This window comes from Acidobacteriota bacterium (genome assembly GCA_016196035.1).
Classification (GTDB): domain Bacteria; phylum Acidobacteriota; class Blastocatellia; order RBC074; family RBC074; genus JACPYM01.
Window position 1 is genome coordinate 60,172 of sequence record JACPYM010000091.1, and the last position, 57,671, is coordinate 117,842.

The 57,671-nt window shown below is 59.0% G+C and carries 51 protein-coding genes (2 of these 51 only partly in view); 23 read left to right on the forward strand and 28 right to left on the reverse strand.

All coding sequences use genetic code 11. From position 1 onward, the window contains the following. From HY011_26565 to HY011_26605, 9 genes are all read right to left on the reverse strand, one after another. Positions 1-2,184, reverse strand: the 5' portion of a protein-coding gene (locus HY011_26565) for a hypothetical protein (GenBank protein MBI3426506.1). It extends 84 nt beyond the left edge of the window; 2,184 of the gene's 2,268 nt are visible here — the first part of the coding sequence; its start codon is at positions 2,182-2,184; its stop codon lies beyond the left edge, outside the window. Positions 2,185-2,469: 285 nt separating this feature from the next. Beyond that, positions 2,470-3,687 (reverse strand): pyridoxal phosphate-dependent aminotransferase, encoded by a 1,218-nt coding sequence (locus HY011_26570; GenBank protein ID MBI3426507.1) that lies wholly within the window; start codon positions 3,685-3,687, stop codon positions 2,470-2,472. 21 nt (positions 3,688-3,708) lie between these two features. After that, a complete protein-coding gene (gene coaD, locus HY011_26575) occupies positions 3,709-4,236 on the reverse strand; it encodes a pantetheine-phosphate adenylyltransferase (GenBank protein ID MBI3426508.1) in 528 nt (175 codons plus the stop codon). After that, on the reverse strand, positions 4,211-4,780 hold the full coding sequence (rsmD, locus tag HY011_26580; GenBank protein ID MBI3426509.1) for a 16S rRNA (guanine(966)-N(2))-methyltransferase RsmD: 570 nt from the start codon (positions 4,778-4,780) through the stop codon (positions 4,211-4,213). The genes coaD and rsmD overlap by 26 nt, the downstream gene beginning before the upstream one ends. A gap of 69 nt (positions 4,781-4,849) precedes the next feature. Further along, positions 4,850-5,806 (reverse strand): UDP-glucose 4-epimerase GalE, encoded by a 957-nt coding sequence (galE, locus tag HY011_26585; GenBank protein MBI3426510.1) that lies wholly within the window; start codon positions 5,804-5,806, stop codon positions 4,850-4,852. Between the two features lie 51 nt (positions 5,807-5,857). After that, positions 5,858-6,754, reverse strand: coding sequence for a hypothetical protein (locus HY011_26590; protein ID MBI3426511.1), 897 nt, complete (start codon positions 6,752-6,754; stop codon positions 5,858-5,860). Between the two features lie 15 nt (positions 6,755-6,769). Continuing rightward, positions 6,770-7,633, reverse strand: coding sequence for a hypothetical protein (locus HY011_26595; GenBank protein MBI3426512.1), 864 nt, complete (start codon positions 7,631-7,633; stop codon positions 6,770-6,772). Between the two features lie 96 nt (positions 7,634-7,729). After that, positions 7,730-8,452 (reverse strand): hypothetical protein, encoded by a 723-nt coding sequence (locus tag HY011_26600; protein MBI3426513.1) that lies wholly within the window; start codon positions 8,450-8,452, stop codon positions 7,730-7,732. Then, a complete protein-coding gene (locus tag HY011_26605) occupies positions 8,449-9,102 on the reverse strand; it encodes a hypothetical protein (GenBank protein ID MBI3426514.1) in 654 nt (217 codons plus the stop codon). Before HY011_26605 ends, HY011_26600 begins: the two co-directional genes overlap by 4 nt. 402 nt (positions 9,103-9,504) lie before the next feature. Between HY011_26605 and recJ the strand changes: the two genes are divergently transcribed. Together recJ and HY011_26615 are read left to right on the forward strand one after the other, a co-directional pair. Beyond that, a complete protein-coding gene (gene recJ / locus HY011_26610) occupies positions 9,505-11,286 on the forward strand; it encodes a single-stranded-DNA-specific exonuclease RecJ (GenBank protein MBI3426515.1) in 1,782 nt (593 codons plus the stop codon). 38 nt (positions 11,287-11,324) lie between these two features. Beyond that, on the forward strand, positions 11,325-11,615 hold the full coding sequence (locus HY011_26615) for a Dabb family protein (GenBank protein ID MBI3426516.1): 291 nt from the start codon (positions 11,325-11,327) through the stop codon (positions 11,613-11,615). Between the two features lie 254 nt (positions 11,616-11,869). Here the strand turns inward: HY011_26615 and HY011_26620 are convergent, their stop codons facing one another. Next, positions 11,870-12,460, reverse strand: coding sequence for a sigma-70 family RNA polymerase sigma factor (locus HY011_26620; protein ID MBI3426517.1), 591 nt, complete (start codon positions 12,458-12,460; stop codon positions 11,870-11,872). A gap of 174 nt (positions 12,461-12,634) precedes the next feature. Between HY011_26620 and HY011_26625 the strand changes: the two genes are divergently transcribed. Then, entirely contained in the window at positions 12,635-13,468 is an 834-nt protein-coding gene (locus tag HY011_26625) for a hypothetical protein (protein ID MBI3426518.1), read from the forward strand. A gap of 76 nt (positions 13,469-13,544) precedes the next feature. Here the strand turns inward: HY011_26625 and tatC are convergent, their stop codons facing one another. Together tatC and HY011_26635 are read right to left on the reverse strand one after the other, a co-directional pair. Continuing rightward, complete coding sequence (tatC, locus tag HY011_26630) at positions 13,545-14,633, reverse strand: twin-arginine translocase subunit TatC (GenBank protein ID MBI3426519.1); 1,089 nt, start codon at positions 14,631-14,633, stop codon at positions 13,545-13,547. Positions 14,634-14,737: 104 nt separating this feature from the next. Continuing rightward, on the reverse strand, positions 14,738-15,133 hold the full coding sequence (locus HY011_26635) for a TatA/E family twin arginine-targeting protein translocase (GenBank protein ID MBI3426520.1): 396 nt from the start codon (positions 15,131-15,133) through the stop codon (positions 14,738-14,740). 227 nt (positions 15,134-15,360) lie between these two features. On the opposite strand from HY011_26635, the gene HY011_26640 reads away from it, so the two are divergent. The 8 genes from HY011_26640 to HY011_26675 all read left to right on the forward strand — a co-directional run bounded on the left by HY011_26640 (position 15,361) and on the right by HY011_26675 (position 29,639). Further along, complete coding sequence (locus HY011_26640; protein MBI3426521.1) at positions 15,361-18,447, forward strand: hypothetical protein; 3,087 nt, start codon at positions 15,361-15,363, stop codon at positions 18,445-18,447. After that, positions 18,431-19,060, forward strand: coding sequence for a response regulator transcription factor (locus tag HY011_26645; GenBank protein ID MBI3426522.1), 630 nt, complete (start codon positions 18,431-18,433; stop codon positions 19,058-19,060). Before HY011_26640 ends, HY011_26645 begins: the two co-directional genes overlap by 17 nt. A gap of 368 nt (positions 19,061-19,428) precedes the next feature. Then, positions 19,429-19,779, forward strand: coding sequence for a response regulator transcription factor (locus tag HY011_26650; protein MBI3426523.1), 351 nt, complete (start codon positions 19,429-19,431; stop codon positions 19,777-19,779). Positions 19,780-19,892: 113 nt separating this feature from the next. Next, positions 19,893-20,456 (forward strand): hypothetical protein, encoded by a 564-nt coding sequence (locus tag HY011_26655; GenBank protein ID MBI3426524.1) that lies wholly within the window; start codon positions 19,893-19,895, stop codon positions 20,454-20,456. Between the two features lie 180 nt (positions 20,457-20,636). After that, positions 20,637-24,707, forward strand: coding sequence for an SBBP repeat-containing protein (locus HY011_26660; GenBank protein ID MBI3426525.1), 4,071 nt, complete (start codon positions 20,637-20,639; stop codon positions 24,705-24,707). A 49-nt stretch (positions 24,708-24,756) separates the two neighbouring features. Next, positions 24,757-25,575 carry a hypothetical protein gene (locus HY011_26665; GenBank protein MBI3426526.1) on the forward strand — a complete coding sequence of 273 codons (819 nt, stop codon included), beginning with the start codon at positions 24,757-24,759 and terminating at the stop codon, positions 25,573-25,575. Between the two features lie 43 nt (positions 25,576-25,618). Continuing rightward, the gene (locus HY011_26670; GenBank protein MBI3426527.1) at positions 25,619-27,469 is read left to right on the forward strand and encodes a hypothetical protein; all 1,851 of its coding nucleotides are present in this window, start codon (positions 25,619-25,621) and stop codon (positions 27,467-27,469) included. A 40-nt stretch (positions 27,470-27,509) separates the two neighbouring features. Further along, on the forward strand, positions 27,510-29,639 hold the full coding sequence (locus HY011_26675) for a hypothetical protein (protein ID MBI3426528.1): 2,130 nt from the start codon (positions 27,510-27,512) through the stop codon (positions 29,637-29,639). Between the two features lie 149 nt (positions 29,640-29,788). Here HY011_26675 and HY011_26680 read toward each other — a convergent pair whose 3' ends face one another. From HY011_26680 to HY011_26695, 4 genes are all read right to left on the reverse strand, one after another. Beyond that, positions 29,789-30,742 carry a VWA domain-containing protein gene (locus HY011_26680; protein MBI3426529.1) on the reverse strand — a complete coding sequence of 318 codons (954 nt, stop codon included), beginning with the start codon at positions 30,740-30,742 and terminating at the stop codon, positions 29,789-29,791. A 76-nt stretch (positions 30,743-30,818) separates the two neighbouring features. Continuing rightward, the gene (locus tag HY011_26685) at positions 30,819-31,346 is read right to left on the reverse strand and encodes a hypothetical protein (GenBank protein ID MBI3426530.1); all 528 of its coding nucleotides are present in this window, start codon (positions 31,344-31,346) and stop codon (positions 30,819-30,821) included. A gap of 107 nt (positions 31,347-31,453) precedes the next feature. Next, a complete protein-coding gene (locus tag HY011_26690; GenBank protein MBI3426531.1) occupies positions 31,454-32,023 on the reverse strand; it encodes a hypothetical protein in 570 nt (189 codons plus the stop codon). A 91-nt stretch (positions 32,024-32,114) separates the two neighbouring features. Beyond that, entirely contained in the window at positions 32,115-32,282 is a 168-nt protein-coding gene (locus tag HY011_26695) for a hypothetical protein (protein MBI3426532.1), read from the reverse strand. Between the two features lie 529 nt (positions 32,283-32,811). Between HY011_26695 and HY011_26700 the strand changes: the two genes are divergently transcribed. The 4 genes from HY011_26700 (at position 32,812) to HY011_26715 (ending at position 36,509) form a co-directional block, all read left to right on the forward strand. Further along, a complete protein-coding gene (locus HY011_26700; GenBank protein ID MBI3426533.1) occupies positions 32,812-34,311 on the forward strand; it encodes a hypothetical protein in 1,500 nt (499 codons plus the stop codon). Between the two features lie 20 nt (positions 34,312-34,331). Beyond that, positions 34,332-34,811: a hypothetical protein gene (locus tag HY011_26705; protein ID MBI3426534.1), complete on the forward strand. Its 480-nt coding sequence runs from the start codon at positions 34,332-34,334 to the stop codon at positions 34,809-34,811. A gap of 27 nt (positions 34,812-34,838) precedes the next feature. Next, the gene (gene aroB / locus HY011_26710) at positions 34,839-35,945 is read left to right on the forward strand and encodes a 3-dehydroquinate synthase (protein ID MBI3426535.1); all 1,107 of its coding nucleotides are present in this window, start codon (positions 34,839-34,841) and stop codon (positions 35,943-35,945) included. A 195-nt stretch (positions 35,946-36,140) separates the two neighbouring features. Then, positions 36,141-36,509 carry a LysM peptidoglycan-binding domain-containing protein gene (locus tag HY011_26715; GenBank protein MBI3426536.1) on the forward strand — a complete coding sequence of 123 codons (369 nt, stop codon included), beginning with the start codon at positions 36,141-36,143 and terminating at the stop codon, positions 36,507-36,509. A gap of 116 nt (positions 36,510-36,625) precedes the next feature. Here HY011_26715 and HY011_26720 read toward each other — a convergent pair whose 3' ends face one another. From HY011_26720 to HY011_26740, 5 genes are all read right to left on the reverse strand, one after another. Continuing rightward, positions 36,626-37,678 carry a deoxyhypusine synthase family protein gene (locus tag HY011_26720; protein MBI3426537.1) on the reverse strand — a complete coding sequence of 351 codons (1,053 nt, stop codon included), beginning with the start codon at positions 37,676-37,678 and terminating at the stop codon, positions 36,626-36,628. A 97-nt stretch (positions 37,679-37,775) separates the two neighbouring features. Continuing rightward, positions 37,776-39,680: a biosynthetic arginine decarboxylase gene (speA, locus tag HY011_26725; protein MBI3426538.1), complete on the reverse strand. Its 1,905-nt coding sequence runs from the start codon at positions 39,678-39,680 to the stop codon at positions 37,776-37,778. Positions 39,681-40,350: 670 nt separating this feature from the next. After that, complete coding sequence (locus HY011_26730) at positions 40,351-41,409, reverse strand: RNA-dependent DNA polymerase (GenBank protein MBI3426539.1); 1,059 nt, start codon at positions 41,407-41,409, stop codon at positions 40,351-40,353. Positions 41,410-41,495: 86 nt separating this feature from the next. Further along, the gene (gene avd, locus HY011_26735) at positions 41,496-41,888 is read right to left on the reverse strand and encodes a diversity-generating retroelement protein Avd (protein MBI3426540.1); all 393 of its coding nucleotides are present in this window, start codon (positions 41,886-41,888) and stop codon (positions 41,496-41,498) included. A gap of 73 nt (positions 41,889-41,961) precedes the next feature. Further along, positions 41,962-43,221: a formylglycine-generating enzyme family protein gene (locus tag HY011_26740; GenBank protein MBI3426541.1), complete on the reverse strand. Its 1,260-nt coding sequence runs from the start codon at positions 43,219-43,221 to the stop codon at positions 41,962-41,964. An 812-nt stretch (positions 43,222-44,033) separates the two neighbouring features. Here HY011_26740 and HY011_26745 point away from each other — a divergent pair. Then, entirely contained in the window at positions 44,034-44,345 is a 312-nt protein-coding gene (locus HY011_26745; protein ID MBI3426542.1) for a hypothetical protein, read from the forward strand. A 44-nt stretch (positions 44,346-44,389) separates the two neighbouring features. Continuing rightward, positions 44,390-44,842 (forward strand): HNH endonuclease, encoded by a 453-nt coding sequence (locus HY011_26750; GenBank protein ID MBI3426543.1) that lies wholly within the window; start codon positions 44,390-44,392, stop codon positions 44,840-44,842. Here the strand turns inward: HY011_26750 and HY011_26755 are convergent. From HY011_26755 to queC, 3 genes are read right to left on the reverse strand one after another with little or no spacing between them, the layout of a single operon-like run. Then, positions 44,824-45,744: a cation transporter gene (locus tag HY011_26755; protein ID MBI3426544.1), complete on the reverse strand. Its 921-nt coding sequence runs from the start codon at positions 45,742-45,744 to the stop codon at positions 44,824-44,826. The two genes, HY011_26750 and HY011_26755, sit on opposite strands and share 19 nt — an antisense overlap. A gap of 18 nt (positions 45,745-45,762) precedes the next feature. Further along, entirely contained in the window at positions 45,763-46,392 is a 630-nt protein-coding gene (gene queE / locus HY011_26760; GenBank protein MBI3426545.1) for a 7-carboxy-7-deazaguanine synthase, read from the reverse strand. After that, positions 46,389-47,084 (reverse strand): 7-cyano-7-deazaguanine synthase QueC, encoded by a 696-nt coding sequence (gene queC / locus HY011_26765; GenBank protein MBI3426546.1) that lies wholly within the window; start codon positions 47,082-47,084, stop codon positions 46,389-46,391. Before queC ends, queE begins: the two co-directional genes overlap by 4 nt. A 179-nt stretch (positions 47,085-47,263) precedes the next feature. Between queC and HY011_26770 the strand changes: the two genes are divergently transcribed. Next, positions 47,264-48,280, forward strand: coding sequence for a hypothetical protein (locus tag HY011_26770; protein MBI3426547.1), 1,017 nt, complete (start codon positions 47,264-47,266; stop codon positions 48,278-48,280). A gap of 6 nt (positions 48,281-48,286) precedes the next feature. Next, entirely contained in the window at positions 48,287-48,817 is a 531-nt protein-coding gene (locus HY011_26775) for a DUF1071 domain-containing protein (GenBank protein MBI3426548.1), read from the forward strand. A 140-nt stretch (positions 48,818-48,957) separates the two neighbouring features. Here the strand turns inward: HY011_26775 and ilvD are convergent, their stop codons facing one another. From ilvD to HY011_26795, 4 genes are all read right to left on the reverse strand, one after another. Further along, positions 48,958-50,637, reverse strand: a complete 1,680-nt coding sequence (gene ilvD / locus HY011_26780; protein MBI3426549.1) for a dihydroxy-acid dehydratase — start codon at positions 50,635-50,637, stop codon at positions 48,958-48,960. Positions 50,638-50,943: 306 nt separating this feature from the next. Continuing rightward, positions 50,944-51,975: a rod shape-determining protein gene (locus tag HY011_26785; GenBank protein ID MBI3426550.1), complete on the reverse strand. Its 1,032-nt coding sequence runs from the start codon at positions 51,973-51,975 to the stop codon at positions 50,944-50,946. A 77-nt stretch (positions 51,976-52,052) separates the two neighbouring features. After that, positions 52,053-53,030: a hypothetical protein gene (locus HY011_26790; protein MBI3426551.1), complete on the reverse strand. Its 978-nt coding sequence runs from the start codon at positions 53,028-53,030 to the stop codon at positions 52,053-52,055. A 125-nt stretch (positions 53,031-53,155) separates the two neighbouring features. Next, positions 53,156-53,944 carry a helix-turn-helix transcriptional regulator gene (locus HY011_26795; GenBank protein ID MBI3426552.1) on the reverse strand — a complete coding sequence of 263 codons (789 nt, stop codon included), beginning with the start codon at positions 53,942-53,944 and terminating at the stop codon, positions 53,156-53,158. A gap of 215 nt (positions 53,945-54,159) precedes the next feature. Here HY011_26795 and HY011_26800 point away from each other — a divergent pair, with 215 nt between their 5' ends. The 4 genes from HY011_26800 to HY011_26815 form a co-directional block, all read left to right on the forward strand. Continuing rightward, a complete protein-coding gene (locus HY011_26800; protein MBI3426553.1) occupies positions 54,160-55,761 on the forward strand; it encodes a fatty acid--CoA ligase in 1,602 nt (533 codons plus the stop codon). A gap of 6 nt (positions 55,762-55,767) precedes the next feature. Then, positions 55,768-55,965 carry a type II toxin-antitoxin system HicA family toxin gene (locus tag HY011_26805; protein ID MBI3426554.1) on the forward strand — a complete coding sequence of 66 codons (198 nt, stop codon included), beginning with the start codon at positions 55,768-55,770 and terminating at the stop codon, positions 55,963-55,965. A 2-nt stretch (positions 55,966-55,967) separates the two neighbouring features. Beyond that, positions 55,968-56,183 carry a type II toxin-antitoxin system HicB family antitoxin gene (locus HY011_26810; GenBank protein ID MBI3426555.1) on the forward strand — a complete coding sequence of 72 codons (216 nt, stop codon included), beginning with the start codon at positions 55,968-55,970 and terminating at the stop codon, positions 56,181-56,183. 524 nt (positions 56,184-56,707) lie between these two features. After that, positions 56,708-57,671: the 5' portion of a GMC family oxidoreductase gene (locus tag HY011_26815; protein MBI3426556.1), read on the forward strand. 695 nt of this gene lie beyond the right edge of the window; only the first 964 of its 1,659 coding nucleotides appear in the window; it begins with the start codon at positions 56,708-56,710; its stop codon lies beyond the right edge, outside the window.

Consider the following 57,671-nt stretch of genomic DNA (forward strand, 5'->3'; position numbering starts at 1 on the left):
CTGTGCGCCATTGGGTTCTGCCGCCGCCATTGCCGCCGCCGCCATGCATATCGCCGGGTAGCCGTGATTGGCATCGGCCAACTGGCTGACGAAATCGGCTTGGGCATTGGCGGCATAGCTGGCGACAAAGGCGCTGCGCGTGTCCGCCCAATTGCTGAAATACTGATCGCCCGGCGTGAGCTTTTGCAGCGTCGGCATCATAAACGACGCCGCCAGATAAGGGTTGTAAGCCGGATTGGTCAGTTCGTTGGTCAAGACCGGGGCGACCCACGAAAGCAAAGGGCCGGTGGCGAAACCCAATTCCTTGGCGCGCCCCAACGAATAGATCATAAAGTGAATCTGCCAGGGTTGCGTGCGCCGCGAGGCCTTGGCGGGGTCAATGTCGGTGCTATCCGCAAAGACCACCGGCCCGCGATCCCAAACCCGCTGCGGAGGCAGAACGGGGTTGTAGGGGAAATAGTTCGGCCATTGCTCGTCGTAATACTTCTTCACCGCGACGGTGTTGCCCCAGTTCCAATTGGCGGTGTTTTGATTAGGCGTGCCGGTCAAGCTGAGCGTGCCTTCCCAAATGCCGATGGCGTCGTTGACCAGGCGCGTGAAGTACGTTTTTTCAGGCGTGCCATCCGGCGCAAACCAGGCCGTTTGCGCGCGCGTGCGCAAGGCCCAGGCATCGCCGCGCACTTCGTCTTGAATCCCGCCGGTATCGCCCGCCGGGCCGCGCCCCCAAAAATAGGTGTCGGTAAAATTGGTGCCCGCCGCGCTCCAGGCTGTCCAGAAATACATTTCTTCCAGGAAAAAGTAATCGCCCGTAACTGCATAAAGCGGCGAAAAGTAATCCGGCTGATGCGCACTATCGGGCCGCCAGCCACCATTCGTCATCGTTCCCACCGGCACGATTTTGTCCGCCGAGACAGTTTCTGAGTAGTTAATGTAATCGTTCCCGGCGTAAAGAAAGACGGTCGGGCGCGCGGTCAACGACAAGACTTTGCCCAACGCGGGCGTGCTGCTGTTGCGGTCAAAATTGCGGCCATTCAACCCTTCGCGGAAGTGCACCGGGAACGCGGCGGCGAGTTCGGCATTGCCAAAAGTCTTTTCCTGCATGCGCGTGTCGCCGGTAAACAGCCACAACACGAGCCAAGTCGGATACGGGCCAATTTCATCGCGCCCACCGGCGGTCGGCATCAGCTTGGTCAGATTACCGCGGTCGAACAAATCTTTGGGCGCGGCCGCCCAGCCGTTATACGGATCGTTATAAGCGGCGCTCAACGCCGCTTCGGGCACGAGCCGCCCGGTGTCGTAATTCGGCAGTGCGCGCGTTTGTTTGAGATAGGCCAGGTTGTGATTGATCTCGATGGCCGGCGGTGCGCCACCTAGCCAGAATTCCTTTGTCCAGCGGCTGGCGACGTGTTGCGTGAGATTGGCCTTGCTGTAAACGGTTTGTGGGGCGGTGCGGCCCAGCTTTAATTTCAGTGAATAGCTTTGGTCTTGCAGCGCGATGGTGTTAGCGACTTCGCCGATGAAACGGATTCGGACTTTGCGGATGTCGGGCCAGAACGTCGCGTGAAAGAGCGGGCGCACCGAGCGATTGGCGTCGAAGCCCAAATCGAAGGCGCGCGCCAAACTGTGATCGGCCAGAATGATCGAGGTCGAGACGGAACCCTTGTTCCAATACTCAAACTTGTCGGCGTCGAGCATGTCACGCGCCGAGGCGCTCACGCTGCCGCCTTGTGTCAATTCTGTCAGGGCGTCGAAATTGAGTTTGGACGCCTGCATCTCGCGTTTGGACATGAAGCCGGTATTGTTGCCCGACGTTTGATTGATGAAGGTGATGGTGACGCTGCTGCGCGCGCTGAGCGTCGGCAGATAAAACGTCAGCACCGCGTGTTTGACCGAGCCGTCAGGCCAGCGGCTTTTGACATCGGCTTGCGTCGTCAGACCTGTGCCATTGAGCACAGCGCGTGGGAAATTCGGGATTTCACCTTGTACGAACACACGCCCCAGTTGAATTGGATACTGTTTGGTCGTCACGCCAGCCTTTTCGCGGATGGTGACGAAATTGGCTGGATTGCTTTGCGCCCAGGCAGCGGAGGCCAAGCCGCACAACAACGCCAGCAGCATGGCCGTCGCGTTGACTATTTGGATGATCGTCTTCCGCACAGACTGCTTCCCTGTCGGATGGTTCATTTTCATGCTCCGTTAAAAGAGATGGTTCGGGGCCGATTAAAAGGAACGGGATGACACGGGGCGGTGTGTTTGTGGGGATGTGGGGACGTCTTCAGCTTAAGCTGCCACAGGCATGATGTGGATGCGCGCTAAAATTGCAAGCACATTTTGCCCGCCGCTCAAGTCGTGTGGCCAGCCGCAGCCTTGAGAACTACACCCTGAATCCCGATTCCTGAACCCTGTTCCCTGAACCGCAAAAGTTCTTGGCCTTTTCCGGATCAGGAATCAGGAACCGTGATTCAGGATTCAGGGCGCTTTTTTTTCACTTTGGTGCGTGACGCGCTGTTCAACCATTTGGCGAATGCGCTGCACAGCTTCCTGCAAGGCTGCGAGCGAATTTGCGTAGGACATCCGCAGGTACCCTTCCGCGCCGAACGCGCCGCCATCAGTCGTCACGACGCCGTGCTTCCACAGTAATTCGTCGGCGACTTCTTTGGACGTAGCGAAGCCACAGGCGCTCATCAGTCCTTTGACGTTCGGGAAAGCATAGAACGCGCCTTCGGGCCGCCCGCACACGATGCCGGGGATTGCGTTGAGCGCGGGGATAAACCATTCGGCGCGGCGCTGGTATTCGGCCAGCATTGCGTTGACTGGTTCCTGCGTTTCGGTCAGCGCCGTGATAGCCGCGCGTTGCGCAATCGAAGCCGCGTGTGTGGCCGACTGGCTTTGCACCTTGATGATCTCGTTGATCCACGCGCGCGGGCCTAGCGTGTAACCCACGCGCCAGCCCGTCATCGCATACGTTTTGGAAAGCGAACCGGCAATCAGCACGCGCTCGCGCAATTCAGCGGGCAAGGCGGCGGCGGAAAACGGCTGTTGCGGCGGATAAACAAATTGCAGATAGCATTCGTCTGAGATGACCCACAGGCCCTGCGCGACCGCGACTTCGATGATTTGCTTGAACTCCGCTGGATCAATGACGCGCCCGGTCGGATTGGAAGGGGAATTGATGATGAGCAGTTTGGCTTGCGGCGTGAGGGCCGCTTCAACAGCGGCAGCGGTCAGGTGAAAGTCGGTTGGCTCGGTCTCGACCCACACAACATTGCCCTCGGCCATGTGGACGATTTCAGGAAAGGAAACCCAGCAGGGCTTTTCGACCAGCACATCGTCGCCCGAATTGATCAGTGCCAACACGCCATTGAAGATGCCCTGCTTACCGCCCACTACGATGCAGCAATCTTCGGGCGCGTAATCCGAACCGAAGTGGCCGTTGATATAGCCGCACACGGCCTGCCGCAACGGCAAGATGCCGCTCGTCGCGGTGTACTTGGTGAAGTTCTCATCGAGCGCGCGTTTGGCGGCGTCTTTGATATGCGCGGGTGTGGGGAAATCGGGTTCGCCCGCACCCAGGTCTACCAGATTGACGCCCTGTTCGCGCAACTTGGCGGCGGCGTTGACGACGGCGGCGGTGGCGGACAGGCGCGTGAGGTTGGCGCGGTTGGAAGCGGGGAAAGCAGTAGTCATGGGTACTCTCGTCTGTCTGAATTATTTGGGCAGCTTCTCTTTCATTCGACGGCTCACCGCGTCCGGCACCAGCGCGTCAATGTCGCCGCCCAGTCTGAACACTTCTTTCACCAGGCTCGAACTGATGTGCGCGTATTCTTGTGCGGCGGTCAGAAAGACAGTTTCGACGCCGGGATGCAAGTGACGGTTCATCAGCACCATCGGCAATTCGTAATCGTAATCCGCCGCCGAACGCAGACCGCGAATGACGGCACAGGCTTGGCGTTGCCGCGCATATTCGACCAACAAACCGGAGAAGGTCTCGATCTGTACGTTGGCAAAGCGCGGTGGCAAAACTTCCTGCAACAAAGCCACGCGCTCTTCGACAGTGAAGAGCGGCTGTTTGTTGGGATTGACGAGCAGCGCGACGATGACTTCGTCAAACAGCCTGCTGGCGCGTCCGATCAGATCGAGATGTCCGTTGGTCAGCGGATCGAAGGAGCCGGGATAAATGGCGCGGCGCGGCACGATGTCGGCTCCTTGGTTATGAAACTGTTTCGTTGTGTTCATGACGGTAAAACGTCAACTGCGTCTCGCCTTGCGTCAAAGTGCGATAGGCGCGCAGCGTTTCAAAACTTTCCGCCAGCGGTGCTTGGCGGCGGTGTTCGACCACGACAAGGCCATTTTCCGCCAGCAGCGGCTGTTTCGCCAACAGCCACAGGATGGGCGAATAGAGTTGCGCGTCATAGGGCGGATCGAGATAACAAAGATCGAATTGCACCGGCTTTTCGCCCAGGTATTTCAACGCCGTCAACGCATCGCGATTGATGACGCGCACGCCCGCTTCGATACCGCAATGCTGCAAGTTCTCGCTGATGATTTGCGCCGCGCGGCGATTGTTTTCGATAAAGACGACCTCACGCGCCCCGCGCGACAGGGCTTCAATTCCCAGCGCGCCGGAACCGGCGCAGATGTCGGCGAAGCGCGCGCCTGCGATGCGCGGCGCGAGAATGTTAAAGACCGTCTCGCGCAAACGATCTGAAGTCGGGCGCACGCGCAAGCCGTCGAGCGTTTTCAAGCGGCGGCCTTTGTATTGTCCGGCGATGATGCGCATGGGTGGTAGTCGGTAGTCGGTAGTCGGTAGTCAACAGTTGGTCTTTGAACACAAAGAACCGACTACCGACTACTGGCTACCGACTACTCTTCGCCAAGCAGATTCAAGAATCACATCCAACTCGCTCTGGCGTGGCTGCCAGCCCAGTTCGAGCATGAGCTTGTCGGGGCTGGCGATCAGCACGGCAGGCTCGCCGGGGCGGCGCGGAGCAGCTTCCGTCGAAATCCAAGTGCCGGTGATTTGACGGGCCATCTCGACGACTTCGGCGACAGAGTAACCGTTGCCGTGACCAACGTTGTAGACACAACTAGCTTTTTCCAGTGCAGGCACCACGAGCACAATCGCCTCGGCCACGTCCAATACGTGCACATAGTCGCGCACACAGGTGCCGTCCGGCGTCGGGTAGTTTTCGCCAAACACATCCACGTTGGTGACTTGCCCGGCAGCCGCGTGCAAGACGGTCGGGATCAGGTGCGTGGGCGTATCGGGGCGGCTCGTGGCGGTGGCGCCCGCGACGTTGAAACAGCGCAAACAGGCATAACGCAACTCGTGCGCTTCTTCGTACCAGCGCAGCGCGCGCTCAAAGGCCAAGACGCTTTCGCCGTAAGGATTGAGCGGTTGCAAGGGCGCGTCTTCTTTGATGGGGATGCTGGCAGGCTCACCATAAACGGCGGCGCTGGAAGCAAAGACCAACTTTTTCACACCAGTTTGCCGCATGGTTTCGAGCAGCGCGAGGCCGTTGATCAGATTGTTTTGGTAACTGGCGTGCGGATCGTTAAACGCGGCGCTGGGTTGTTGCACAGCGGTCAGATGAATGACGGCTTCGATTTGGTGTTGTTCAAAAGCGGCGGCGAGGGTTGTTTGATCGGTCAGCGCGCCTGACACGAAGGGCGCGTCAGGATTGAAGCTTGCACCCGGGCCGGTGCCGGGGTCGTCATAAATCACGGCGCGCTGGCCGTGTTGGAGCAGTTGTTCGACTACGACGCTGCCGATGTAGCCAGCGCCGCCGGTCACCAATACATTCATCGGGGGGCAATACTCCCTCAATTTTTTGGCAAAGGGTCTTCGGTGAATCGGCTACTGGCAAACACCATTGACCATCTTTTTCGGCGGCGGGCATTGGCCATCAAACAATCCGCCAAAACAACGCGACTTTCCATTTTCGTCTGGCAGGTAAAATCCGCCGTTCGGACACGGATTGACCTGTGGAGTTTGCGGGCCAGCCGTGCCTGCAAAGTAAGGCGTATAAAAACCGCCCGCGATCACAATGCCACCCGCATAAAAAAGTTCCTGGTCGTATTGCTCGAGATCCAGAATCTGGCGCACCGTGCGATCTTTGCTGCGGCTGACGATCCCGACAATCGGTTTCTGGTCAGATTGCAACCCGCCCAGCAGCGAACGGCCCGGTTCGGTTTGAGCAGTGGGATTCGTCGGATTTTGAGGGTTCTGCCCATCTTGGGAGGTGCCCCCCAAACCTTCCGCTTGTCCCGGCAACTGTATGCGCGGCGCATAGCGTTGCAAAATAACAATCGCCTGATTGATTTGGTTGACCAGCATCTGGTCATCCTTTTTCTTTTGCTGATAAGCCTGCAAGCTCGACACCATCGAAGCGATTACCTGATCGCCCGGATGCACCAGACGCCAATTCGACTTTTCCCCGGAACACGGCAACATGGGATCGCAAAGCGCGTGTTTGCGCAGTAACCGCATTTTTTTGACGCCGACGGTGATGCCCTCCACCAACTCTTCCAACGTGTTCGGCAACTGCCCGCCTTTCATCCCGCTGAATTGGCCCAGCGCTATCGCCACCTCTTGCCCGCGCCAGAGCATTTCCTCTTCGCGTTCGCGCTGCGATTCGAATTTGAGCTGCGGCAGGGCGGCGGCCATCACCACTAGCGAGATGGTCATCATCGCCAGCAAACCAACCAGCAGGTAGCCCCGGTCGCGGCGGCCTTTCTTTGCGTGTGTTTTCATCGTGTTCCCCGTTGCTTAAGAACCACCGTCGCCGGTGAACGCAATCGTATGCGGCACCTTGATCTGCGTATCAAACAATTCGATGCGCGTCGAAGTGATGCTCGTCACTTCCCAGCGTTTGCCGATGATCTTGCCCTTCGTGACATCAAAGACTTCGTCGTCAGCTTGCGATTTGAGCACGGCAATCGCGCCGTTTTTGCTCACCTTCAAACCGACATAGCGGTACGGCGGCGCGGGCGGCTCAGCCACATTCAGCGAGAGCGAATTGGAATACATCTGGGCGTCGCTCGCGCTGCGCACCTGCACACCCAGATTGCCGGGGTTGCGGATCATTTCGGCGGTCACCATGCCGGTCAAATGCGATTCATCAATCAGCTTGGTCTGAATCTCTCGCCCATCCAAAAAAATGCGCGCATCGCTGGGCACTTTCAAGGCGGTCACGGCCAGCGTGAATTCGCCTGTTTTGCCAATTACCCCGGCAGGATTAACGCCGACCAGTGTGATGGGCGGCGTGGGCGCTGGCGGTGCTGGCGGTAACGGTCTTGGTGTCGGCGGCGGCGTCGGTGTCGGATAGACGAAGATGTTGCGCCCGATCCCATCCAGCGGCGTGTTCTTGTATGAAGCCAATTCCGGATGCAGCGGGTCGGTGACGACCTCTTCGATACTCCGGCGCTGCGGGGTGGGCGAGCCTTTGGGCGTGGGCGAAGTGCGGGGTTGGGCGTTCGCGACAGGCTTGGCGCCAGCATCTTCGCGGGTGAAAAGCCCGAAAGGGTCTTGCCACCAAAACACGAAGATCATCAGCGCGACCAGCACACCCGCGAAAACCTTCTTTCGTTGTTCTTGCGCCGACTCGGGCGCTTGATTTTCCTGCGAAGCCATTTGCGAACCTTTTATTTCCCTTTTATCACTTTGACACCGGCTGACCTTGAAACCTGGCAGGGCCTTGCCGCGCCTTCCTCTCACTCTGCCCGGCGGCTATTGTTTCTGAAAATATGTTTCCATCTCAATCTTCAAGGTGACCGGGATCGAATTCGGATCGTCCAGGTGCGGCATGCGGCCTTTGGCATTGGCCGCCGCAGCTTTGACCTTGTCCGCTTCACCTTGAAAGGCGACCGCGTTGACGATCAGAAACTGGCGGCTCTTTTCCAAATCGGCCAGGAAGCGGCGCAGATTCGGATAATCGCCGATGACCTGTGTGTCCACGCCCAGCGCCGGATAAACGTTGATGCGGTCACTGCGCACGGCCTCTTTGATCGGTTGGCCCTGCGCGTCCACCAGCGGTTCGGCCACGACGGGTTTGAAGCCGAAATCGCCCGTCACGATTTTGTGCTTTTTGGCTAACTCTTCAAATTCGTCAATCAGCGCCGCCTTGCCGGTCTGGCCGCGGCGCAAATAATCCTCAAAGCGGTAGAGGCTGTTGAGAATGCCCTCGGCATTGGCGCGCTGTTTTTCCAATTCGGCCAGCCGTTTCTTTTCATCCGCGCCTTTTTGCAACAGTGCGGCCTGGCGGTTGCGCAACTCTTCGATCTCGCCATTCAGCGGCTGAACTTTGGTGACATAAAAGAAGCCGACAAAAATGGCAAAGCCGAGGGCGGCGAGCAGAAAGATCGTCTCGACCAGGCTCAGTTTCAACGCGCTAAAGCGGTCACGCAAATCAGCGGAAAGTTCGCGGAAATTGAGGTCTTGAAACAAATTCATTTTCGGTTCTCCGCCAATTGGCTGTTGTTCATCGCGCGCAAGCCGCGCGGCACAGGCGGCGTGTATTCGACATCCAGCGTGAACTGGACATCCTCCATCCCCTCGATCAGCTTCTTTTCGCGCGGATTGACCGTGAACACGCCGGTGCGCTCAAAATCGGTAATCATCTTGGTCACGTCGGTCGTGGATTTGCCAACCACTTCCATCGTCAGCGCGACAGTGCGGTCATCGCTTTTGGCGCCGCCAGCCAGCGTGTTTTGCTCTTTGGCTTTGACCTTGTTGACGGCGATGCGCAGCACGCGGACGTTGGCCGGGATGTGATGTTCGATGTCGTTGAGCAATTGCGACCACGAGAAAGCCCGGCGTTCGATCAGTTCGTTGGCCGCCAGTAATTCGCGGTTTTTGTCGGGTGTGATGGTTACGGTGGCAGGTGTTTCTTTCGCGCCGGGTTTCTTACTCTCGGGCGTAGCCTTTGGCAACAGACGGTTCAAGGCTTCTGCTTGCGAAACTTTTTGGCGTTCGAGTTGCACCTTCTCCTCGACCGCGCTCAACCCGAAATAAGAGGACACGCCGAAAATCGCCAGTATCACCAGCCAGAACAGCCGCCGGTTGCGAAACGGAGCGCGCGCTAAATTGACGATAGGTCTCATAAAAACTTCCCGCAAAATAGAAGAATAATGCCGGTCGGAAATCCGCAGGGGCTTAAAAAAAGTCGGGCCGGACTATAGCACAACGGGTGGCAAGCTAATAGCGGCGAGGCGAAAACTCAGGATGCGTCGGGTGGTGGATCGGGTTCGGGACAAAAAAATCGAGGTGACCGACCTTGCGCTCTTGCGCGGCTGATCACCTCACACAAACTACACACAGCGCTATGCACGCTATAGCGCTTGAAAGGTTCCAGGAATTTTCGGAATTTTTCTTTCATTCTACTTAGAGCCTCAGCCCTTGCCTGAACTCAGCCGCGTAACTCAAAGACTGGCTTGCGCTTTACTATTGCGCCCGGCATACTCGCCGCACTTTCTTTTCACACATAAAATCCAAATTGAATTGCTGTGATGATCCTTGCTCCGACCAAAATCACGCGCGGCTTGACCGGCGCGCGCTGGCAAATGACGGCCAGCAGCCCCGCCAACGACGCGGCATTAAAAACCTTGCAGGCCAAAACCGGCGAAGATGAACTCGTGCTGCGTTGCCTGCTCAATCGTGGTTTGACCGACGCCAAAGAGATCAGCCAGTTTCTCAACCCGGAGTTCCCGGCCAGCTTGCATTCGCCCACGTTGCTTCGTGACATGCCGCTAGCAGTCGAACGCCTGCGTCAGGCCATTCAAAATCGCGAGCGCATCCTGGTCGTGACCGATTTTGACGTAGACGGCACGACCTCCAGCGTGATTCTGTCCCAGGTGCTGCGCCTGCTGGGCGGCGAGGGACTGCTGTCTTGTTACATCCCCGACCGCTTTACCGAAGGCTACGGCTTGTCGAAACAGATCGTCGAGAAAGCCGCGAACGAGGGCATCAAACTGATCCTGACGGCTGACATTGGAATCAAATCGCACGCCGAAGCGCGCTTAGCCAAAGAACTCGGGATTGACCTCATCATCTGCGACCACCATTTACCCGATGGCGAAGACGTGCCGGCGGATGCTTTCGCCGTGCTCTGCCCCAAGGGTTCATCGGGCGAAGGCTATCCCAACAAGCATCTGGCCGCCTGCGGGGTGTCGCTGAAACTGGCCGAGGCCCTGCTGGCTGAACATCCCAAACGCGCGGCGCTACTTAGTTCGCTCGCCAAACTGAGCGCCATCGGCACCGTCGCCGATATGGTTGACCTGTCGTCCAGCGAGAACCGGGCCATCGTCCGCCACGGTTTGCAGGCGCTGAGCGAACCGACGCCGAATCCAGGCTTGCGCGCGCTGCTCAAAGTCGCCCAGGTCGGCAATCCGGTCACCACCTTTGACGTAGGCTTCCGGCTAGGCCCGCGCATCAATGCCGCCGGGCGCATCGCCCACGCCAACGCCGTGCTGTCGCTCTTCGACGCCAAAACGGATGCGGAAGCCGCCGCGCTGGCGCAAAGCCTGGATGAGTTGAATAAAGAGCGGCAACAGATTCAACTCACCTTGCAGACGCGGCTGCTGGCCTTCATTGACTTTCTGGGCGACCGGTTGGAGCGCGTGCTGGTACTTTCCGGCAAGGAAGCGGACGGCTTTCATCGTGGTGTAGTCGGCATCGCCTGTTCCAAACTGGTCGAAAAGACTGGGCGCCCGACGCTCATCGCCGCCATCAACGAAGAAGGCATGGCCCACGGCAGCGCGCGTTCGATTGACGGCTTTCACATCGTCGAAGCAATGGACAGCGTCTCCGATCTGTTCGTGAAATACGGCGGGCACCCGATGGCGGCGGGCTTCACGATCAAGGCCGACAAGCTGGACGAATTGAAATACCGGCTGAATCGTTATGCCGCCGAGATGCTCGATGACGAAGCGCTGGGCCGCCGCTACACCGCTGATGCCGAAATCAAACTGGCGCAAATCACGCCTGCGTTGGTGCGCTCGTTGGAACGGCTGGAACCGCACGGCAGTGGCAATCCGCAGCCGTTATTCTGGCTGCCCCACGTGCAATTGCGCCTCGTGCAGGTGCTGAAAGAGAAGCATTTGAAGCTGGCGCTCAATGATGGCACCCATTCCATCCCGGCGCTTTGGTGGAATGCCGTCGAATATCAAAAGCAACTGACGCAAGCCACACAAACTGGGCACATCAGCGTGCTCTGCCGCCCCGAAATCAATAACTGGAACAACCGCGAGACGTGCCAACTCAAAGTCATTGACGTGGCCGTCGAATAACCCCCTGACCTACCACTCTTGCTTGAAAGGATTCCAACGTGATTAAACATATCGTCATTTTCCGTTTCAAAGCCGAAGTCTCTGATGACGACCGGCAAGCCTTCCGCGCCATGCTCGACGCGCTGCCGTCCAAGATTTCCCAAATCGTCGAATTCCAAACTGGCTTCGACTTAGTGCGTTCGCCGCGCGCCTTCGATCTGGGCTTGGTGGCGAGTTATCACAATCTGGACGACCTGGCGATTTACGCCAACCACGAACACCACCTGCCCGTAGTCGAACGCTCGAAAGAGATTTGTGAACAGGTGGCATCGGTGGATTACGAGTATTAGATCGGTTTTCATTTGCGTGTACGGTAGGCGCGCCGCGCCGGGACAGTACCGCGCGCGTGAGCAAGCACGGCTGACTGACGCAACGCCGAAGCGCCGCTTGCCCACGCGCGCGGGGACAGTACCGCGCGCGTGAGCAAGCACGGCTGACTGACGCAACGCCGAAGCGCCGCTTGCCCACGCGCGCGGTACTGTCCCGCGGCGCGGCTTTTTGCCATACACCGAAGTGAAAACCGATCTAAGTGGCCGGCTGACGGCTACGCTCCCTCATTCCCCCCACTCAGAAACTTTAACAGCCAGGCTTTCGACAACCGCCAGTCGCGCCGCACAGTTTCGGGCGAAACCTGCAAGGCTTCGGCAATCTCGGCCTCATTCAACCCACCAAAGAAACGCAATTCGACGACTTTGCTTTTGCGTTCATCCAGCTTGGCCAGCGCGTGCAGGGCTTCGTCCACGGCCAGCACATCTTCGCCACGGGCACGCCCGACGAGCATGGCGTCGTCGAGTACGACTTGCTGGGCGCTGCCGCCGCGTTTGCGGGCGCGCCGTTCGCGGGCGAAATCCACCAGAATGCGGCGCATCAGGCTGGCCGAGATCGCAAAGAAATGCGCGCGGTTTTGCCAGGCGACCTGCCGGGCGTCAATCAGCCGCATGTACGCCTCGTTGACCAGCGCCGAAGTCTGCAAGGTGTGCCCGGCCTGTTCCTTGCGCATAAAACCGCGCGCGATGCGGCGCAGTTCGGCATGCACGAGCGGCACTAAGCGCTCCAGTGCGGCGGCATCACCGTCGCGCCAGGCAAGCAAGAGTTGCGTCACTTCTGCCGACCCCGAATTTCCTGTCGAAGCCATTTTCCCGCCAATCTGTTGAAATTGTTTGGATTGATCTCGTTGAAAGTGCGGCGAGTATACGCCCCGCCTGCCGCTTAGAAAAAAAAGTTCCGCCACCTTTACCGGTTTTTTCTGCCGTCTCCGCATAAGCCGCCGAGAACGAACAACCGCAGAGGCAAACACGGAGGTGGCACAATGACTCGCACAACTAAGCACTCGATTTTTTGGTCGCTCGCAGTTCAATCCGCCGCATTATTGCTGCTGGTGGGCGCGCTTTCCGTCGCGGTGTCGGCCCAACCCAACACGACCCGCCAGCCAACCGGCGTGCGCAACAGTTGCGGCGCGCGGCGCTTGAACGCAAATCAGTTGCAAGTCATCCAGCAAACCCTGCGGCAAAAGACCGGGTTCAGCGAATTGGCGTTTGATGCCCAGGGTGGCTTGACCCTGGGAGACCGCCAGCACCTGACCGGCGGTTCGGCGACGGCGCGGGCCTTACTGGTCGCCGCGGTGGAAAGCGCGAACCTGTATGAATTGGAAAGCCACGAGAACTCGCCCGCCGTGGCCTTTGCCCGCATCAACGAAACGGAAGACAAAGTCATCGGTGAAGACCGCCAGCGCGTAACAATTTTTCAAGTGCAACTCGATTTTGCCGACTTCGACCGCTTGGGTGGGGCGCGTGAAGCCAAAGCGTCTTTTGATGTCGGCATCGCACTCTTGCATGAGTTAGTGCACGGCGTTTTGAACCTGACAGACCCGCGCAGTGATCTGGCCGAAATTGGCCCGTGCGATGCGCGCGTCAACCAGATGCGCCGCGAATTACAGTTGCCCGAACGGCTGTATTACCACCCCAATATCGCGGTGGTTCAAATAAAGATGGGAACGATTGTGGTGGCGAGCTTGGAATTTATCGGCGGCCAGGCGCAGGCGACCGCCAAGTACCGCTTAAGCTGGCGCGCCGATCAGGTTTCCCCCGCCGCCCGCAATATCGCCCAGCTTCAGCAGGGGTTGGTGGCGCCGGTACGCCGTTAAATGCAACGAGAGGGTGGCAGAGCACGCGCTCTACCACCCTCTCGTTAAGCAACACAGACTGCGTGGCGGGCCTTGGCTATTCGCTCTGCGCCAGCGCCGCCGCCACTTCGGCATCGGTCTGACGCGGTTTGCCAAAGATCCAAACGATGCCCACGCTCAAGAAATACAGGCCCAGCATCGGCAGCATGAACACCATCATATTGAACGCATCCGGCGTCGGCGTCAGCACGGCGGCCAGAATGGCGATGATCACGATGGCGTGCCGCCAGACCTTCAACATCAAACGGGGTGTAATCAGGCCAATGCGCCCCAGCAAAAACGCAATCGTCGGAATCTGAAAGACGATGCCTAGGCCGAGCATAATCATGATGATCAGGTTGAAGTAATCTTCGGCATCGAGCAGCGTGCGGAAGCCGCCGTCGGTCTGCCAGGCCAATAGATATTGGCACGCCGCCGGAAAGGCGATCTTGTAGGCGAAGGTCGCGCCCAGCGTGAAGAACACCGCCGCCATCATCATCACCGGCGTGATGTATTTCTTTTCGTGCTGGTATAGGCCCGGTGAAATGAAAGCCCAGATTTGATAGAGCAAAAACGGAATCGCCAGCGCAATGCCGGTGTAAAGCGCGACCTGCACATACAACAAAAACGCGCCGGTCACACTGCGCAAAATCAGCTTGTCGTCTTCGCCATAAACATTGGCGCGCTCGCCTTCGGTGATGATTTCGGTGATGAGCTTGCCGGCGGGGATCACCGCGTTGCCAATGGCCCAGCGGCGTTCCAGCACCAGGGCCAATTGGCCGTCGTGCGCGACGGCTTTGACCGGGATGGTCGTGCCCTGCTGAATGCGCACGCCGCCCAACGCGGTTTCTTGCAAGAAAGTGTAATTGAGCGTCTCGCCTTCCTTGATCTCGGCGAGCGGCACGCTGAGACCATTCTTCTGCTCCTCGATGCGCGCCCGGCGCAGTTGCTGTTTTACGGGCACTTCGAGGAAATGATAAATCTGCTTGGCAAAGATGAAACAGACCGCAAAGCAGATCGAGATGCCGACGACCGACCGGATGATGCGCATACGCAATTCATCCAGGTGATCCAGAAAGGACATCTGCAAGCCCTCGTCGTGGGTATCATCAGCCGCACTCGACGCCGTTGTTTTTTCGTCGCTCATAACTCTCACTCACCCGCAAAACAAAAATTGGTTGACCGTGGGGCGGCGGCCACGCAACCGCGAACCCAACGGCAACCAATGCTGCTCAAACATTGCGTTGTAACTTAAATCCAATGCGGCTCGGCCTTCTTTTCAGTCGCCGCCGCCGCTGCTACTGTCGCAGGCGCTTCCGGCAAGGCGGCGGGCGCGGGTTCGGCGGCAGGCGACGCACTGGTTGACGAGTCGCCTCCATAATTGAAATCCGGATCAGTCCCGTAGGCCGCATCGCCGTGGTGCTGGCTGTCGTAACCATAGCCATCGTGGGATGAAACGGTGTCGCTCTTGCGCACCTTTTCCAACTCGACCTCTTGTTCCCAAGTGCGCTTGAACTCGTCCGACGCTTTGCGGAACTGGCTCATCGCTTGTCCCAGCGACTTGCCCAACTCGGGCAATTTGCGCGGGCCGAAAACGATCAGCGCAATTACCAGGATCAATACTACTTCCGGCATTCCTAAGCCCATAACTACTTCTCTTTTCTTTGGTGAAAGGTTCTGAATTTAGCGCGTGATGTTTAACCGCGCAGCACTATAAGTGACGCTCAAAGGCGCGTCAAGACAGGCCTCTGACGCCGCTGCTTGAACCGCCCGCGCCGCTTCGTGCTATAGTGCGTGGCGTCAGTCGCAACGCACTATAGCACAAGCATTCAGTACCAAACGCCGCCCCGCGCGGCGCGCAAAAGGGACAGCCCATGCCCTGCCGGTTGATCGCCAATCTGCTCTTCTGTGAGCGCCGGGCGCTCGGGGCTTTAGGTCTGTTCGCCGCGCTTGGCCTGCCCGCTGCCGCGCAAAACGAACTCGACCATTGGACGACCGCTGACGGATTGCCGCAAAACGCCATCAACGCCATCACGCAAACGCGCGATGGCTACCTGTGGCTGGCGACCAATGACGGGCTGGTGCGGTTTGACGGCTTGCGTTTCACCGTCTTCAAACGCAGCACGACGCCGGGGCTGGCGACCAACCGTTTCCGTTGCCTTTACGAAGACAGTCAGGGCACGCTCTGGGCGGGTTCGCCGGAAAGCATCCTGACCCGCTACCGCGACGGCCAGTTTCACTCTTACACAGTCAAGGACGGCTTGCCCACCGATGAAATCGGCAAGATTGACGAGGATGAAACGGGACTGCTCTGGTTGACCGGCGCGCAATTTGGCTATGTCGTCGCCTGGCGCGACGGGCCGGTCAACGTCTTTCGCGCGCGCGACCGGTTGCCGGGACTGTATCAGGTCAAGAATGCTGGGGGGAACATGCTCTGGTCGCTCAGCGCGGCGGGCTTGCACCTGTTGCGGCACGGACTGGTGCTGACGTTGACGCCGCGGGACGGCTTGCCCGATCTCACGATCAACGCGGTCATGGCCGATGCCCAGGATTCCGTCTGGATCAACGCGCGCGGCGGCAGCGTGCGGCTGCGCGGCGGTCAACTCAGCGTCATTGCCCCACCATCCGCTCAACTCTCACAGGCACTGGGCCTCTGTCACTTTGCCGACCGATACGGCAATTATTGGTACCCTGTGCCCGGCCAACTCGTTCGGGTGGATGCGCAGAGCCGCACCGTTTATGACAAACTCACCGTCACAGCCTTTTGGGAAGACCGCGAAAGCGCGCTCTGGATTGGCGCCAACGAGGGTTTGTACTGCTATCGGCAACGGCCCGTGCGCATACTGACCGAAGCGCCTGGCCCCCGCTACAACGTCACCCGGCTCATTTACTCCGTGCTCGAAGACCGCCAGGGCGACGTGTGGCTGGGCAAATGGGGTAGCGGTTTGAGCCGTTACCACGCGGGCCAATTCACGCATTACGTCGCCGGGCCGGTCTGGTTTCGAGCCATCACCCTTGCCCGCCAGCAGGGCGACCGCATCTTTGACAATTATGTGTATACCGCCGGCCTGTACGAAGCCAAAGTCACCGCCCTTTACGAAGATCGCGCGGGCCTGCTCTGGGCGGGCACCAACGGGGGCACAGCCAGCGGCGTCAGCCAATTCAAAGACGGTCAATGGACACGGTTCTCCAGCGAACACGGGCTGGCCGACACCTGGGCCATTTTGCAAGACCGCGCGGGCGCATACTGGTTTGCGACGAGCACCGGACTGACACGGCTGCGCGACGGTCAATGGACGGTGTTCACCACCCAGGACGGCTTGCCCGGCAACGAATGCCACGCGCTGCTCGAAGACCACCAAGGTCGCCTGTGGATCGGGACATACAACGGGCTGGCGCGTTGGGACGGCCAACGCTTCAGAGCTTGGACAGAAAACGAAGGACTGGCGGGCAGGCAGGTGCGCTGCCTTTACGAAGACGCGGCGGGCGCACTCTGGATCGGCACCTATGACGGCGGACTGACGCGGTTGAAAGACGGGCGGCTGACGCCCTTCACTTCGCGCCAGGGCTTGTTCAACGATGGCGTTTCGTGGCTGCTCGACGACGGGCAAGGCTGCTTCTGGCTCAGTTGCAATCGCGGCATCTTCCGCGTCAGCCAGCGCGAACTGAACGAATTGGCGGAAGGCCGCCGCCACAGCATTTCCTCGCTGGCCTATGGCAAACAGGACGGGATGCGGGATGCCGAATGCAACGGCGGGCGGCAACCGGCGGGCTGGCGTTTGCGCAACGGCCAGCTTTGGTTCCCGACGATGGAAGGCGTGGCGATCATTGATCCCGCCAACGTGCCGCGCAACACCCAGCCGCCGACCGCCCTCATCGAAGAGAGCCTGCTTGACCAGCAAGCGTTGCCCTGGCGCGACGGCGTGCGCCTCTTGCCGGGCCAGACCAATCTGGAACTGCGCTACACCGGCACGAGTTTATTGCATTCCGAAGCCGTCACCTTTCAATACCAACTCAGTGGCGTTGATCAAACCTGGGTGGAAGCGGGCACGCGGCGCAGCGCCAATTACAGCCATTTGCCGCCGGGCCAATACAGTTTCAGCCTGCGCGCCGCCAACAGCGACGGCGTTTGGGGCGCGCCCGGCCCACCGTTGCGCATCGTCGTGCTGCCGCATTGGTGGCAAACCTGGTGGTTTCGCGGGCTGGCCGGGTTGAGCGTGGCGGGACTTATCGCGCTGGTTGCACGCACGCGCAGACGACGCGCGCAACAGCAACAGGCGACGCAGGCCGCGTTTGCGCGCCGTTTGATTGACACACAAGAGCACGAACGCGAACGCTTCGCCTCGGAAATCCACAACGACCTCAACCAATACCTGCTGGTCATCAAGAGCCGCGCCACACTGGGCGCGCAAGCGGCGGCAGACCCGGAGGCCGTGCGCGTGCAATTCGACGAAATCGAAACCTGGGCCAAACAGGGCTTGGAAGAAGCGCGCCGCATCGCTTATGACCTGCGCCCGCACCAACTCGACGACCTCGGACTGGCGGCCACGCTGGAAGCCCTGCTCGCCAAGCTCAGCACAGCCACACCGATTAAATTCACCGGCGACCTGGCCGATGTGCGCGGCCTGCTCACGCCCGCCGCCGAAACCAGCCTCTTCCGCATCGCGCAGGAATGCGCCAACAACATCATCAAGCATTCGCACGCCACGGCGGCCCACTTTGAACTCAGTTGCGACGCGCGCGCCGTGCGCCTGACCGTCACCGACAACGGCCAAGGCTTTGCGCCCGAAACAATCCAACCCGCGTGCAGCTTCGGCTTGACCGACATCGCCGAACGCGTGCGCCTGCTGGGCGGCACGCTTCAGCTTGAGGCCGCGCCCGGCCAAGGGGTCATCCTCAAGATCACCCTGCCGTGCCAACCCCAGACCAAAAGGAGCGAATCCGATGAACCCCACGAATGACGACATCCACGTCCTGATTGCCGAAGACAGCGCGCTGGTGCGCCTTGGTTTGCGCCAGGTGCTGACCACCGATCCCCGCATCAAGATCGTCGCCGAGACCACCGACGGCGCGGCAGCCCTCGCGCAAGTGCGCGCCCTGCGCCCGCACATCGCCTTGCTGGATGTGAAGATGAAACCGCTCAGCGGCTTTGAAGTCGCGCGCGCCATCCGCGCCGAAGCACTGCCCAGCGCCATCATCTTTCTCACGCAATACGACGACGAACAGCATTTCAACGCCGCCCTCGATCTCGGCGTCAACGGCTACGTGCTCAAAGACGACGCCCAAACCGAAGTGCTGCACAGCATCCACGCCGTTGCCGCCGGTCAACCCTACATCACGCCCACGCTCTCCGGCTTCATGCTCAAACGCGCCACGCGCGGCGCACTCACGCCCACCGAACGCCGTATCCTGCAATTGATCGCCGACTACAAAACCAGCCCGCAAATCGCGGACGAACTTCACCTCGCCCCACGCACCATCGAACACCACCGCGAAAACATCTGCGCCAAACTCGAACTCAAAGGCCCGCATGCCCTGTTGCGGTACGCGCTCGAACACCGCGATGAGTTGTAAACGTGAATGGTAAATTGCAGCGATCTGCCGTGAAGCCCTGAAAGGGCGCAACTCAATAGCCGGGGGCAAGCTTGGCGACGCCCCCGGTGACGTGGCGAAAAAAACCAAGCCCTGAAAGGGCACAACTCAACGTGATAGTCCGCCCTTTCAGGGCTGAACTTGGCGCCTAACCTGTCCGTGGGCGCTGCCCACGGCTATTGAATTACGCCCTGTCAGGGCTTTCCTTGGCTACTTCCACTCATCCTCTGTTGGGGAGAACTCCCCATACAAAAAGGGTACTTCTACCGAAGCGCGCCCAGCGTTACATCTGCCATGCTCGCGACCGTCCCAAAATAAACAACAGGAGCGCGACCACACCGAGATGCGCAATGACTCTCTTAATCGTCGAAGACAACGAAGCCATGCGCCGCCTGCTACGCCACTTGCTGCAAGACCTGGCCGAGGCCATTTACGAATGCGACAACGGCGCGGCAGCGTCCTCAGCCTACGCCCGCCATCAGCCCGATTGGGTGCTGATGGATTTGAAACTGCCGGGACTGGACGGCCTCGCGGCGACCCGCCAACTCACGACGCAATGGCCGGGGACGCGCGTCGTGATCGTGACGGAGTTCGACGAGCCCCAGTTTCGGCAGCGGGCGCAAGAGGCGGGGGCCGTCGCGTATGTGCTCAAGGACGAGTTGCAGGCGTTGCGGCCGCTACTTCTACGACAAAGTTGCTGACAGCGCGTCATGCGAACCAGCACTTCTCTAGATCAGTTTGCAATTGCGTATACGGGGCGGTGTGTGGGGACGGTACCGCGCGCGTCAGCAAGCGGCACAGCGTCGTTGCACCAATGGTTCAACGGCTCAAACACCGCTGGCTGACGCGCGCGGTACCGTCCCGCCCCTGGTCCGCTGCGGGGCCGGCGGGGACGGCGGCGGGCGCGGCGACGGTGACGATCACCAGCGGCAGCGGCAAACTCGCGCTCGGCGCGGTGCGGATTGCGGCGGTCGCGCCGGGCTTGTTTGCCGCCAACGCCAACGGTCAAGGCGTCCCGGCAGCGGTGGCCTTGCGTGCGCGCGGCGAAGTGCAAACCTTCGAGCCGGTCGCACGGTTTGATTCAGCAGCGGGGCGGTTTGTGACTGCGCCAATTGATCTGGGGCCGGAGGGCGATCAAGTCATCCTGCTGCTGTTCGGCACCGGCCTGCGCGGACGCAGTGCGTTGGCGGCGGTGACATGCGCGCTTGGCGGCATGACTGTGCCGGTGACGTTTGCCGGGGCGCAGGGTGATTTGGTGGGGTTGGATCAACTCAATATCGGACCGTTGCCGCGCAGCCTGGCGGGACGCGGTGAAGTGGATGTCGCGCTAACGCTAGACGGCAAGTCAGCCAACACAGTCAGAATCGCAATCAAGTAACCCTGGGTATGCAGCGCTTCCAGCGTGCGGACTCGGCGGCGGACGGAATGAGGCCGCAGGACAACCCTCCGGCCTTGTTCGGTCTGACGCCAAGCCCGCACGCTGGAAGCGCTGCGTACCCAGGCCCGCGCGCGCACTCTAAAAGCCGCGCTAACCCAAGTTTGCCAAAGGAGGCTCTCCATGAAATTGACGGAACGGCAACGGAACGGCCTGCTCGCGGGCCTTTGTTTACTGCTCATTTTTGCCTATGGGCCAGAGACGCGGCGCGCGCGGCGGCAACCCGACAAACCCGGTGGCGCGCGGCTGGCGCAGTTGGCTCAGCAACAACCGCTCGGTTTTGAACGCGCGTCCGGGGCGGACGGCTTCCAGGCGCGCGGCGCGGGCTACCGGCTTGGGCTGACGGAAAACGGCGCGCGCCTGGAATTGCGCGCGGCCAACGACGGCAACCAGCAGGCGCGACGCGCGGCCCGCCGTGCCACGCACACGCAACCGGCCACGGTTCCCCGCGCGGCGGTCTTGCAATTGGAGCTGCCCGGCGCGCAACCGCACCCACGGCTCGAAGCGTTGGACGCCTTGCCCGGCGTGAGCAACTACCTGCTGGGCGCGGACGCGCGGCATTGGCAAACGGGCGTGCCGCGCTACGCTAAGGTCGCTTATCGCGGCGTCTACCCAGGCGTTGATCTGGTCTTTTACGGGCGGCAGCAGGAATTGGAATACGACTTCGTGGTCGCGCCCGGCGCCGACCCGCGCCAAATCAAGCTGCGCTTTACCGGCGCGGCAGACATCCAACTCGATGGGCAGGGCGCGTTGCACCTGCGCACACTGGCAGGCGAGGTCGTCCAACACGCGCCGGTTGTTTACCAGGAAACAATCAACGGACGAACGAAGGTGCCGGGGCGTTATGTATTGAATGGCGCGCGCGAAGTGAGCTTTGCGGTGGGCGACTATGACGCGCAACGGCCGCTCGTGCTTGATCCGGTCTTGAGCTACGCGACTTTTTTCGGCAATAGCAACGGCGTGGGCAACTGGGTCGCGGTGGATCCGGCGGGCAATGCTTATGTCGTCGGAACAACGAGCGCCACGGATTTCCTGTCGCTCAATCCGGCGCAACCCTCGGCGGGCGGCGGCACCGATACTTTCGTGACGAAGTTCAATGCGGTGGGTGTGCCGGTTTATTCGACCTATCTGGGTGGCGCGGGAACTGATTCGGGCCGTAGCATTGCGGTGGATGCGGACGGCAACGCTTACATTGCAGGAAGAACGACCTCGGCGAATTTTCCTGTCGTGAATGCTTTTCAGAACGCGCGACGCGGCACGAGTGACGGCTTTGTGGCGAAGTTGAATGTGGCGGGCAATGGCTTGCTTTATTCGACCTATCTTGGCGGCAGCAGTTCGGACGAGGGGTTTTCCCTCGCTGTGGACACGTCGCGTAATGCCTACGTAACGGGGGATACCAGTTCGAGCGACTTCCCCACGACGGCGGGTGCGTTCCGCACGCGGCTCGGCGGCAGTTTTGCCATTAACGCTTTCGTTACTAAATTCAATGCTGACGGACGCGCGCTCGGTTACTCAACCTATCTCGGTGGCAGTGACTTCGATTTTGGTTTCGGCATAGCGGTGGATGCAGGCGGCAACGCTTGGGTCGTAGGCGAGGCTGAATCGGCGGATTTCCCGACGACGCCGGGCGCAGTGCAAACACGCTTGAACGGGTTTGATGACGCCTTCATCACCAAGCTGAATCCGGCGGGAACGGCGCTGGTGTTCTCTACTCTCTATGGTGGGGATGACTATGACGTCGCTTATGGTTTGACCACGGACGCTGCCGGCGCAGTCTATGTGGCAGGCGAGACTGGTTCGCGCGACTTCCCGACGACAGCCAGCGCCTTTCAGCGCGCTTATGGCGGCGCGATTGATCTCTTTGGCCTCAAGTTGAGTGCAACTGGAGCGCTGGTCTTTGCTACGTACCTGGGCGGCAGCGGCAGCGAAAGCACCGGCCCCACCGGCAGCATCGCCGCTGACAGCCTGGGCAACAGCTATGTCATGGGGCTGACGACCTCGACCAATTGGCCCACGCTGAATCCGTTGCAAGCTGAAATTGGCGGCGGCGGTGTGTACAAAAGCGCGACTGCCGGGAATGGCTGGAGTGCCAACAACAACGGCCTGCTCGACGCCGCCATTGTCGCGCTCGCGGCAGCTCCGACCAACCCAACTACACTCTATGCGGGCACTTTCGGCAACTTGTTCAGGAGTGTCAATGGCGGCAGTAGTTGGAACACTGCCGCGACTGGTTTGCCAGACGACACCATCCAAGCCATCGCGGTTGATCCCGCCACGCCGGCCACGCTTTACGCCGCAACCCTCGGCAACGGCGTCTTCAAAAGCACGAATGGTGGCGACAGTTGGAGCGCGATCAACCAGGGGTTGACTGGTAACCTCTCCAATGTCTTCGCCCTGGCGATTGATCGTAGCGCGCCAATGACGCTCTATGCGGGCGGCAACGGGTTTCCCAACCGGGTTTTCAAGAGCACCAATGGCGGGAGCAGTTGGACGGGCTTGAGCAGCGGCCCCGGTTTTACCGTCAACGCACTGTCCATTGACCCGGCCACGCCCGCGACCATTTATGCCGGGACGAGCAGCGGCGGCATTTTCAAAAGCACCAATGGCGGGAGCAGTTGGAGCGCAGTCAACACGGGGTTGACGACGCTCATCATTCGCGCCATCGCGATTGATCCTGCCACACCGGCAACGCTTTACGCGGCGACATCGGGCGGCGTCTTCAAAAGCACGAACAGCGGCAACAATTGGATTGCGGTAAACACGGGGCTGGGCGCGTTAGACATTCGCGCACTGGTCATTGATCCGTCCGCGCCCGCCACGCTCTATGCCGGGACGGGTGGCAACGGCGTTTTCAAAAGCACGAACGGCGGCGGCAGTTGGAGCGCCAGCAACACCGGGTTGTCGGCGTTAGCAGTCCGGGCTTTAGTACTCGATCCACTTGCTCCTGCTACGATCTACGCGGGCACCAATGGTCAGGATGCTTTGGTGGCCAAACTCAGTCCGACTGGCGCGTTGCTCTTCTCAACCTACCTGGGCGGCAACAGCACGGAGTCCGCCAACAGCATTGCGACCGACGCAAATGGCAACGTCTATGTGACAGGGAGCAGCAGTTCTCCCAATTTCCCTGTCACCGCAGGCGCGCTGCAAGACGGACTCAAAAGCACGGGGAGCAACGCCTTCCTCGTCAAACTCAGCGAGGCCTTTGCCTGCACACTCGCCTGCACGGCGACGGCGCCGGGCACGGGCACGGCGGGTTTGCCGGTCGCGTTCAACGCGAATGTTTCCGGCTGTGCGGGCGCGACGACGCAGGTGTGGGACTTCGGCGACGGCGCGGCGCGCGTGGCACAGAGCAATCCGGCGCACGTCTATTTCGCGCCAGGCAGTTATACCTGGACGCTCGCGACGTTGAATGGCGGCGCGGCGGCTTGCACAAAAACCGGCACGGTGACGATCAGCGGGCGCGGAGTGGCGAATGTCTCCGCCGCAAGTTTTACGGGTGATGAATTGGCGCGCGAATCCATCGTGGCGGCGTTTGGCGCAAATTTGGCGACGGCCAGCCAAGCCGCCACCGGCACGCCGCTGCCCACTATGCTGGCGGGCACCACGGTCAGAATCACGGACAGTGCGGGCCTGGCACGTCTGGCGCCGCTTTTCTTTGTCGCGCCCGGCCAGATCAATTACCTCATTCCGGCTGACCTTGCACCGGGCCGCGCGACCGTCACCGTCACGAGCGGCGCGGCGGAGGTTGCGCTGGGCAGTTTGCCGCTGGTGGGTGTCGCGCCGGGCTTATTCACCGCCAACGCCGATGGCCGTGGTGTGCCCGCCGCGGTGGCTTTACGCGTTCGCAGCACGGGTGCGCAGAGCTTTGAAACAGTAGCGCGCTTCGATCAAGCCACGAACCGCTTCGTCAGCGTCCCGCTCGATCTTGGCCCCGAAGCCGAGCAAGTGTTTTTGCTCCTCTTCGGCACGGGCTTACGCGGGCGCAGTGCGTTGAGCAGCGTCAGTGTCAAGCTTGGCCCGCCCGCCGGCGTGGACGGCCCCGTTTCGTTTGCTGGCGCGCAGGGCGATTTGGCCGGACTCGATCAACTCAACGTCGGGCCGTTGCCGCGCAGTTTGGCGGGCCGCGGTGAAGTGGATGTGGTGTTGACGATAGATGGCAAAGCGGCCAATACCGTGCGCGTCAGCTTCAAGTGACATCGCTCCTATTCAACTTTCACCCATGACAATTTATTCGGAGGTCACCATGTTCAAATGTCTGTTTCAAGCGAAGCGCTTTACCCATTTCGGCAACCTAAGCCTGCCCGCTTCTCTGCCGGTAGTGTTGTTCGTGGCACTTGGCTGGTTGCTGCTGGCAATGCCCAGCGCCGCGCCGCACAGCTTTGCTGCTGGAGCCGCCGGGCATCTTGCCGGCAGGGCGCAACAAACCCTCAGCTTTGAAGACCGCGTCGCCGCCCAGCGCGCCATCGAAGAGGTCTACCATCGGCACCGCCTCTGGCCCACGGACAACCCGCAGCCCAAACCGTCGCTCGAGGCGATGATTGGCGAAGACGCCTTGCGCGGCCAAAGTGCCAGAGTGGTGGAAGATGCCTTGCGCCTCTCGACGGCGCTCGCAGTTTACTTCTCAGCCCCGGTCAGCGCCGCCGACTTGCAGGCCGAAGTTGACCGGATGGCGCGCGACACCCGCCAGGCGGACGTGCTGCGCGAGTTGTGGGCGGCGCTCGGCAATGATCCGCTGCGGGTGGCCGAATGTCTGGCGCGCCCGCTGCTGGTCGAGCGACTCGTGCGATTGCGGTTTGAGGAATGCGGAATGCGGATTGGGGAATGTCAGGCACTTGGCTTGGTGGACTCTTCAAATCCGCAATCCCCAATCCGCAATCCGCAATCAGAGAATCCGCAATTCGATGAGTGGTGGCGCGGCGTGCGCGCGCAGATGGAGATGGCAGAGGCGGCGGGCGGCGAGTATCGGCTGCCGGAGATTGCGGCAATGGCTGCGAGTCCTTATACTTCGCCCCGTCTTGTAGCAAAGCCTTATCGTTTAATCCAGACAGTAGTTTTAACCTGATGAGCCTCTGTCCGATGCAGATGAGCAAGCAAGGAGTTTACCAATGTCATTTCTTAAAGATTTGGTGGAAAGATTCAAGCGGCATTTATACTCTGCAGCAGTTTTCGCATTTTTGCTCATTCTGTTGTTTGTTAGCGACTTATTGCAGGTGTCAGCAACGTTTCAGCACATCCTCCTAACACTCACCGCAGTGATGTTTATTCATTTGCTTGACAGGCTTTACCTTATCAAGGATACAAATGAAGCTTTGGATAAGTTGTTCGGTGCTGTTCGCACAGACACCAAAGCACAAACAGATTCATTGAATCAGAAGTCACAGGAATTGCTTGAAACGTCAAAGAAGTTGATCAACGAACAAACAGATTCATTGACTCAAAAGTCACAGCAATTGCTTGAATCCTCAAGTGAGTTGATCAGCAGTGTTCGCACAGGCATCACCGCGCAAATGGATCAGTTGATCGGCGGCGTTCGCACCGACATCAAAGGGCAAACGGATTCACTGATTCACACGTCGAAGTCGCTTGAAGCGATGGATCGCTGTGGTCTCATCCGCGTATATCCGACTCGCATTGAGGCCAGCGAGGACATGCGAAAGGACATCACCAACCCTGCTAACTCCAAGATGATGTTAATTGGAATATCTCTTAACGACTTTGTGCAAGGCATAGATCATACATTGAGGGAAGCGTGGGAAACCATTCAGGCATACATACTAGGCACAAAGCGCATTGATGATCCGAAGCAAGGCCTTGACATCCGCATCCTAATTATTGACCCAAAATGTTTGGGTGCGAAGCTCCGATCAAAAGCTGAGTCTGAATCCGTTTCTGCCCTTGCTTTCAGACTTGAAACCGATGTTCGGGCAGCAGCAGAAGCTCTGCACAGGCTCGAAGCTGAAGCAGCGAAGAATAGTTCGACTACTGGCGTCAAGTTCGAGTGCCGACTTTATCGGCTACCACCAATTATGTTCCTATGTTGGATTGATTCTATTTGCTATGCGCAGCAGTATCATTTCTGGTCGAAGCGTGACAATCGTACTCCAATCCCAGTCTTCAAGTACCGCCGACTTGATGCCTCCGCATATCCATATCACAAAGAAATGGAAAATCATTTTGAATGGATATGGAAAAATGCATCTATAAAAGTCTCGGACTACCTTGAGACTGAAGTGGTAGGCACAGATGAAGGGATCAATCAGTGTGGGGTAGTCAACATTTACACAAACCACGAAGGGGCAGCTAAAGAGCGGATTATCTACCTATTGAAAAACGCACAGAACAAAGTGTCCATTCAAGGCATCTCATTGCATTCGTTCTTTACACAAGGAAAACTGCTTACAGCAATATTGCCACTCATTGAAGCGGCAAAAGTGGAAGTCGAAGTGTTACTTCTTGATCCTGAATCTGAACAGGCAAAATACCGATCATATCGTGAGAAACTATTCGGTTCAGCAAAGTTGAGCTTTGATGATTATTTGAAGCTGGGAGTCCATGAGAAGTTCAAGCTTTATCGGGAAACGAACGAGACAATAGAGTACCTCACGACTAAAGTCAGGGATATTGCTAGGCAGAAAGGAAGCAACTGGGTACCAAAGCTTAAGGTCGGGAAGTATTCGTCAGCCCCGGCATGCTTCATGCTTCGGGTTGATGATCGAGTGTTGGTTGAGCAGTACCATTACGGGAAAATTGTTCGCCAGGAAGAGGCAATCCTCGGCAAGGAAATGCCACTATTCGAATACGATGAAAACCCTTCGCCGCTTTATAAAGACGAGAGTGACCCACTGCGCAATCCGTTTGGCCTCCTTGTCAATCACTTTGAGTACGCCCTTGCTCAGGCGACAATCGTTGATCTAACTGGACAGGATCAGGAAAACACCTCATCACCCGCGCATTGAGATTTGGCGGGTAACCTAATCGTTGTTCTTCTATTAGCCAATGCCCGGCAGGTGCACCTGGACGGCGACGAGCAATGCCAACTGGCTGACCATCACCGCAGGTAGCAGCGGCGCGGGCAATAGCACGGTCGCTTTTGCTGTCGCCGCCAACACGCTCGGCCCGCGCACCGGGTTGCTGACCATCGGCACGCAGACCTTCACCGTCCGGCAAGCGGGCGTCGCCACGCCGCGGCTGATTCGTGTGAATGCCACGAGCGCCGCGCTGGGCAGCAGCGGCGTGCCGGTCGCCGTGGAACTGGTGGCGCAAGGCGATGAGAACGCGCTCGGCTTCACGCTCAGCTTCGATCCGGCGGTGCTCAGTAACCCGCAAGCCGCGCTCGGCGCGGACGCCGTGGGCGCGCAACTGGCCGCCAACACCAATCAGACGGCGCAAGGGCGCTTGGGGCTGGCGGTGGCCTTGCCCGCCGGGCAGAAGTTCGCCGCCGGGACGCGCCAACTCGCCGTCGTCACCTTCTCGATTGCCGCCGCCGCGCCCGCCGCGATGACGATGCTGGATTTCGACGACCTGCCGTCGGCGCGCGAAGTCTCCGACGTGAGCGCCAATGCGCTGCCGGCCAGCTACCAGGGCGGCGCGCTCGGCGTGGTGCCCGGCGTCGAAGGCGATGTCGCGCCGCGCCCGCAGGGGAACGGCTCGGTGACGATCACCGATTGGGTGCAGGTGGGGCGGCTGGTGGCGGGGCTGGACGCGGCTGCGCCGGGCGTCGAATTCCAACGCGCCGATTGCGCCCCGCGCGACACCTGTGGCGATGGCCGCTTGACTGTCTCGGATTGGACGCAGGCGGGGCGCTACGCCATCGGCACAGATGCGGCGCTGGCGGCGGGCGGGCCAGCGGTGGCGGCGGTTAATAGTTCGTTGGCAGCGGGCGTTCAGAGTACCGGCTTCAGCCGGAATGGTCGAACTGCGACGCAGCCGCCTAAAGGCGGTACTCTGAACACGCGCGCGTTGCGGACGGTGTGGTTGACGAATGCCACGCAACAAACGCGCACGGTGCGTGTCGTCAACGCCACGGCGGCGCAAGGCGCGACGGCGAGTGTCGCCATCGAATTGACAGCGCAGGGCAATGAAAACGCAGTCGGCTTCAGCCTGAGCTTCAACCCGGCGGTCTTGAGCAATCCGCAAGCCGTGTTGGGCAGCGGCGCAACAGGCACGACGCTAAACCTCAACACCAATCAGGCGGGGCGCGTCGGTGTGGCAATGGCGCAATCACCCGGCGTGGCTTTCACGGCAGGCACACGGCAATTGCTGGTCGTGACCTTCAACGTGGCGAGTGGCGCGGCAGTGGGAACAACGGCACTCAGCTTCGGCGACCAACCCATCGCGCGCGAAGTCTCCGGCGTCAGCGCCACGCCGCTGCCCGCCGATTTCACAGCGGGCGCGGTGACAGTCGTGGGCGCGGTAGCCAACGTCTCGGCGGCCAGCTTCACCGGCGCGCAACTCGCCAGCGAAGCGATTGTCTCGGCCTTCGGTACGCGCCTGGCGACCACGACACAAAGCGCCACGGTCACGCCGTTGCCAACGACGCTCGCCGGGACGCGGGTTTTGGTCAGAGACAGCGCGGGGACAGAACGCGCCGCGCCGCTGTTTTTTGTCTCGCCGCAACAACTCAACTACCTCGTCCCCGCTGGCACGGTGGCGGGCACGGCGACCATCAGCATCACCAGCGGCGATGGCAGCCTGTCGCTCGGCGTGGCGACGATGGCGACCATTGCGCCGGGCCTCTTCACCGCCAACGCCAACGGGCAAGGTGTCCCGGCGGCAGTGGCCTTGCGCGTGCGGGGCGATGGCGCGCAGGCGTTCGAGACGGTCGCGCAATTCGTCGCGGGCCGTTTCATCCCCGCGCCCATTGACCTGGGGCCAGAGGGCGAACAAGTCATCCTGCTGCTCTTCGGCACGGGCGTGCGTGGGCGCAGCGCGTTGGCGGCGGTGACGTGCGTGCTTGGCGGCATAAGCGTGCCCGTCTCGTTCGCCGGGGCGCAGGGCGATCTGGCCGGACTCGATCAACTCAACGTCGGGCCGTTGCCGCGCGCGTTGGCGGGACGCGGCGAAGTGGATTTGGTATTGACGGTGGATGGACGGGCGGCGAATGCGGTGCGGGTGAGCTTCCGGTAGGCGGCACGTTAGATCGGTTTTCACTTCGGAGTAGGGTAAAAACCGCGCAGTCGGTACCACGCGCGTCAGCAAGCGGCGCGTCAAGTCTGGCGAACGGTGCAACAGCGCAGTCTCCGCTTGCTGACGCGCGCGGTACCGTTCGCAACAGGCTATTTCTTCTCTTTCGGTGCGTAATAGCCTTGGCGGGCGCGGACTTTGTATTGCGGCGTAGTCAGTTGCACTTCAATCGTGCGCCACTTGCCGTCTTTCTTTTCGTTGGTCGGTTCGTAGGCGAGGGTGTATTGGTTGCGCAACTCTTCGACGGTTTGCGCAAAGGCGTCTTTCAGTTCGCGACCGGCGGGCGTGGTGAAAAAGCGTCCGCCCGTTTTGGCGGCGAGCGTTTTCATAACCTCAGCCCCATTGTCGCGCGGGGTGACGTGGAAGACGCCGCGGTCGCTGAGGTCTACGCAATAGATGGTGACGTTGGCGGCGGCGGCGCGGCGGACGGCTTCGTCGAGCGAGGCGCGGCTGGTGCTGTCGCCGCCATCCGAAACCAGCAGGATTGCGCGGCGCTTTTCAGCCCGTTCGCGCAAATCATCGGCGGCTTTGACGATGGCGTCATACATCGGCGTGTTGTCTTTGGCGCGTAAATCCCAGACCAGATCGGATACGTCGCGGACTTCGCCGAAGGGTTGAATTTGCTTCACCGTGGTGCCGCCAAAACTGTAAATGGCAAATTGATCACCTTCGCGGATGCCGTCCACAAAGCTGGTGCAGGCGGCGCGCGCCAGGGTCATTTTCTGTTCCATGCTGCCACTGCAATCCAGCAGGATCGCGGCGGCGAAGGGGCTTTCTTCGACGCCGAAGCCCACGATGTGCTGTTCCTGCTTGTCTTCAAACAGGCGGAAGTGCTGGCGGCGCAGACCGCGCACGAACTTGTCCGAAAGATCGGTCACGGTCGCGTTGAGCAAGACTTGGTTGGTTTCAAGCGAGATGACGTCTTGGGCGGCTTCGTCCTGTTTTTGTTTCTGCTGATCCTGCTGTTGTTGTTGCTGCTGGGCCTGCACGGCGAAGCCCAGCGCCAAGCCAAATACCGCGCTGAGAGTTAACCACCGAAATTTCATAACCGGAAACATCTGAGTTGGGAGTGTGTGACACAAACCGGCGCAACGCCGTGAGGAATGCTTAAAAAGCCGCGCTTCAGTTGAGATAACCGCGCAGCAATTTGACCAGTTGAATGACCTCGGTCGCTTGCGAAGCGACGGTAATCGAAACGACCTGCCGCGAGGTCTTGCTCAGTTCCTTGTTCAAACGCTCGCTGGCGTCGCTCAACTGTTTGAGCGTATCGGCCAGCGTATGGGGCGGCGTTTCCAGCGGTTCATCCTCACCGCCGCCAGCATCCGAGCGAATGCTGCGCGCGTTTTTCTCGATCTCTTTCAGGTGCTTGTCATTGGCGCGCGGCAAGTGGGCAGCGGTAGTGGCTTGCGACAATTTCTCTGACAGGTCTTGAATCTGTTCGGCCTTGGCGACGATCTTTTTATGCTCTTCCTCTTCACGCTTGATGCGCATCCGCACCAGCGTGTCGCGGAAGGTTTCATTTTGCTCTTCCGCGCCGGTTTGCGTCTCAGCAGTTTGGGCCTGCACTTTCAGGCACGCGCCGCCCACACCAAGCGTGCTGAAGAGCAAGCCGCACAAAAACAGTTTTTGAACCTGCAAAGCCGTTCGCATGATGTCACCTCAATAGGGGCGCATTTCTATCACAAATTCTAGCTGCCCAAAAGCAAGACGCTGAGCGCGCCAATCTTTCCCTGCAACGGCGCCCGCACACTGCCAGTTTAGTATTCGCAATTCAGCAGGCGGCGCTGGCTTTTGCCTTTAATGCTCAAATCAATCCCCAGAATCTTGCCCGCCAGTCCGCGAATAAATTCGTCTTCCAGCCGCCCGTTCGACTTGCCCTCGACCCATTTGAGCGAGCCATCCGCATCCACGGCGCGTCCTTGAATGATGGCATTGACCTGCAATTGCGATTTTTTCTGATCCACGGGCAGCGCGATGATTTCCAAGGCGTAACGCGCCTGCGACCAGTTGCGCACGGCACTGGCGGGCATGTCCGCCAGATATTCCAAATCAGTGCGCACGGTCACCCCGCGGCTGTAAACGACGGGTTTCGTCACCAGCTTGCCGGGGTTGGCCTTGCTCAACTCTTCATCAATCGGAATGGCGCAGGATTTCAGCACATCGCGGGCAGCATCCAAAATGGGCTCACGCAGCACACTCATCGTGTAGGGGTTGGGCAAGGGCGGTTCCGTCTTGGGCTTATCGAAAGTAAACTGCGCATGGGCCATCTGCGCAGTCAGCGCCAAAGCGAAGAGCGCCAGCACAAAAGACGTGGATTTGATCTTCATAGAATTGCCTATTGGAGTTGTCAGTTACTACAAAACTTACGGAAGAAAAGCACAATCGCACCATACACCTGACAGGCTAGACCGGCAACTATCATTCCGCTGGTGTAAGCTGGGAACCGACAGGATTTGTCAGCCTGATTGCTGCTGCATCACTAGCCTTTTCCCCTGTAAATTCGCGGTGCTCGAGCGACAGGGAAAATTCTTCCTCTACGTTAGGCTGGTTTTCGTGTGACAGTCCACGGCTACGAAAAATTTTCATAGCACTTTCCTCCTAATCAAGTAACTTTTACCCGTACAGCAATGCCAGCCGAAATAGCATCTCAAGGCCAGCGTTCCAAAACCAACGTGTCGTCAGTGACTTAGCACTTAGTTTTGGATTTTCTGCTTGCTGGCACGTTCATTGCACTAGCCTGGGTGGGGCAACGAGATACCAGGTGGTTAAATCCACTGACGGTGTCAGTGGTTACCAGGGTGAGGAAGGTAACCACGTTTTCATAGGCGCTACTGGCAATTCCCACGACAGTAGCGCCTATTATTTTGTCTACTGTCACTGCCCACAATTTCTGTTTCTTGAACCTCTCGCCAACTCGCTCTTCTTCCAAGCAACAAGTTTCAATTATCGGCGCGTGGCTTCCGGCCCCCTAGCAAATTGCGGAACGGGATGCACCGCAGTGCTGTCTAGTCACGCGCCGTCCACTTTTCAAGCCTTGCTTGACACCTTCTTTTACGCTCAGCTATGGTGCTTGCCCGGTGTAATCGGCACCGGTTCCTTTGTTCGCAACACCCACATGCTCGACGAATACCGCCAACGATTTCGCGCGTTCCACACGCATTGGCAGCGTGAGCAATTCCTGTTTCGGGCAGGCCGCAAGACGCGCGCGGAGTGGGTGCATCTCTATCAGGAAAACAGCGATCTTTTCAGCACGTCGGCGCTGGCGGAATTGCAAGCCCAGCACGCTGAAGTAGCGGCCTATCGAGTGACTGAGCGCCAAGCCATTGAACGTCTGCTCGCTTTTGCACGTAGCGGCCAAATTGCCAGCCGCTCGCTGGAATTGACCGAAGAGCTAGTCGCGTATGAGGCGCGCCCCACCATTCAATGGAACGGTGAGTCCCTAACGATTCAGCAGGCGCAGTTAGAAATCGCGCGCGAGGCCGCGCCGCCACGCCGCCATGAACTGGCGGCCCGCCGTGCCGAGGCCCTTCACCACACGCAAGATTTGCGCGCGGAGCGTTTTGCCCGCTGGCAAGCAGGTGCGCAAACATTCGGGTACGACCACTGGCTGGCCTTGGCAGTTGCCACAAAACAGGTTGAACTGCCGAAGCTGGCGGAACAAGCGGCGCAGTTGCTGGCCAAAACCGAAACCCCGTATGTGGCGGCACTCAAACCGTTGCTGGCGCGCGAAGCCCATGTCGGCTTGGAAGAAGCCACGCAGGCGGATTTGGGCTATTTGCAAAGGCTGGCGCGCTTCGCCCCTTACTTTCCGGTGTCACGCGCCATTGAGTTGTATGCTGACCTCTTTGCCGGTCTGGGATTCAAGGTCGAACAGCAACCGCAGATCGAGTTGGACACGGCCACGCGCCCCGACAAACAAGCACGCGCATTTTGCGCCCCCGTGCAAATCCCGGACGAGATCAAGCTGGTGTTGAATCTGGATCACGGGCATGACGGATACGGTTTTTATCAAGATTTTTTGCAAGCCAGCGGACGCGCGCAATTGGCGGCCTGGACTTCGCGCGAAATGCACTATGAGTTTCGTGTGCCCGGCGATCCGGCGGTGGGCGAAGCTTGGGGAATGTTGTTCAGCCAGTTGCTGCTGGAAGCCGAATTTCTGCTCGGCAATTTCGGCTTCCCTGCCAGCGGCGAATTCCGGCACGCGCTGGCGGTGTTCAAATTGCTGCACGTGCGGCGCGCGACGGCTTTGTTGCAGTACGAGACTGAGTTTCACGCGGGCAAACTCAGCCGTCACGCCGGCGCGCGTTTTGCCGAATTGCTGACCGATGGCGTGCGCGTGCGCTACGACGAAGCAGAGTGTTTGCGTGCGATTGAAACGCCTTTCCGTTCCGCCGACCGGTTGCGCGCCTGGGCGTTTGAGGCGCAATTGCGTGAGCATTTGCGGACGCGCTTCGGCACCCGTTGGTGGGCGACGCGCCAGGCGGGCGAGATGCTGATTGACCTCTGGAACACCGGCCAACGTTACACGGTCGAAGAATTAGCAGGTCAAATTGGACTGGGCGAATTGGACTTTGCGTGGTTCGGGGCAGAGTTGGTGAACACGCTCGCCAGTTAAAGCCGAAAGGATTGGATTTCATGACATTCTCGCTGACGCGCACGGTTGCACAATGGACAGCCGTCTGGCTATTGGCCGGTGTTTGCAGCCTATCGCCTCTGAGCCAAACCGCGAATAAACCCGCTGGCAATCGGGCGGCTGGCGCAATGAAACTGACCGCCATCAAAATCAAGCCCTACAACGCTAGTGCGGGCGCGTTGGCCGATGAAATCACCGCGGACGGTTATCACAACGCCTTGGAGCTTTCACTGCTGGTGCTGGTGGAAGTCACAGGCAAGCCGGGCGATTTCAGCGCCAATCAAAAACTGATCGTGACCGCCACCGAGGGAACTAAACCCGTCCTGACGCGCCGCGCCACAGTCGGCCTCTTGAATGACAAGGGCAGGTTTTATGCGCCTGTCTGGCTCTACGGCCCGTTTTGCAGGCCGCTGACGATCAAGGCCCAATTGAATGGCGCAGCGCCCCTGACACGCAAAGTGCCATTTCAGTGCGGCGAATGATTGACTGACACGCTTTCCGGATTCTCGATGACCAAACCGCAAACCGTTCACGTGGCGCTCGACGACCGCAGCTATGACATCACGCTGGCCCACGGCGCGCTGCCGCAAACCGGCGCGATCACGCGCGCGGCTTTTGGCCCAAAGGCGCGCCGCGTGGCGTTGATCTCCAACGCCAAAGTCCACGGACTCTATGGCAAAGCCGTTGAAAAGAGTTTGAAACAAGCTGGCTTCACCGTGCTCACGCATCTGATGGGCGATGGCGAACGCGCCAAATCCATTCGCACGGCGGAATGCGCCTGGGGCTTTTTGATCGCGCACCATTTTGAACGCAGCGATGGCATCGTGGCATTGGGCGGCGGCGTGGTAGGTGATTTGGCGGGTTTTGTGGCGGCGACGTTTTTGCGCGGCGTAAATTTCGTGCAACTGCCGACTACGTTGTTGGCGCAAATTGACAGTTCGGTCGGCGGCAAAACGGCGGTCAATCACGCGCTGGGCAAAAACCTGATCGGCGCGTTTCATCAACCGCGCGCCGTGTTGATTGATCCGAGCGTGCTGGCAACGTTACCGCCGCGCGAATTGCGCGCCGGGATGTACGAAGTCCTCAAAACCGGTCTCATCCGCGATGCCGCGCTGGCGGGCTTCATCAATCAAAATCTGAACCAACTCACGGCACTCGATCCGGCCAGCCTGACGCAGGTCATCAAACGCTGCTGCGAGATCAAAGCCGAAGTCGTGATGGCCGATGAACGCGAAGGCGGCTTGCGCCGCATCCTGAATTTCGGCCATACCATCGGCCACGCGCTCGAAGCCATAACCAAATACCGGCGTTTGAAACATGGCGAAGCGGTGGGGTACGGCATGCAATGCGCGACCACGATGGCGGAGCGCGCGGGCTTGCTCGACTCGTCAGCGGCGGCAACCATTCAAGCCAGCGTCAGGGCGCTGGGCCCTTTGCCGCGTATCAACGATTTGGACGTCGGTGAAATCATCGCCGCGACCGCCCACGATAAAAAGGCCGCGCAAGGCAAAATCCCTTTCATCCTGCCGACACGCGTTGGTGAAGTGATGGTGCGCGATGACCTGCCGTCGTCAATCGTGCGGGCCGCCGTGCGCGAGCTATTGGCCAAGAACTGAGGTTCATTTGTGCCTGATCACGGAAAGGCCATTGCCAGAAGGCAGGCTTTTGATTAGACTCCGCGCTGTCGTTTACAACGTCCCCACTTTACCAATGTCATTCTCATCTCCCCTAATCGGGGTTTCGTGTGTGAAGCCCACAAGCGGATCGTCCGCAAATAATCAACCATCAATCGGCTAAGGAGGAATTGCTACATGGCAAGTCTTGATGAATTAAAAGCGAAGTACAACGCAGTGCTGGACAAAGGTCATGAAGTTGGAATGACCGTCCAAAACCTCAATCTGGAAGGCGAGCAATTGCTGATTCGCGGCGTCGTGCCGTCTGATTACGCAAAGAATGAACTGTGGGACGCGGCGAAAGGCGTTGACGCCAGCGTCAGCGACCTGATGCTCGACGTGAATGTCCAATCGGGCTTGAAGTACACCGTCAAATCCGGCGACACGCTGAGCAAAATCGCCAAGCGTTTCTACGGCGAGGCCAACCACTACCACCAAATCGCCGCCGCCAGCGGCATTGATAACCCCGACCGCATTGACGTCGGTCAGGAAGTCACACTGCCGTAAGGAAGTAGTCAGTAGACGGTAGTCAGTAGAAATAGAGAGGCCGTAGTTGATGATTCAATGCTAGAACTCATCAACTACGGCCCTTTTGTTGTCACTACCGATTACCGTCTACCGACTTACGGTGCGGTGATGCCCAAATCTTTTCCGCCAAAAGTGAATTGAATGCGCTTGCGCGCGCGCATTGCTTTGGAGGCGGTTTGCGAAAGCGAGGTCACCAGAATCGGCATGGCAATTGTCGCGTCGCAACGCACCGTGACCGATTTGCCCTGTTTGGACATGCGTCCGAAGGTTTGCGCCTGATCGAACTCCGCGCCCGAATAGCTGCCGTAATCGGCGCCTTCCGTGACGACCTGAATGGCGTATTTATGACCGCGCTGCTGGTTATGCAACATACTCGCTGTCGTCTCGCTTTGCTGCATAAACGTCTTCGTCGTGCCGCCGCCAAAGTTGATCATGCCGGTTGAGCGTGACTTGGCGACGATCTGCGCCATATCCACCACGTCCTGTACCACGTCGAATTGGAATTGGCTCTTCTTCTCGATGCGACTCAAACCGATGGCGACGCCAAAGGCGCTGTCGGTCAGCGCGGGGCAAAAGATCGGCACGCGCGATTTGAAGGCTGACGTGAGAATGCCATCCTCAGTCGCAATCTCGCTCAGCTCACGGCCCAGCAGATGCAAAAACTCGCGCGTCGAATAGGGGTGCGTATTGTCGAGTTGCGTGGTGAATCCGCCGATCCATTCATACGCCTCGCGGAATTCCTCTTCCGACGCGAAGGTGTCGTAGATGCGATCCACCTTTTCTTCCTGCAATTCGGCATCGCTAATGTGCGGGTCGCCGATGTAATGATGGCGGCCCAGCGTCTCGTGCAAATCGTGAAAGATGTTCGCGCCCGTCGCCACTAACACATCAATGCAGCGGTTCTTGATCAGATACGCCACCAACCGCCGCATCCCTGCGGGCACCAGCCCGCCGCTCAAGCCCATAAAGACGACGGCGTTGTCTTGCAGCATCTGCAACCAGAGCTGATGCGCGAGCGACAGGTTGCGGCCCTGAAACGAGATGAATTCCATCTTGTCCAGCAAGCCCGGCACGCTGCGATCACGATCCACTTGCAAGGGTTGGGTAGGTTTGTTGAGGTATTTTGCACCTTTAATGCGACGAATCATAAATTTGTTGAACTGACTGTAGCGACCAGGTAGGACGGACTTTAGTCTGTCCCAGGTAACAAGCCGGACAGACTAAAGTCCGTCCTACCTGCTTAGCTTAGCGCCCATTCGAATCGAGGTACGTATAGCCGGTGTAATGCCGTTCGTACTCATCGGTCAGCGTCAGCGCGGCGGTTTCGGTCAGTTGTCCTTTCTTGACTTGACGATTGAGCTGATTGCGAAAGTTCTCTTGCAAAAACTCTTTTTCGTAACGGGCGAAGGTGAGCATGTCGCCGACCTGCGAACCCGCAATGACGCGATTGATGTGGTACTCACCATTTTTGTCCACAATGACGTGCGCTTCGTTGGTCGTGCCGAACAGGTTGTGAAAGTTGCCCATCACTTCCTGATAAGCGCCGACCAGCATCATCGCCAGATAATATGGCTCGCCCCGTTTCAGGTCGTGGACTTCGAGCACTTCTTTCACGTCGTGTAAGTCCACGAATTTATCCACCACACCGTCTGAATCGCAGGTAATGTCGCACAGCGTCGCGGTGTCGGTCGGCTGTTCGTTCAGCTTATGAATTGGGATGATCGGGAAAAGCTGATCAATCGCCCAATGGTCGGGTACGGAGCGGAAGACCGAAAAGTTACAGAGATATTTCGCCGAGAGCAATTTGCGCAGATCATCGAACTCTTCCGATTTCACCTGCACTTGCTTGGCGTAATTGTTCGCCCGGTCGCAAACCTCCCAGAACAAAACTTCACCTTTGGCCCGATCCTCCAACGAAATAAAACCCAGATCGAAGAGGGTGAATAACTCTTCTTTGTGTTCGAGCGCGTCGTGGTAATACTCCAGAAAATTCTTGGCCGTCATTGAGGTGTACAGGTCATAGAGTTCCTTGATGACCTGCGCCTCGTTGCCCGTGATCGTGATGGTATGAATGCCGTGCACCGTTTCGATCTCATCCAGGATGTTGGTGATGAGCATCGCGTGATACGCCACCAGCACGCGGCCCGATTCCGTAATCACATTCGGCTGCGGCACGTTCTCTTCCTCGCAGACGCCTTTGATCGTGTAAATCACGTCGTTGGCAAACTCCTGCAAGGTGTAATTCACCGACGATTCAAAACTGGTCTTGCTGCCGTCGTAATCCACCCCCGCGCCGCCGCCGACGTTCAGGTGATCAACGTCGTAACCCATCTTGCGAATCTTGGCGTAAACGCGAGCGGCCTCTTTGACGCCCGCCTTGACGCGCTTGATCTGCGTGATTTGCGAACCGATGTGGAAGTGCAGCACGCGCAACATGTCCTGCATCCCGGCGTCGCGCAGCATCTTGATCGCCTGCAAAAGCTCCGTCGTCGTCAACCCGAATTTGGATTGTTCGCCACCAGACTTTTCCCAGCGTCCCGAACCGCGCGAATAGAGCCGCACGCGCATCCCGACCATCGGCTTGACCCCGGTTTCGAGCACGCGGTCAATCACCTTGCCCAATTCGCTGAGCTTCTCGATCACGATGACAACGTTCTTGCCGAGTTTCGTCCCCACAAAGGCCAAGTCAATAAAATCGTCGTCTTTGAAACCATTGCAAACCAGCAAGGAATTGGGCGACTGCTCCAGCGCAATCGCGGCATAGAGTTCAGACTTGCTGCCCGCTTCCAATCCATAGTTGTATTTCGTCGCCTCTTCCAGGTAAGACTCGATCACCTGGCGGCGCTGATTGACCTTTAACGGGAAGACGGCCAGATGCTCACCCTTGTAATCGAACTCGCGCATCGCACCGCGGAACGATTGATTCATTTTGCGGACTTGGCTGGCAAAAATTTGCGGAAACCGGAGCAGGACAGGAAGTTTTATGCGCCGGGCGAGTAGATCGTCTACGACCTTTTTGACATCCACGCTGCGCGGATCACTCTCGACCGGATAGACGACTAAATTGCCTTTGGGATTGACATCGAAATAGCCCGCGCCCCAATTCTCGATGCCGTAGGTCTGCACTGCCTCAGCGATGGCCGATTTCATCGTTACTTATTCGTTGACCTCCACAAGTGACAAATGCGGATTCCGCGCTGCCTGCGAGAGCACACTTGCAGGGTCAATACCAACGGCATGGCCTGTAAAATCAGACCATTGCAACTCATTCGCTCTCTGTCGCTGTTGGGAATCCGTCTTGCAAGGTGCGGACTCTAGCAGATAGGTTTGGCGACTGTCAAAAATTATTTTTGGCGGGGTTTTACACGGCTTTCTTGGTTCAAACATCGCGCTGGGACGCTGTTTTTCCTAGGCTTTGCGCCTGGCTCAAGGGCCATTGATGATGCGCTCCACGGGCGTTTGTTGCGCCACTGTGTTCGGCTTCCATGATTGAAGAAGTGGTCCCAGCGCAGTGGCGCTGAGCCGCCGCAGACGTTCGCACTAGCGGCGTGCAAAGGCTACCAGCCTACAGCGGCCCGTTTTATTTTTGGATGCAATCGCTCGCATCGCCGGACGACGCGCTGGACTCCCGAAGGTACGCTCGACGCAATCGCTTGTGCCGACTCTGACGGGCGGGAGTGCTGGCAGCCAGCACAACACGAAAACCGATAACGAGGTTGCGGTTGCCGGGTTCGTTCCTATTACGATTGGCCGAACGGCAGTTCCTTCCATTGTTGTTCCACGAACCACCGCGCAGCACCCGGAGGTGGCGTCACCCTCTTCAGCAACTCGTAAAAGCGAGCTCACTGAATACTCGTTCGCGCATCCGCCAGGTATCGGCGTGGGCCAGATGCGCAATCCAACTGCCGATGCGCTGCGTCAATTCCGCCAGCGAAAGCTGCCCGGCTTGAAAAGCGGTTTGCAGTCCGCGCAAGCGGCGGCGCGCCCGGCGTAAGTTCTCATTGCGGATGGTGAGATGATCAGCCAGTACGCGAAAGCCGACAAAGTTGGCCCCGTGGCGCGTCTCGAACAGTTGGCTTTTGACCGGATGAATGCACAAGCGCAACTGCGCCAGATAATCTTCCAACGCCCAGCGCGCCGCCGCGAGTTGCGCATGGTCGTCGCCGAAGAGCGCGAAATCATCCACGTAGCGCACATACTTGCCGATGCCCAAATTCTGCTTCACGAAATGATCCAGGCCGCTCAGATAAACGTTGGCAAAGAACTGGCTGGTCAGATTGCCGATGGGCAGGCCGCGCCGCCGTTCGTAGGGCGTCCAAAGCGCGTCACCGGGAAAGTAATCGTGGACGGCGGGTTGTGCGTTGCTGGCGTCAATGATGGTGTCAATTAGCCAGAGCGTGGCGGCGCATTTGATTTTGCGCCGCAGGAGCGTCTTCAAAATTTCGTGGTCAATGCTGGGGAAGTATTGCCGGATGTCGCATTGCAACACGTAGCGGCTGGAGCGCGCGAATTCGGTAAAGCGCCGCAACGCGCGATGCGTGCCGAAACCGGTGCGGTTGGCGTATGAATCACGAATCATCGTGCGCTCGAAGATGGGCGCAATCACCTGGCATAAGGCGTGATGCACCACGCGGTCGCGGTAAGGCGCGGCGGAAATCAGCCGCTGTTTGGGCACGACAATCTCGAAGGTTCGGTACGGACCGGGCCGGTAAGTGCGACTGTCGAGTGCTGCCTGCAACTGCAACAACTCCTCCGCCAGCCGATCGTTGAAACGCAGCACATTCGCGCGGTAACGCTTACCGCGTTGCGCCTGTTGGGTGGCGTCCAGCAGGTTGCCGAAATCAATCACCTGCGGCCACAAATTGCCGTGTCGTTTCATGGGTTTCTTTGGTACTCCGGTACGGAACAGGGAGCGTGAGCGACCTGAGCCTTGCGGAGGTGCTTACTGGCCGAAGCTCAGGTCGCTCACGCTCCCCGTTCCGTACCTGCGGGTTCCGTACCGGCGATTTGTTGTTTGATCCAACTGCCAAGACTTATGCCCACCGCATTGATGAGTTTTGAGACGTGCTGATATTGCCCGCCGTCTATCAATTTGAACGAGACCAGCAAGCGCGCCTGTTGCCGCAACAGTTCCAGCCGCAGGTTGCTGGCTTCCAGTTGCTCGCGTTTTTGCCGGGCATAGCGCGCGCGAATCAACTCTTCCAGCAATTCATACAGGCTGGTGATGATGCGTTCGCCCAATGTGAACCGGTGATCGCGCGGCAACCGATTCAGTAAGGGTACATACCACAGAATCAACTCGCGCGTCTGCTCGATGATGGGCAATTCGCCCGGTGGCGGCTTTTTATTTTTATGCATGGTTCAAATCAAGAAAATTCATGTGCGCTGCGCGCACATTGTAAAAGCGTAAGAAGGGTAAGAGCGCAGAGGGCTACGGAGTCCTGGCAGCCAGCACAACACGAAAACCGATAACGAGGCCGCGGTTGCCGGGTTCGTACCTATAACGATCGGCCGAACGGCAGCTCCTTCCATCGTTGTCCCACGAACCACCGCGCAGCACCCGGCGACTTGAGTCTCCACCACTCAACCAACCTGAGCCATCCAGCGGCGCGCTATTGTAGTTGTCATGCCAAACGTCCTCACACCATTCCCACACATTGCCATGCATATCGAATAGGCCAAAGGCATTGGCTGTGAAGCTGCCCACATCGGTGGTTTGCTGGCGATAGACGCCCTTAGCCGCGCCGCCATAAGGATAGTTGCCGTCAAAATTCGCCTGGGTTGACGACAGCAAAGAGCCAAAAGCAAAAGGCGTGTTTGTGCCCGCCCGCGCGGCATATTCCCATTCAGCCTCAGTCGGCAGGCGGTAGGTTTTGCCAGTCAATTGCGAAAGCTTCTGACAAAACTCGGTGACGTCATTCCACGAGACTTGTTCAACCGGGCGATTCGCGCCTTTGAAGTTGGACGGATTGTTGCCCGTCACGGCCTGCCATTGCGCCTGCGTGATTTCGTATTTGCCGATGGCAAAGGCGGGCACGTTCACGCGATGTTGCGGCCCTTCGTCGTTGCTACGCTCAGCTTCGTTGGCGGGCGAACCCATCGTGAAGGAACCGGCTGGCACGTTTTTCATTTCGAGTTTGACGCCGTTGACGGTTGCGGTGAAATCGCGGCCTGCAGGCAGGGCATTTGGCTGTTGTGACGTGGTGGTTGGCGTTGACGGCCCAATCGTGCCCGGTGTGCTGTTACTCGCCCAATAGACCGCCAGGCCAAGCGCCGGAACACCAAGCAAGCCCACCAGCCACGGCAGACGCGAACGCCGGGCGGCTGGCACGGGCTGCGGTTTCGACGCAGGCTGCGGCAAAGCTGGTTCAGGCTGAGCCGGACGCGGCGGCGCGGGTCTGGGAATGGTGGTCGGATCAACCTGCACCGTGGGCGGGTTAATCACGGGCGGCGCGGGTCTGGGCGTTGGTGGCGGCATAACGGGTCTGGTCGGCTGCGACTCGTTGAGCGCCGCCAGCATTTCCCGCGCGTTTTTGTAACGCGCGCGGTAATCGTATTGCGCCGCCCGCTCCAGCAACTCGCACAGTTCATTGCCGAGCGGGCCGGTGTGCCCGCGCCAAGCCAGATCGCCGCTCGCCAGATCGTTCAGGTCGCGCGGTTCACGCCCCGTCAAGGCAAAGATCATGGTCATCGCCAGGCTATACAGATCGCTGCCATAAACCGGACGCCCAACGCTTTGTTCAACCGGCGTGTAACCCGGCGTGCCGATGATCAGCGAAGCCTTTTGCGGCGTGCCGTAAGCGTCCAGCACGGTGGTGATGATCTCTTTGACCGCGCCAAAATCAATCAGGACAGGCTGCCCGGTGTTGATCCGCAGCAGGATGTTGTCGGGTTTGATGTCGCGGTGAATGATGCCCTGCGCGTGGATTTCGTGGAGCGCCTGCAACAAACTCGCCAGCAATTGGCGCGTGCGGGCTTCATCCAACCGGCCCTGCGCGCGCACGTATTGGCCCAGCGTCTGGCCTTCGATAAATTCCTGCACCAGGTAATACTCACCGGCTTCGCTGAAGAAGGCGTACAGTTTCGGCACCTGATGGCAAACTTCTGAGAGGGCTTCCAGCACAGCGGCTTCGCGTTCAAAACGTTCGCGCACGATTTCATAAGTGCGCGCGTCGAGTTGCTGTTTCGGCCTGAATTTTTTGATGACGCATTTGCGCTGCGACGGCAATTGCCGGTCAACGGCTAAAAAGGTTTCGCCGAACCCGCCAGCATCGCTGAGGGTGCGGATGATTTCGTAGCGGCCCTGCAATAAAGCGTTCATAAGCAGCGAGGTATTGGGAAGACAGAGTGATTGTGCGGACGTGCAAGGTTATACCAGACTTTGGCCGAAATGGCAGTCTAGGCGCACACACCGCACCCATCTTGCCTGATCTTGCAGATGCCCTTATGATCCCCTTTAGTCTGGCGCTGATGGCCGAACAATGAATCAACAGGAGCACGCTTATGTCAAATCGGGTTGAGACAAATGAGGCCAATCAACTGCTTGCCGTGCCCTGCTTAAATGCCTTGCCAGCCAGTCTGCCGGGCGGCGGGGCGTTTGAGTTGGTGCTTGAGCAAAAAGTGCCGATCCTGCGTGCCACTGAAGCCGTGCACGCGCGGGTGGAAGAACTCCTGGCAAAAAATCGTGCCGGCAATCTCACTGAGGCTGAGACGCTCGAGTTAGACCAATACGAAGAACTGGATGATTATTTGAGCCTGCACAATCGGTTGACGCGCAACCTTTTCCTCGCACAACAGGATAGTCTCAGTGGCTGAGAAAATTCCTGCCCCAATCCAAGCGGACGTGCGCCAGCGCGCCAATCATCTTTGCGAGTGCGGACGTGCGCCAGCGCGCCAATCATCTTTGCGAGTACTGCCACGCGGACGAACACTGGCAATGGGATCGCTTCTTCATTGACCACGTCTTCCCAAAAAGCCGCGGGCCAAAAGCCGCAGGCGGCGCAGGTTACGCTTTGCAAAACCTGGCACTGGCTTGCCGCCACTGCAATCGCCGCAAATCCGACAAGCTGTTTGCCATTGACCCTGCCACCGGCCAGCTTGCGCCGCTGTTCAATCCACGGGAACAACAATGGGCGGAGCATTTCACCTGGACGGCGGATGGCTTGCGCATCGTGCCGCTCACCGCCACGGGACGCGCGACTGCGGCCTTACTGGATTTCAACCGGGCGCGCGCCTTGCGAATTCGCGCGGCAGATGTGGCTGTCAAGCGCCATCCGCCCGCCGACGACCCAACTCAAACCACAGAGTCCTGATCCGGCAGATGCGTCGCCAACGGCTCGACGTGAATCGTCGCCACCACCTTGCCAAACTCCTGCTCCAACCGCTGTTCAACCTCTTCGGTAATCGCGTGGGCTGAGATGTGGTCGCGGCCCTCTTCATCATCAATGTGCAAATGCATCTCGATAAAAATTTCGCCGCCGTAGGTGCGCGAGCGAATGTCGTGCACCGAATGGACGCCGGCGACGGCTTCGGCAATCGCGGCGATGCGTTGGGCCGGGACGGGTGCGGCGTCCACCAATACGGGGACGGTGGCTTTGAAAATCTGATAACCGCTGGCCGCGATCATCACCGCGACGCCCAGCGAGACAAGCGGGTCGAACCAGACATAGCCGAGCTTGACCAGGAACAAGCCCGCCAGCACCGAACAACTGACTAGCACATCGCTGCGTGTGTGCGTGGCATCAGCGATCAAAAAAGCGCTTTGCAAGCGTTCGCCTTCGCGGCGCTCGTATACGGTCACAAAGATGTTGATGAGAATCGTGACGACGACTGTGCTGATGGTCAGGGCGGTGATTTCCGGTTTGGGCGCGTCGGCGGCGAGCAGGCGTTGAATGGCGCTCAGGGCCAGTTGGTAGCAAGTGATGAAGAGAAACCCGGCGATGCAAAAGGCCGCGAGCGTTTCAAATTTGGCGTGGCCGTAAGGGTGCTCTTCGTCCGGTTCGGCCATCGCATATTTCATCACCACCAGCCCGACGATATTGTTGAGTGAATCCACGGATGAATGAACCGCATCGCTGATGACGCTCAAGCTGTCGGCCAGTAAACCAGCAATTAATTTGCCGATCACGACGGCCACGTTCAGCCCAAAGGTCAGCCAGAGCACGCGCCGCACGCCCGCCTGATAAACCGCTTTGTCCATTTTGAGGTTGCTCATTTGCTTTACGGCCCTGCCTTATGGAATGCCGATCAGTTTGTGTGTCTGCAAGCTCAGCCGCCACTGCGGATGGGCCAAACAATACTGCGTCGCCAGTTGCGTATTCAGTTCGCGCGCTGGCCCGTCCATCGGCTGCAAGAAAAAATATTGAAACGCCAAGTGCGCAAAGCGTTCCGGCGCTGCGCCCGCTTGCGGAAAGACGAGCTTGAGTTCGTTGCCGCTTTTCAAAACCAACTCCGCGCCCGCCTTTGGACTCACGCAAACCCAGTCAATCCCTTGCGGCGGCAATTGTGTCCCATTGGTTTCGATGGCGATGGCAAAGCCGCGCGCGTACAAGGCAGCCACTAAAGGGTCATCCAGTTGCAACAATGGTTCACCGCCCGTGCAAACAACCAGCGGCTGTCCACCGCCCGGCCAGCGCGCTGCAACAGCATCGGCCAATGCTGCCGCCGTTTCAAACTTACCGCCGCCAGGGCCATCGGTGCCAAAAAAATCGGTGTCGCAAAACTGGCAGACCGCTGTGGCGCGATCCGCTTCCCTACCCGACCAGAGGTTGCAACCGGCAAAGCGACAAAAGACGGCGGCGCGCCCGGCCTGTGCGCCTTCGCCCTGCAAGGTGTAATAAATCTCTTTGACCGTATAACTCATCTTGTCGCGTACCGCACCGGATCAACCGCGCCCGCTTCGGCGAAACCTTTCAAGCGCAGCAAACACGAATCGCATTGCCCGCAAGCGATGCCCTCCGGCGTCGGGTCATAACACGAATGCGTCAGCGCGTAATCCACATCCAGCGCCAGCCCGCGCTGGATGATTTGCGCCTTGCTCAATTCGATCAGCGGCGTATGGATTTTCAGGCGCTGCGTGCCTTCCACACCTGCCTTGGTCGCCAGATTCGCCATCTGTTCAAACGCGGCGATGTATTCGGGCCGGCAGTCGGGATAGCCGGAATAATCGAGCGCATTGACGCCGATGAAAATGTCGTTGGCCCAGCGCGTTTCGGCATAGGCCAGCGCAAAGGACAGAAAGACCGTATTGCGCGCGGGCACATAGGTCACCGGAATGTCGTGCGACATTTCGTCCAGCGAACGCTGCTTCGGCACGGCGATGTCCGCCGTCAACGCCGAACCACCAAACACGCGCAGGTCAATCTCCGCCACCACGTGTTCGGCGACTTGAAAGTGCGCGGCCACGCGGCGCGCGGCCTCCAATTCGACCGCGTGGCGCTGACCATAGCGGAAGCTCAAGGCGTGCACGGTAAAACCGGCCTCGCGTGCCAGCGCCAGCACCGTGGCCGAATCCAGGCCGCCACTCAGCAGCACAATTGCTCTTTTGGCATTCATTCTGATTTGATCCCTTTCGGTGCGTCCATCCTAAGTTACAGTTCGCAACCGATTCAAGCGCCCCCTGCCGCTCGCTGGCCCCAGATGCGGCGGGCCTGTTGCCGCTCAAGACGTTTGCTGGTATAAACCTGCTGTCCTCCCCGTATCAACAATCGTTTTCAGCACAAATAAAAACCGTCATGCAAAGCGATCAAGTCACCCGATACCTGTTGGGACAATTGCCGGAAAGTGAAATTCAACGCCTCAATCTGTTGCGCGAGACGGACGAGAACTTTCGTCAGCGCGTCACCATCGTCGAAGACGACCTGATTGACTGCTTCACCAAAGGCCAACTCCAAGGCGAAGATTTGATGCGGTTCCGCCGCTATTTCCTGGCTTCCGCCGCCAATCGCGAGCGCGTCAAGGTGGCGCAAGGCTTCCTGGATGACCTGCGCGCCACGCAATTGGATGCCCCGCCCACCTGGTGGGAACGCGCCGTACCGGTCACGTTCAAAACCTCGCTCGAAGATTTCTGGCAACGCGCCGGACAGGACTTTTGGGCCACCGTGCGCGAACCGTTGCTCATCGGGTTGCGCGGCGTCGGGCTGCTGCTTTTTGTCTGGTGCCTCTATCTGGCCTTTGATCTGGTGCGCTTACGCAATCGTGTGGCTGAATTACAGGCCAACGAAGAGATCACCCAACCCGCCGTGCCGCGCACCGTGCCAGCCACAGCGCCCGCGCCCACCAACAACCAATTGGCCCAGCAAATAGATCAATCGCGGGAAAAACTTGGACAACTCAAGGCCGCGATCAATACCGAACCAACCGCTGAGCCAGCGACTTCCCCGCTGGCCGTCAATGCCGCCGAATTACAGGCGGCCTCGTTCAATCTGCGCCCGGCAGCGCGCGGAGCCGAAGGCGTACCGGAACTCGCCGTCACCCCGGCCACCGAGGATGTCGCCTTTCAACTCGAACTGGGCCGCGATGAGCGCGCCAGTTACCGGGCCGAACTGCGCGCCCAACCGGATGGCTTGCGCCTCTGGCAAAGCGGCACACTCAAAGCCCGCGCCAAAGATTATGGCAATAAAGTGCTCGAAGTCCGCGTGCCCGCCGCCTTGCTCAAATCGCGCGCCTACACGCTGAAAGTTTACGGCACCAACAATAACGGCAGTTCCGAAGAAGCCCTCAATTATTCATTTCGCATCAACAAGCCTTAACTTGCTATGAATAAAAACGGCGATCCAAATGTTGAACTTGAAGTGACCGACGATGAACTTGACGATCTAGGCGACGAGCAGGCGGAAGACGCGCCCAAAGGTAAATCCAAACCAGGCCCGCCCAAAGGCCAGCGTCCGCTGCGTTCAATCAATGACATTATTTCCGACCTGTCCAAACCGATCAAAGCGCGCCACCTGCGCCAAAAAGTGCGCGCGGGCCAACGGCTCGATTTCATCCCTTGGTATCACGCCATCAAGTATCTGGATTTGTATGCGCCGGGCTGGAGCTATGAGGTGCGGCACGCGCTCTGGAATAACGAAGGCCGCCTCGTGCTGACCGTGCGGCTCTCGTTCCCCTGTCTGGAAGGCGTCGTTTACCGCGATGCCACCGGCACGGAAGAAGAACCCGAAGAGGGCGAGCGCATGTACGGCGACCCCTCGTCGAATGCCGAAAGCATGGCCTTGCGGCGGGCGGCGGCGAAATTCGGGCTGGGGCTGTATCTGTACAACAAAGAGCGCAATACCGAGGGACGCTGAAACAGCCAGCGGCGCAAAACATTCTCCCTTCTCCCTTCTCAATTCTCCATTCTTATACAGGCCAAGCCTGGGCCTACTGCAAATGAATGGAGAATGAAAAATTGAGAAGGGAGAATGTTTTGCGCCAGAACCATAGCGGATTACTGCGCCCGCAAGATCGCGCCTTCTGCCGCCGACGAAACCAGCGCCGCGTATTTATGAAACACCCCTGATTTGTAACGCGGCTCTGGCACTTGCCATTCCGCCAGCCGGGCTTCAATTTCAGCATCGGTCAGTTCGACGCGCAGGCTGCGCTTGGCGATATGAATGTCAATGAGGTCGCCTTCGCGCACGGCGGCCAGCGGGCCGCGCATGGCGGCTTCGGGGGCCACGTGACCGACGCAGAAACCGCGCGTGGCGCCGCTGAAGCGCCCGTCGGTAATGAGCGCGACGGTTTCGCCCAGGCCAGCGCCAGCGATTGCGCCTGTCACGCCGAGCATCTCACGCATACCGGGGCCGCCCTTCGGCCCTTCGTAGCGGATCACGACCACGTCGCCGGCTTGAATCTGATGCTCCTGCACGGCGCGCATAGCGTCCTCTTCGCATTCAAACACGCGCGCGGGGCCGCGATGGTGCTTGCGTTCAAAGCCGGAAAGCTTCAGCACGCAGCCTTCGGGCGCGATGTTGCCTTTCAGAATGACCAGCCCACCATTTGGCTTGATCGGGTTGTTGGTCGAGTAAACGACATCCTGGCCCGGCGTTTCGTCGGCCAACTCGGCTTCCTGTTTGATCGTTAAACCGCTGACGGTCAGTTGCTCGCCGTGCATATAGCCGCCTTCGACCAGCCGCCGCGCGACCAGACCGATGCCGCCCGCCTTGCCCAGATCAATCGCGGCATATTTGCCGCCCGGTTTCAAATCGGCAATCAGTGGTGTGCGTGCGCTGATCGTGTCGAAATCGTCAATGGTCAACGGCACACCCGCTTCGCGCGCCATTGCCAAGAGGTGCAAGACGGCATTTGTCGAACCGCCCGTTGCCGCCACGCCCGTGATGGCGTTCTCAAACGCCGCGCGCGTCAGGATGTCGCTCGGACGGGTACCGCGCCGCAGCAAATCCACGATGTATTTGCCCGCTTCGTAAGCCGTCTGTTCTTTGCGCGGATCAACCGCCGAAACGCTGCCCGTGCCCATCACGGCCAAGCCGATGAATTCCATCACCATCGCCATCGTGTTCGCAGTGAATTGGCCGCCGCACGCACCGGCACCCGGACAAGCGGCGTTTTCGACTTCGAGCAACCCGGCATCGCTCAACGTGCCTGCGGCGTTCGCGCCCACGGCTTCAAAGACATCCTGCACGGTCACGTCGCGCCCCTGGAAATGGCCCGGCGCAATCGAACCGCCGTACAAAATCAGTGACGGCACATCCAGCCGGATCAAGCCCATCGCTGCGCCCGGAATTGTTTTGTCGCAGCCGACAATCGCGATCATCGCGTCGAAAAGGTACCCGCGTCCGACCAATTCAATCGAATCGGCAATCAGGTCGCGGCTGACCAGCGAAGCCTTCATCCCCTCGGTGCCCATCGTCACGCCGTCGCTGATCGAGATAGTATTGAATTCCATCGGCGTCGCCCCGGCGGCGCGGATGCCTTCCTTAACCTTGACGGCCAGATCGCGGTGATTGAAGTTGCACGGCATGGTTTCGATCCACATATGCGCCACGCCAATGATCGGTTTAGCCAGGTCTTCGTCGTCAAAGCCAATGGCTTTCAGCATCGAACGCGCGGGGGCACGATCGCGCCCGTTAGTGATGATGTGACTGCGATGTTTCGGCTCAAAAGTCATAATAATTCCCAGCGCGGGTCATAACTGCCCGCTTGCTCCTTAATAATTTTGGAATGGATTTGTCACGCCCGGTCGCTAGGGGCGTTGACCGCTCAAAGCACCAACTTGGTGGGCGGCATTGTGGCGGAGATTGGCGGGGGGTGCAAGGTTGGTTTGAGAGGTGTTGGCACACCCATCGTCAAAGGATACGAGCAAAATTGTGGGCGGACACAGCACAAGAGCATGGAGTTCAGGCTTCAGCCTGTGTTCATTCTCTCCAACACAGGCTGAAGCCTGAACTCCATGCTCTTTGGCGCAAATCTTGGGTCAGTTCATGCTCCAGATATTCGTTTGCACCCCAACGGCCAACATCTGCCGCGCCCCATTGATGACCGCGTGCATAGGATTGCGGGCCGGGCGCACCTCCAACGAAGTTTCCGCCGCGAGCAGTTCGGCCAGCCCGGTCAGATGCGCGCCGCCGCCGGTCAGGTGGATGCCGCTCTCGATCACTTCGCAGGCCAATTCGTCCGGCAGGTCGCGCAGGCTTTGGGTGACGGCGTTGACGATGACGGCCAAGACGGGTTGCATCGCCGCCGCGACACTTTCGCCCTGCACATAAACGCGCCGCAATAATCTGGAATCGCAATCCGCGCCGGCAATCACAAACGGTGTCGCGGGCAGTGCTTGCCGTCCCGTACCGATCTGTTTGATCAGACGCTGGGCTTCGCGGCTGTAGATGTTGACGCCTTCCTGTTCGGCAATCAGCTTGGCGACGACTTGGATCAGGTCGCTGCAAGCGGTGCGCGCGGCGGCCGTGGCGACCAGTTCGCCCGCCCGAATGACCGCGATGTCGGTGACGCCGTCGCCGATGTCCACGAGCATCTGTGCGTGTTCGGACGAAACGTCCATGCCGATGCCGATGGCGGCGGCCAGCGGTTCCGGCACCAGTACGACGGCAGCAGCACCCGCGCGCCGGGCCGCTTCGGTCAACGCATTACGCTCGGCTTCACAGGCGTCGGTCGGCGCGCAGGCCAACACGCGCGGACGAAACAAGCCAAAGCGGCGGGCGCGTTTTAACAGCGGTTTTAACAACGCCGTCGCCGCGTCCACATCCGCGACGACGCCGGCCCGCAGCGGCGAAAGCAACCGTGCCCCGCGTTCCAGCAAAGGCATGTGCGTGGCAGTAAAGTCCACGGCCTCAACCGAACCTGTTTCCCGGCGCACCTGCACCACCGAGGGTTCATCGGCCAGCAAGCCGCAACCGTGCGCATACAGGCGCGTGTTGGCCGTGCCTAAATCCAGCGCAATGTCCGGATGCGCGAGAATTTTGCGCAGACGAGTACCAAACGATAATTGCATATAAAAACTTCCGGGCACTCTTAAATAATTGGGAGATTAAGCGGTAGGAGGCATTGTACGCGCTCGGCCCGATTTTTTCACTTGGCGGAGCGCAACATTTGAAAAAATGGCGCGGGCAACTTTTCGCTGGTCGTCACCAGCGCCTTGCCATCCAGCGTGTAGCTGATCGCCTCGCCCTGTTTTTCCAGCGGAATTTTGATCGTTTGAGGTTCGGCGTTGAACAAGGTTTCAAACTTGCCGCCCGTGCGCGCCAATTCCAGCGCGGTGAAATAGGTGCGAATGACAACGCGCTTGCCATCCGGCGAGGTGGCCGCGCCCGTGACCAACACCAATTGCGAAATCGCCAGCAGGGCCTTGCCCGTCGTGACCTTTTCCAGTGTCACCGTTTTCCCGGCTTGTAATGGCAGCGGAAAACGATAAACCGCACAGGGCGGCGTCATCTTTTTTGTCACGAGGTAGGGCCGCCCGCTTTGCGGATCGAGGAAGAGCGCCTCGGCGTCGTGTTTGCCGTCGGGATAGCGAAACGGAAACGCTTCGGCAACCTCGGTCTCGTCCATCAAAACACGTTTTGGCACGGCCCCAGCCAGGCTTGGTTCAGCCACGCGGTAAAGCGTCAGTTCACTGCGCGATAAACTGTTGTTGCCGCTGTCGGCGAGATACAAGGCCGGTTTACCGTCCGGGCCGGGGCCGCTTGCCAGGTCTTCCCAATCTACGTTTTTAGCTTCGGTCACGGTGAATTTCGCCAACAACTGCCCACGGCTGTTGACGGCGTAAAGGCGCGCCTGATCGCCGCTGTCGTTGTGCACCCACCATGCGCCGCGCAGCGTGCGGCTGGGCGTGAGGCCAGAGATTTCGGTTAATTGCGGATCGGTGATCGTGCCCAGGAGTTTGGCCGTTTCATAGCGCGCGCCGCCGATCAGGTCTTGCAAAGGCACGACCGGTGCGGGTTGCGTATCGGCTTTGGTCTTTGGGTCAGTGCTAAATGCACAACTGCCCAAAAGCGCAGCGTGCAACAACAGCAAAGCGAGCCAGCGAAAAGAAATTTGCTTCGACATCTTTGGGTATTTCTATATCGTTCGGCTGCGTGGCAGTAGCCGAAGGTGAGGGAGGGCAAGTTGCAAATGTAAGCCGATGGCGCTTGGTTGACGCCTGCCCTCCCTCACGGTCGGGCTACTGCCACTCAATTCAGTTTTGTCGCCGCCTCACGAAAGGCTTTCGGCGTCAGCCCGCTGGCCGCGCGAAAGACTTTGGTGAAGTGGCTTTGGCTAGTATAGCCGACGCGCGCGCCGATCTCGCCGATGCTCAAGTCAGTCTCGGCCAGCAAGCGCCGCGCGCGTTCCAGCCGCACCCCCGCCAGATAAGCGTGCGGTGTCGCGCCGGTGATCTTTTTGAACAGGCGCGCGAAATGAAACTCGCTCAAATAGGCCGCGCCCGCGATTTCGGCCAGACTGAGTTCGCGCCCGCAATTGTCGTGCATAAATTCAAGCGCGCGGCGCAACCGGCGATCCACGATGCCGACGCGCGACAATTCGATTTCATCCGAACGCTGCACGTTGATGTGCCGGCGCAGCAGGTGGACGCTGAGTTGCTGTATGCCCGACGCGATCATCTCGCGCCAGCCCGCCGCGCCGCTTTCCATCTCGTTGATGATAGCGTCCAGTGTCGCACGCAAGCGGATGTCGCTGACCGGTTGCCCAGCGTGGCGAAAGAGCAATTGCGCCGCCGTGCGCAGCAAGCGCAACCGCGTCGCCGTTTCGATCAGCAGTTGCGGCGCAAGGCGCACGAGCAGCGCTTCGCCGCGTGATGGTTCAAGCCGACAGGCGGTGTGCGGATTGAACAGCCGCAGCGACGCTGACGCGGGAACGTAAACAAGCAGAAAGTCCGGTTGCGCGGGCAATTCACTGGCGCGCCGCGACGGCGCGCGGCGTTCGAGCGAGAAGTTTGATTCGATGACGAGGGCGGATTTCATGTGCTGGTTCGGGCGGCGATGATGCCGGTTGCGCTGAATTTTCGCAATGCGGGCTTTGTGCTATAAGCTGCTTGAACAGACATCAGACCACAGACATCAGACCACAGACCTTTGGCGCACAACATCTCGCCACACAGGTCGCTGGTTTGAACTTCGAGGCCTGAAGTCTGAAGTCTGAAGTCTGAAGTCTGAAGTCTGAAGTCTGAGGTCTGACAATGATTGTTCCACTCAACGAATACGACTTTCTCAAACGCGCGCTGGCTGTGTATGGCGATTGCGAAGCCATCGTGTCGGGCGACTTGCGGCTGACTTATAAACAATTCGGCGCGCGCGTGAACCGCTGGGCCAACTGGATGCGTTCAATGGGTGTGCAACCGGGCGACCGCGTGGCGATCATTTCGCAAAACAGCCACCGCTTGCTAGACGGCTTTTTCGGCGCGCCGCTGATTGGCGCGGTCTATATGCCGATCAACTTCCGCCTGGTCGCCAGCGATTTTGAATACATCCTCAACCACGCTGAGGCCAAGCTCGTGATTGTCGAAGATGGACTCACCGACGCCGTGGACGGTATTCGTCCGCAATTGAAAAGCATTGAGCGGTTCATTGTGTGTAGCGACGAAGCGGGTCAAGCACGCGAAGGTTGGGAAGACTATGAAACCTTGCTGGCCGCAGCATCCGCAGATGCGCCTGTGCCCGCAACCGTAGACGAAAACGACACGGCTTGCATTCTCTACACCTCCGGCACGACGGGGCGGCCTAAAGGCGTGATGCTGACGCATCGCAACCTGTATCTGAACGCCATGAATTCCGTCATCGAATTTGGCCTGACCCACGACGATGTGTATCTGCACACGCTGGCGCAGTTCCATTGCAACGGCTGGGGACTGCCTTATGCCGTGACGGGCGTCGGCGCGAAACACGTCATCGTCAAAAAGTACGAACCGGCTAGCTTCTTTGAATTGGTGACGAAAGAGCGGATGACCTTTGCCTGTATGCCGCCGACGATGATTAACATGGCGCTGAACCATCCGCTGACCGACGAACAGCGTGCCGTCCTGCCCCGCGCGGGCGTCCGCGTCGCCACCGCCGGTTCTGCCCCGCCCCGCGCCCTGATCGAAGGCATGCAGGAGCGCCTCGGCTGGCAGGTGATTCAGATTTACGGCCTGACTGAAACCTCGCCCTTTCTCACTGTCTCCAAAGTCAAACCGCACATGCGCGACTGGCCCGCCGAAGAGAAGTACCGCGTGCAAACGCGCACCGGCTACGAGATGCTGGGCGTCGAGGTTCGTGTCGTAGACGACAACGGCCAAGACATTCCCGCCAATGGCCAGGCCGTCGGCGAAATCATCGCGCGCAGCAACGTCGTGATGGCCGGGTACTGGCGGCAACCCGAAGCGACCGAGGCCGTCATCGTAGACGGCTGGTTCCACACCGGCGACATGGCAACCATTGACAACGAAGGTATGGTCGAGATCGTAGACCGCAAGAAAGACCTCATCATTTCAGGCGGCGAAAACGTCTCTTCGATTGAAGTCGAAGGCATGCTTTACAAACACCCTGCCGTCCTCGAAGCGGCTTGCATCGGTATCCCCCACGAACAATGGGGCGAAACCATCGCCGCCCTCATCGTGTTGAAGCCGGACGTGACCGCCACCGAAGCCGAGATCATCGCCTTCTGCCGCGCCAACATGGCCCATTTCAAATGCCCGCGCGCCGTGAGTTTCGTGGACGCGCTGCCGCGCACGGCGACGGGCAAGATTCAAAAGAATCAGTTGCGGGAGAAGTATTGGCAGGGGCGCGGGAAGCGCGTGGGTTGAAGTAGAATGAAAGTCAGAGACATCATCAAATGGCTTGAAGACGAGGGCTGGTATTTGGCGCGCACCAAAGGCAGCCATCGTCAATTCAAACATCCGACCAAGCCTGGCACGGTAACTGTCGCAGGCAAGCCCGGTGTAGACGTTCCGCTGGGCACGCTGAACAGCATTTTGAAACAGGCGGGGTTGAAGGATAGCGAGGAGTAATTATGCGGTACGCCGTAATTGTTGAAGAAGGGCCAACCAGCTTTGGCGCGTACGTGCCTGACTTGCCTGGCTGTGTAGCAGTAGGGGAATCACGGGCAGAGGTTGTGCAGTTGATTCAGGAAGCCATCGAATTTCACTTGGAAGGGATGCGCGAAGACGGACAACCAATCCCGACTCCAGCCTATAGCACTGAATACATCGAAGTGCAGGCGGCTTGATGCAAGATATTTATTAGCAGAGAAGCCAAAAGCGCACAGCGATGGCAAAGCAGCAGTTGGGCACCTGTGCCAGTTACAATTTATGTCAGCTTGAATGAAAGGCGAAAAGGAAAGAAATGGCTCAAGTCCTGGTTCAGGTCATTACGTCGTCCAAAGAATCGCTACGAGAGAAAATCATCAATGACACAAAGCTGGGTGAATATGGACTCGAAGTAGTCTCGAAGAAAAACCCTCGGCGAGCATCGGGATGGACGAAACTGCATAGTATCAATGGCGGACATGGAGCGATCAATGTGCAATGGCTCGATGACGCAGCAGTGCTCTTATGCCGTGTAGTAACCAAAGGAAAAGGAAAACCTGACCTAATTATCGGTAACTTCATCTGGTACTTGTTAGGCCGGTATCCGCGAGTCATAGAATCAATCCATATTATTCCGCGATGAACGCAACCAAACGGCACGGCAATGGCTTGAAACAAAAGCCTGTAACGAAAACGAGTTCGCTTTTCCTTGCGAGGCGTCACCATGTCCAAACCAATCTATGACGCCATCGTCGTCGGCTCTGGCGCAGGCGGCGCAACGGCGGCCTACGTGCTGGTCAAGCGCGGCCTGAACGTCCTGTTGCTCGAAGCCGGGCGCATGCTCGACCAAGCCAAAGACTTCAACACGCACACCTGGCCCTATGAACTCAAGTTTCGCGGGCGCGGCAACCCGGGCGAGTATGACGGCCTGTGGAAGATCAACGAATACACCGCGCATCTTTACACCAATCCGCGCAAGGACAAGTACGCCGCTGACCCTGAGTTTCATTGGACGCGGCTGCGCGCGGTGGGCGGGCGCACCAACACCTGGGGCCGCTCGTGCTACCGGCATGGGCCAATGGATTTCAAGACGAAAACCATGCAGGGCTTTGGCGAAGACTGGCCGATCAGTTATGAAGACCTGGCGCCGTATTACGACAAGGCCGAGCGGCTCGTGGGCATTTCGGGGCAGAAAGAAAATTACCTCAACATGCCGGATGGCGTATACGCCGCGCCCGCGCACAAACCGCGTTGCACCGAGTTCCACATCAAAAAGAGTGCCGCCAAGCTTGGCGTACCAGTCGTGCTGGAACGGACGGCGGTGCTGAGCGCGCCTTACGACGGACGTCCGGGTTGTCATTATTGCGGCGCGTGCGGCAATGGCTGCGACGTGCGGGCGCGCTTTTCCAGCCTGGATGTCATCATTCCGAAGCTGCAAGCCAAACGGAATTTCACGCTGCGCACGCACGCCGTCGCGCATCAGGTCTTGGTGGACAACAACGGACGGGCACGCGGCGTTTCGGTTTTTGACGCGCGCACCAAGCGACATTACGAAGTCGCCGCCAAAGCCGTCGTGCTCGCGGCCAGCACGGTCGAATCGGGGCGCATCCTGCTCAATTCAACCTCGCGCTTTCATCCGCGCGGGCTGGGCAATTCATCGGGGCTGGTCGGCCATTACTTGATGGACA

What these genes read in the sequence shown, in the direction of transcription:
- HY011_26570 (MBI3426507.1), bottom strand. Translation starts at nt 3,687, where the DNA reads ATGACTACTGCTTTCCCCGCTTCCAACCGCGCCAACCTCACGCGCCTG.
- coaD (MBI3426508.1), bottom strand. Translation starts at nt 4,236, where the DNA reads ATGAACACAACGAAACAGTTTCATAACCAAGGAGCCGACATCGTGCCG.
- rsmD (MBI3426509.1), bottom strand. Translation starts at nt 4,780, where the DNA reads ATGCGCATCATCGCCGGACAATACAAAGGCCGCCGCTTGAAAACGCTC.
- galE (MBI3426510.1), bottom strand. Translation starts at nt 5,806, where the DNA reads ATGAATGTATTGGTGACCGGCGGCGCTGGCTACATCGGCAGCGTCGTA.
- HY011_26590 (MBI3426511.1), bottom strand. Translation starts at nt 6,754, where the DNA reads ATGAAAACACACGCAAAGAAAGGCCGCCGCGACCGGGGCTACCTGCTG.
- HY011_26595 (MBI3426512.1), bottom strand. Translation starts at nt 7,633, where the DNA reads ATGGCTTCGCAGGAAAATCAAGCGCCCGAGTCGGCGCAAGAACAACGA.
- HY011_26600 (MBI3426513.1), bottom strand. Translation starts at nt 8,452, where the DNA reads ATGAATTTGTTTCAAGACCTCAATTTCCGCGAACTTTCCGCTGATTTG.
- HY011_26605 (MBI3426514.1), bottom strand. Translation starts at nt 9,102, where the DNA reads ATGAGACCTATCGTCAATTTAGCGCGCGCTCCGTTTCGCAACCGGCGG.
- HY011_26620 (MBI3426517.1), bottom strand. Translation starts at nt 12,460, where the DNA reads ATGGCTTCGACAGGAAATTCGGGGTCGGCAGAAGTGACGCAACTCTTG.
- HY011_26625 (MBI3426518.1), top strand. Translation starts at nt 12,635, where the DNA reads ATGACTCGCACAACTAAGCACTCGATTTTTTGGTCGCTCGCAGTTCAA.
- tatC (MBI3426519.1), bottom strand. Translation starts at nt 14,633, where the DNA reads ATGAGCGACGAAAAAACAACGGCGTCGAGTGCGGCTGATGATACCCAC.
- HY011_26635 (MBI3426520.1), bottom strand. Translation starts at nt 15,133, where the DNA reads ATGGGCTTAGGAATGCCGGAAGTAGTATTGATCCTGGTAATTGCGCTG.
- HY011_26640 (MBI3426521.1), top strand. Translation starts at nt 15,361, where the DNA reads ATGCCCTGCCGGTTGATCGCCAATCTGCTCTTCTGTGAGCGCCGGGCG.
- HY011_26645 (MBI3426522.1), top strand. Translation starts at nt 18,431, where the DNA reads ATGAACCCCACGAATGACGACATCCACGTCCTGATTGCCGAAGACAGC.
- HY011_26650 (MBI3426523.1), top strand. Translation starts at nt 19,429, where the DNA reads ATGACTCTCTTAATCGTCGAAGACAACGAAGCCATGCGCCGCCTGCTA.
- HY011_26655 (MBI3426524.1), top strand. Translation starts at nt 19,893, where the DNA reads ATGGTTCAACGGCTCAAACACCGCTGGCTGACGCGCGCGGTACCGTCC.
- HY011_26660 (MBI3426525.1), top strand. Translation starts at nt 20,637, where the DNA reads ATGAAATTGACGGAACGGCAACGGAACGGCCTGCTCGCGGGCCTTTGT.
- HY011_26665 (MBI3426526.1), top strand. Translation starts at nt 24,757, where the DNA reads ATGTTCAAATGTCTGTTTCAAGCGAAGCGCTTTACCCATTTCGGCAAC.
- HY011_26670 (MBI3426527.1), top strand. Translation starts at nt 25,619, where the DNA reads ATGTCATTTCTTAAAGATTTGGTGGAAAGATTCAAGCGGCATTTATAC.
- HY011_26675 (MBI3426528.1), top strand. Translation starts at nt 27,510, where the DNA reads ATGCCCGGCAGGTGCACCTGGACGGCGACGAGCAATGCCAACTGGCTG.
- HY011_26680 (MBI3426529.1), bottom strand. Translation starts at nt 30,742, where the DNA reads ATGAAATTTCGGTGGTTAACTCTCAGCGCGGTATTTGGCTTGGCGCTG.
- HY011_26685 (MBI3426530.1), bottom strand. Translation starts at nt 31,346, where the DNA reads ATGCGAACGGCTTTGCAGGTTCAAAAACTGTTTTTGTGCGGCTTGCTC.
- HY011_26690 (MBI3426531.1), bottom strand. Translation starts at nt 32,023, where the DNA reads ATGAAGATCAAATCCACGTCTTTTGTGCTGGCGCTCTTCGCTTTGGCG.
- HY011_26695 (MBI3426532.1), bottom strand. Translation starts at nt 32,282, where the DNA reads ATGAAAATTTTTCGTAGCCGTGGACTGTCACACGAAAACCAGCCTAAC.
- HY011_26700 (MBI3426533.1), top strand. Translation starts at nt 32,812, where the DNA reads ATGCTCGACGAATACCGCCAACGATTTCGCGCGTTCCACACGCATTGG.
- HY011_26705 (MBI3426534.1), top strand. Translation starts at nt 34,332, where the DNA reads ATGACATTCTCGCTGACGCGCACGGTTGCACAATGGACAGCCGTCTGG.
- aroB (MBI3426535.1), top strand. Translation starts at nt 34,839, where the DNA reads ATGACCAAACCGCAAACCGTTCACGTGGCGCTCGACGACCGCAGCTAT.
- HY011_26715 (MBI3426536.1), top strand. Translation starts at nt 36,141, where the DNA reads ATGGCAAGTCTTGATGAATTAAAAGCGAAGTACAACGCAGTGCTGGAC.
- HY011_26720 (MBI3426537.1), bottom strand. Translation starts at nt 37,678, where the DNA reads ATGATTCGTCGCATTAAAGGTGCAAAATACCTCAACAAACCTACCCAA.
- speA (MBI3426538.1), bottom strand. Translation starts at nt 39,680, where the DNA reads ATGAAATCGGCCATCGCTGAGGCAGTGCAGACCTACGGCATCGAGAAT.
- HY011_26730 (MBI3426539.1), bottom strand. Translation starts at nt 41,409, where the DNA reads ATGAAACGACACGGCAATTTGTGGCCGCAGGTGATTGATTTCGGCAAC.
- avd (MBI3426540.1), bottom strand. Translation starts at nt 41,888, where the DNA reads ATGCATAAAAATAAAAAGCCGCCACCGGGCGAATTGCCCATCATCGAG.
- HY011_26740 (MBI3426541.1), bottom strand. Translation starts at nt 43,221, where the DNA reads ATGACCATGATCTTTGCCTTGACGGGGCGTGAACCGCGCGACCTGAAC.
- HY011_26745 (MBI3426542.1), top strand. Translation starts at nt 44,034, where the DNA reads ATGTCAAATCGGGTTGAGACAAATGAGGCCAATCAACTGCTTGCCGTG.
- HY011_26755 (MBI3426544.1), bottom strand. Translation starts at nt 45,744, where the DNA reads ATGAGCAACCTCAAAATGGACAAAGCGGTTTATCAGGCGGGCGTGCGG.
- queE (MBI3426545.1), bottom strand. Translation starts at nt 46,392, where the DNA reads ATGAGTTATACGGTCAAAGAGATTTATTACACCTTGCAGGGCGAAGGC.
- queC (MBI3426546.1), bottom strand. Translation starts at nt 47,084, where the DNA reads ATGAATGCCAAAAGAGCAATTGTGCTGCTGAGTGGCGGCCTGGATTCG.
- HY011_26770 (MBI3426547.1), top strand. Translation starts at nt 47,264, where the DNA reads ATGCAAAGCGATCAAGTCACCCGATACCTGTTGGGACAATTGCCGGAA.
- HY011_26775 (MBI3426548.1), top strand. Translation starts at nt 48,287, where the DNA reads ATGAATAAAAACGGCGATCCAAATGTTGAACTTGAAGTGACCGACGAT.
- ilvD (MBI3426549.1), bottom strand. Translation starts at nt 50,637, where the DNA reads ATGACTTTTGAGCCGAAACATCGCAGTCACATCATCACTAACGGGCGC.
- HY011_26785 (MBI3426550.1), bottom strand. Translation starts at nt 51,975, where the DNA reads ATGCAATTATCGTTTGGTACTCGTCTGCGCAAAATTCTCGCGCATCCG.
- HY011_26790 (MBI3426551.1), bottom strand. Translation starts at nt 53,030, where the DNA reads ATGTCGAAGCAAATTTCTTTTCGCTGGCTCGCTTTGCTGTTGTTGCAC.
- HY011_26795 (MBI3426552.1), bottom strand. Translation starts at nt 53,944, where the DNA reads ATGAAATCCGCCCTCGTCATCGAATCAAACTTCTCGCTCGAACGCCGC.
- HY011_26800 (MBI3426553.1), top strand. Translation starts at nt 54,160, where the DNA reads ATGATTGTTCCACTCAACGAATACGACTTTCTCAAACGCGCGCTGGCT.
- HY011_26805 (MBI3426554.1), top strand. Translation starts at nt 55,768, where the DNA reads ATGAAAGTCAGAGACATCATCAAATGGCTTGAAGACGAGGGCTGGTAT.
- HY011_26810 (MBI3426555.1), top strand. Translation starts at nt 55,968, where the DNA reads ATGCGGTACGCCGTAATTGTTGAAGAAGGGCCAACCAGCTTTGGCGCG.